This is a genomic window from Allobacillus halotolerans (assembly GCF_018967645.1).
In the GTDB taxonomy this organism is placed as follows: Bacteria; Bacillota; Bacilli; order Bacillales; family Alkalibacillaceae; genus Allobacillus; species Allobacillus halotolerans.
On the sequence record NZ_JAHLZF010000008.1, the window covers coordinates 1 to 57671 of the forward strand.

Consider the following 57671-nt stretch of genomic DNA (forward strand, 5'->3'; position numbering starts at 1 on the left):
AGTGAAGAATTAAATCAAATATTAGTTTAACTCACAAACCGCACTCAAACTAGAGTGCGGTTTATTTGACGCTTACGTTTGTCGAGCGGTTAGAACCGTTTGTTGAGCGGTTCCATGCGTTTGTCGAGCGGTTCCATGCGTTTGTCGAGCGGTTCGACGCGTTTGTTGAGCGGTTCCACGCGTTTGTCGAGCGGTTCCATGCGTTTGTCGAGCGGTTCGGCGCGTTTGTTGAGCGGTTCCATGCGTTTGTCGAGCGGCTCGACGACCAGCTAAGTGTCGATAAAAAACCAGTCAAACAGAAAAACCCGAGCGATTTAATCGTTCGGGTTTATGGCTTATTCAACTAAACCAAAAAATTTCTCAATCGTTTCACTTTGTTCATGGATGCTTGTTGCGATCTCTTGACCAACGTATCGTAAATGCCACGGTTCATAATTGTATCCAGTAATATCACTCTTTCCTTTCGGATAACGGATCACAAAGCCGTGTTCATGCGCATTTTCAGCAACCCATTGTCCTTCAGGAGTTTCTTCAAATGCTTCAACTAAGTCAAACGCAACGGAAGCTGTAGACACATCCATCGCAAGTCCTGTTTGATGTTCGCTGTGTCCTGGCTTCGCAGAATACTGATCGGCATACTCTTTTCCGTTAACTTCGACACTGCGGTTATACAGATACTCTTGCGTTTCATATCTGCGGTAACCCGAGACGGCCACTAATTCAATTCCGTCATCTTCAGCAGCTTCAAATAATTTTTCTAAAGCTAACGCTGCAGGCTCTCGTAAATGCTTCCGCTCTTGATTGACCGCTTGAAAGGCAACATCTGGTATCATCAAGTCTGGCGGTTCATATCCTTCTGGAAGTTTGCGCTCTTTATTCACGATGACTTGTACGGATTCTGGTTCACCGACGACAGTGACACCATCCGAATTCACTTCACCCGAAACCGCTTCTGCATAATTCAATCCACTAATTGTGATTTTTTCTTTCTCGAACTGTTCTGTTTGCAACTCACTCAATGAATTTGCAGTTTTATCTTCGTTCATCGAACAACCTGCAAATAATAGTGCAAATAGAGATATAACGACCATTATGTAACCAAATCTCATGTTGTACCCTCTTTACTAATCAAATTTAATTCTTTTTTATTGTAACAAAAAAAGCTACTCGAAAGTAGCTTTTTTCGTGAGTCTTATTCATGAATGACATAGACTGCATACTGTTTACTCAATCGGTAAAATTCTTCTTCATTCTGACTGTCAATCGCAGCGTCAATTCGTTTTTCCAAATACTCTTTATTCCATTGATAAATTGCTTCATCCAAAATTAACCTTGCTGCTAATTTAATCTCATAATTCATGTCTTTCCTTGCCATTATCGGTAAGTGTCCATTGGAAAAATGTAAACGTGATAGTTTATAGGAGCTAAATTGCTTTTTCATCATGGTAATGCCCCCTTATCTCCTTTTTAATAGTTTACCCCAAAAACCACATGAATTGCAATAATTTTCTGACTATAACAAGTTTGAAAAATCCCTGGCAATTCCATATTGCCAGGGAAAAGTCCTCTGTTGGGAGAGAGGTGTATAATGAACTTCGCCATTGCGAAAGGTTCATCTAAGCTGTATATCATATTCATTAGGATGATCTTCCCTGTTTATGGGGGTCATTCAAAACTTTATGAATGAATTTGTTTTGTAATAGTATACGCTCTTTTCGCTTGATGTTTCACAGCTTTTTCAACATCATCTTGGAGATTTCCTTCTCCATCCACTGTCGAGCTTGTGCCATAAGGGTTTCCACCAGCTGCGAAAACTTCTTCAGCGGAGTAACCTGGCGTTACAACAATCGCTCCCCAATGGAACATCGATGTATAAAGTGCCGTTAATGTTTGCTCCTGTCCACCATGTGGATTTTGAGCAGATGTCATTGCAGTTACGACTTTATTCACCAATTTTCCTTGAGCCCAAAGTCCTCCAGCTTCATCAAGTAATTGTTTAACTTGAGCAGGCACATTTCCGAAACGTGTTGGTACACTGAAAACAAATCCGTCTGCCCAATCAAGATCGTCTGTACTCGCCTCTGGGACATCCTTGGTTTCTTCGTAATGTTTCTTCCAATTTGGATTACTTTCAATTGCTTCCATCGGTGCTGTTTCGCGAACTTTAAGTAATTTCACTTCTGCACCAGCTTCTTTTAAAGCTTCTTCAGCCCACTGTGCCAGTTGATAGTTAGCACCCGTGGAACTATAATAAATTACTGCAATTTTTGCCATAAGGAAAAACTCCTTCCAGTACTTTTCTTCTCAAATAAAGCCTTCCCCGGAAACCGTTGGATTAAACGGATTCCAGGGAATCTTTATCTCAAGATATGAAAGGATAAAAAATAACTGATTAGATGGTCAATAAATAAACGGTAACAATCGCACCAACGACTGAAAAAATAACGTTCACATTTAACAGTGCAATCGCAGCTGCTACAAGACCTCCTGTAATTCCGATCCACGGAGCATCTTCAATGACAGTCATGATTCCTGGAAAAATCAATGCGCCTAGCGCAGCAAAAGGGATTGCATTCAGCCATTTATTTAGCCATGGCTTTAACGCAAGTCGGTCCATAATGAATGCTGGTATGAAGCGTGGTACCATAGTCACAATCGCCATACCGAGTATCGTCAGCATAGTCATTGTGCATCATCCTCCTCCATCATTGGTATCGCAATTAAGCTGCCAACAACTGTAGCGAGAACAATCGCCCAACCTGTTTCAAGACCGACGAACTCACTGAACATATAATTAAGCAACATACTGACCACTGCAACTACACCAATTCGCCATTCTTTTTTGACGGAAGGAGCCAACAAGCCAATAAACATGGCATATAACGCAATGCCCATACTGTCACTCAGTTGCTTAGGGATGATCTCACCCAAAAGTGCCCCTGCAAAACTACCCGCAACCCAAGAAAAATAGGCCGTCAGAATTAAGGCTAAATAAAAAAACTTACTATTTTCTTTATGCGCCTCTTTTTTATGTAATGCGGAAACAGCAAAGGTTTCATCCGTCAATCCGAGCGAAAGACCGAATTTCCACGGTACAGAATAATGCTTTAGTTGGTTCATGAATGACATACTCATAATAAAATGCCTGAAATTCAAAACGAAAGTAGCCACGACGATTTGTAAAAACAATGCGCCTTGAGCTATCATATTCGCTGCCATAAACTGAGCTGCTCCTGCGAAAACAAGTACACTCATCATTGTTGTTTCAAAAATCGTCAATCCTGACTGGCTTGCTAGCACACCATAAGCGATAGCGATCGGCATATAACCGAGAAAAATAGGCATTCCTGCAACAGATCCTTGCTTAAATGCTGTGCCAATGGATTGTTGTGTTTGAACGACTGCTTCTTCTTTCACTAGGTCTCCCCCTATTTTCTTACAATTAATCTGTGCCGAATATTTCCGGATGGAGTATTGGGGCAAGTTTTTTTAACCCTTCCAATAATCTTGGAGAAGGGCGACAATACAAGTGTTCTTCAAGAACATGAATACGGTCTTGTTGAATCGCTTCAAGTTGATTGGCACCTTTCCGCTTCTTAATAATTTTTGGATTCATTTTAGCTTCTTGAACACCAACCCACACCATACAAATATCATCTGGATCTTTCTCTAGCACTTCTTCCCATTCAACTTGGATGCTGGCATCAGCATAGCTAGAGAATACGTTTTCTGCACCTGCCAATTCACTAATATAACTTAACCAATTTTTACGACCCGGTGTAAAAATCGGTTTTGGCCACCATTCCCAGTAAATTCGTTTTTTCTTCGGCACTTCACGTGCTTTTTCTTTGTAAAAATTAATTGTTTCATGATAATGATTGTATACGCGTTGAGCCCGGTCTTCATACCCGGTCAACTTTCCCACTGTCAAAATATCTTCTCCAATTTCATTCAATGAATTTGGATCTAAAATAACATAAGGAAGATTTCGTTCTTTTAATCCTTCTATATTTTTCTCCATACCTGGAACACTTAAAGAAGCTAACACCAAATCCGGCTGTAATCGTTCCACTGCATCCATATCGACACTCAAATCACGCCCTACTTTCGGAAGCTCATTCACCGCTTCCGGCCAATCAGAATCATCGTCCACACCGACCACTAAATCCATTAAATCCAAATAGGCCATAATTTCGGTGTTGCTCGGACAAATAGATACGATGCGCATGTTTTCATCCCTCCAGTAAATAAAAAGAAAAGACTGCTCCACACAGTCTTCAAATGTATTCATCTATTATAAACGAAATTTTTCTACTTTTCTATTTAATTCTCCAGCCAATTGATTTAAGTCGTTAGCAATCGTCGAAATTCCGTCCATTGAATGACTCGCTTGCTCAACGGAAGCCGCCGTTTCTTCGATCCCTGAAGCTGATTCTTCTGAAATGGAAGCAATTTCTTCCACTGAACCACTCATGTTCACACTTTCGTTTAAGACATCCTGTAGATTAGAAGTAATTTCTTGAATTTGTTGGCTCATCTGTGTAATGGCTTCATCAATTCCTTTGAATGTTTCTTGTGTAGAATGAATTTGTTTTGTTCCCTCCGTTACCTCTTTATATCCTGATTGCAACGATTCTGAGACAACGTTCGATTCTTTTTGGATGTTAGAAACGATTGATGTAATGTCACTGACTGAGTTTCCTACTTGTTCCGCAAGCTTTCTCACTTCATCTGCTACAACAGCAAATCCTTTACCATGCTCTCCCGCACGAGCCGCTTCAATTGCTGCATTTAATGCGAGTAAGTTCGTTTGGTCGGCAATATCTTTGATCACCTCAACCAACTGAGAGATTTCACCGGATTGTTTAGCAAGCCCGTTCACCTTAGTGACAGAATCTTCAACAATCGCATGAATTCGATTCATTTGAGCTACCGAGTCTGCCATTTTTTCCCTACCTGATACAGATAAGCGCATCACTTTTTCCGAGGTAGACGACATCTGCTCGCTATTTTCAACCGAATGGTTCATTCGCCCAACTAACTTTTCTGTCAGCTCAGATATTTGTGAAGCACTTTCAGCTTGTGTTTCCGAACCGGAGGATAATTCTTCCATAGTTGAGGCGATTTGTTCGCTACCTTCTTTTAAAGACTCAGCTGCATGCTTCAATTCATCGGATTGACTGGTAATCGATTGGTTCGAGAAATTGACGTCATGAATGATTCCATGCAAACTCGCTTTCATCGAATTAATGGATTGAGCCAAATCGGCAATCTCATCTTTTCCTTTTACAGAAACATCTGTAACACTTAGGTTCCCTTTTGCCACTTCATTAGCAACAACCTGTACAGCATGTATATTTTTACGAATTCGTCGATTAACGACTATCAACAACAGAACAGCCATCATAACGGCTAAAACAATTCCGATCATTAGTGCGAGTTGCATTTGTTGAAACGAAGAACTCATTTCATTTTTTGACTGTTCAAATTCAGCTTGAACCGACTCTGTTAATTGGGTGAGTAGTCCGACTGCATCTCGGCTTATGATCGTGGCTTTCATCCGGCTCGAAATGGCATCCTCCTCGTTTCGTCCTTCTACATTAGGGATAATTTCTTCCTCAACTATTGCATTGATCTCTTGATTAATCGTCACTACTTGCGTTAACAAAGTCTCTTGCTCTTCATCTAAGTATTGGCGTACATTTTCTTCTATGTTTTGAAAGGTTTGGTTTAATTCTTCATATTGACTGACATAGTCATTTGTTTTAAAGGTAATATAATCTCCAAGCAATCCATTTTTCGCCCGAAAAGCAGATTCCATGTTACCGATATCGATTGCGACACTTGTTTTTGTCTCTTGCTCATTCAGTTTTGTTTCGGATTGAGAAGAGAGTATGTAAACAATTCCGGAAGCAACGACGAAAAAGAGCATAATCGTAATCACAATCCATGCATACTTTGCGCCGAGTGAAATCCCCCTTGTTTTAACTGGTTTCTTCTTTGATTTTTTGTAAGGTAGTCCCCTGTTCTTTTTTTGTTTTTCCACCAATCTCCCCTACTTTCTAAATCGTTATTTCTCTGGCTTGATATAAACTCTCCCGCCCCAAAGAGTTTGTAACTGTTGACGGATTTCTTGAAAGGAAGCTTTGTTATGTATGTCTTGTGCTTGATAGTAAACCGTCAGTTCTCTCGTTTTCTCCGTTTTTAAGCGGTCTACCTTTAATATCGGATAGAGGTTGAGATTTGATAGGTTAATTAAAAATTTTTTTACTATTTCATAATCTCGTAGCTTTTTTTCATTCGTAAACATTACCGCAATGTTTTCATCATGATGGATTGTTTGCGTGTACGCTCGATGAATCAAGTCTGCATCGTTAAATGTCTCGATGGCTTGATTGATTTCCGGTTCAGTCAATTGCTGCAAGAGGGTCCTTCCTAAATCCTGTAGTCGTATACCTGTCGGCCGCCTTTTCATTTGATTAAATAATAAAGCTCCTTCAATTGCTTCCTTTTTCGACAACACATTTGCCATAATTTCCATTTGTTTTAAGCTTGCCCAACCTTCGCGCAAGAGAGATGTTGAATGTTGTATGTATTGCTGACGAAATCGTTTTTTTATGATTTGTCCCAAATCTCTTTGCCACGGAAACAATTTGTTATTCGTTTCTAATATGTATGTGTATAAGTTGTCCGGCTTTTGTAAGGTTGTAAAACGAATTGCCTCAAACGCCTTGATCAATCGGTTGACATCGTCTGTTTCATATATTTCTCGATAAGATTGGATGGCTTGACCTACAGGGTGGGGATATTTTTTTGTATATTGATTTCTTCTATAAAAATCAGCATAGACCATTCCTCGAATAATCGCCAGTTTTTTTTCACTATTATTCAAATATTTCGACACCATTATAATCAACTGGCCTTGTTCACCTATGGTTACGGTGCTCGGTAGTTGATTTTCTCCATATAGCGAGGAATATGTCGCTGGAAGTTCATTCACATAGGTAAGATCGATCTGGTCAACTTGTAGACCTAGATCTATGCTTACCGATTGGATTTGCGAAAAATCGTTCACTGAAACTCGCCTCCCTTTTGTTACATTTATATGAGCGTGTGTACACGTAAAATCAATTCTAAGCATTTTTTAAAAATAAGACTCTGTTAAAATCCATGATTGAACTTGTGATTTCACGATTGGTTTCTCCATGATTTTTCGATGGCTTTGCGCAATTTTTCGATGGCTTCGTTTGATTTTTCGGCGGCTTCACTCGACTTTTCGACGGCTCCACGCGTTTTTTCGACGGCTTCGCTCGGTGTTTCGACGGCTTCACTCGACTTTTCGATGGGTTCGCGCTGTTTTTCGACGGCTCCACTCGACTTTTCGACGGCTTCGCTCGGTGTTTCGACGGCTTCGCACATTTTTTCGACGGCTCCGCTCGGTTTTTCGACGGCTTCGCTCGAACCTTTAACAGAGCCAAAAATAAAAAAGAAACCAGCATTGCGCGAGCTGATTTCTTTCTTCGATATGGTTAGTTACTATTTTCATGATCTGGAAAAACACGTCGAATCATATCATTCATTTCTTCGAATAATCCTTCGACCGGTTCACCATTGTCAATACTTTCGGCGTAATCATTCAAAGATCCTGCGAAATCAGGATTCGCTGTAATATACACATCGTCAACCCGATTACTGGATGTTTGAACAATATCCGTAATTTGATCGTTTAATTGTTGTCCGACATCATTTTCGTTTCCATCGGTGTTCTGATTACTCCCTAAATCAACCGCAACATAAGCGTTTTGACCATCCGTCATGACGTTTGCATCCTCAACACCATCGACATTATTAACAATCCGTTCAGCAATTCCCTCGGCCATCTCAAAGTTATCTTGCTGATTCCCAATACCAAAATCATCATCATTGGCATCGGTCCCTCGATGTATTCTGTCTTGGACACCATTTCCGTTTCTGCTATTGTTCATTTGAAACCCTTGACCTCGGCCATCCTGGTTGTTTGTATCATTATACCTTGTTTGTTCATAATTCGTTTGGCCGTCTTCATTCCCCATTCCAGTGTCATCTGTCTGACAAGCTGCAAGCAACATGACAATGGCGAAGAATGCCGCCATCAAATAGATACGCATAATAAAAACTCCTCCTTTCACGATATTACTCGTTAGTATGGAGTGAAAAGGAGGAAATATGCTTGATAGACGTTTTCCAATATCTTCTAATGTTCAGTTAGAGACCCTATACTGCGCTGCGTGTGTACTCCTTATCAATACCGATGAAAAGAGATCATTTTTTGAAGAGCAGAAGAAGTATCCGGCAATTCAATGTGATCGTGAACAACTTCATCAACAGTGGCTTCGTGCAATAAATCTCCATTTTCCATTAGCCACATTTTATCTGCCAATTCATGGATGACTTGCCAATCATGTGTGACAAAAACAATTGTAACTCCTCGGCTATTTAAGCGATTTAACCAGTTGAGCATATCGTGTTTGGCCGCTAAATCCACACCGACAAAAGGTTCGTCCAAAAACACGATTTTCGGTTGTTGGATCATACCGACAGTGAGATTTACTTTTCGTTTCATTCCACCGCTTAGTTCATCGATTCGTTTATTCCAAAAATCTTTTAATTGTAAGGTTTCAATCATTTCATTCATGAAAGGATTCGTTTTGCTGCCTATCATTTTTTGATAAAAACGAAGATGCTCCTTCACAGTCAAATTTTCAAATAACGCTAATTGCTGTGGAATATAACCGATTGCATTTTTTCCTGACAATGAATCATCATAGGTAATGGTTCCGCTACTTGGCTGGATGATCCCGGCCATTAGCCGCATGAGCGTTGACTTCCCCGCTCCGTTTGGCCCAAAAATTGTCAGTCGGTCTCCCGGTTGAACGGTGGCAGAGACACTTTGGATTAAATCACTTTTTCCCTTTTGGTAGGAAACGCTATTCAACTGAAGCATAATCTCACCTCTCTTTAAAATGGCTATACCAATAACCATGTTGGTATAAATAAATACATCCAGTCACTTTCAATGATTTTCCAATCGGCCAACAGAAAAATAACAAATGAAGCTACACTATAACTGATCATCCAAGCATACATCGTCCATTTCTTTTTCACGATTTCAAAGAAAATAAAATAAATAAGCACCGTACCGAACGGGATTAAATATGCCCACTTGACTACTGGTATTTCCATCAGTTGTGTAGCCATTAAAAAGATACTGTAAGTAATACCAAAAACTCCGATTAACCAAGTTAAGTAAAAGCGACCAGATCGCTGAACCATTTGAAGTCGTTCTAACACTCCGTCAGCACGCCACTCATATAAAAATTGTGTAAAATAGCCAATCAGCATCGAAATATACAGCCATAAGAGGATAAACAGCAAGTGGTCTCCTGATTCATCTACTGTTGCTGACCTATCTTCAACACCACTGATATGCTCGAATTTCATTTCGAAAATCGGACGCGGTTCAAAATACCGCAATCCATATTCGTAAACTTCTTCCCAATCCGCTTCAGGTTTATATTGAGTAACAACCGATGCTGCTTCCGCACGAACCACTCGACTCATCAATGCTGAAGCGAGCTTTTCTTTAAATAAGCCGTCTACATAGCTATTTTCAGTTCGATACCACGTAATGATCTCATCTGTTTGTCCAGATAAGATATTCGCTTCCATGTTGTCATTGAAAACAAAGATTGCTTCTGCCTCACCTGTTGACAATAAACGAAGATCCAACGTATCCATCCTGGAAACTTGAAAAGGTTCTTCATCGATTTCATTTAGCAATTCATCTGTAATCTCTTGGTCTGTCTGATCGACAACCGTAATCGGAACCGATACCTGACTCACCGTATCCTTGATTGTCGGATAAATAACCAACCCGAATAGGATTGGAATGATGACGACTAACACCCAGGTCGTTTTTCTTTTCAAAATCGACTTCCATATCATAAACATCAGCGTTGCACCTTCTCTCTAGGCAACCCATTCAATAAAAGAATGATTCCAATACCGACCAGTATAAAAACCCATTCGACCCATGGCCACTGGTTATGCGCCAAAATAGATACAAAGCCCGTATACAAGCTGCGTAGAGGCATCAGCCAAGTAGCTTGTAAAAATTCAGGGAGATAAGCTGGTGGAATAATGAAGCCATTTACAAAAAGGAATGCAATCGAAATAAGTATAAAAACAAACCACATACTTGCACGTTCCTTGATCAAACGACTAGTGACCATAAACAATCCAGCAAATATAACCGCCAAGCTAAACCATTGGAGGATATACAGCCAGCTAAATGACAAGTACGCTTCAAACTGACTAGATACAATCCATATCAACATACATAAATAGATCCAACTAAACGAAACATGAAACAAAAAAGTTGCCAATCGTTGTTTAGATTTGGTCACGGAAATCAATTGCAATCGCTCTTGAATGGCGTGGTTTTCCTTTGGTTGAAAAAGACTCGCCAACAATATGTACGTAAGAAAATAAACAATCAATATACCGGTTAGGACGGCTTGGTGATTCCAGCTGAGTAAGCCACTTGAAGCTCCTTCACGCATATCAAAAAGATCGTTTCTTCCTAATGCCAAAAAAGTAAAATGGATGGTATTTTGTTGGAGTACATCACTTCGCTCTTCTCCCTCTAAGTCGCTACTATAGAAATGGTGAACCGTGTTGACACCCGCTTGTGCTGAAGTGATATAAGATTGTCCACTTTCCAAAAACAATTGAGCCAACTGGGAACTAAATGGTACTTGATCGTTCAAATAAATCGTTATATTTTCATTTTCACCGGAGCGGAGCTGTTCCGTAAAACCTTCTGGAATCTGGATAATTGCAGCTGCCTCTTTTGGATTTTGGATGTGTTCTTGAAGATTCGTTCCACCGTCTATAAAATGAATTTGTTCTGCCAATGTTTGATCGCCGGCCAGTTGATTGATGAGTGCCTTCGTTTCAAACGTTTCATCTTCATCAATGATGACCATTTCAACTTCTTCAAGATCTTCTTGAACAGATGAATAAACCACGAACCCAACAACGATCAATAAAGCAACTGGTAATAATAACGTAACTAACAAAAGAGCCGGTGACTTCCAAAGTCGTTTCCATTCATTTATCCATAGATGATATAACAACATTCACCGCCCCTCTCTTTTTTGCAATATGGAACCATTATAGTATATTTTCACTTCCCCGTTAACTTTCGAAAAAATTCTGATCCGTTATTTTGAGTATCAGGAATATTTTATGAAGACAGAGCGCCTGAATGCATAGAGTAATAATTCTGATTAATGATGAAGGCGCTCTAATTAATGTTGAAGCATTCCACATTAATGAAGAAGACGAGGAAATTAACACCGCAGCATTGCAAAGTCGCCAACAGTTAGCGAAGGATTTCAACGTAACGGTAAACTAAAACCCGTACGAATGATTAAAACTCTTCAATCAATCATACGGGCGCTCTATAATGATCATCCTCGCTTGAGCTGTTAAATCATCATTATTTACCGGATGGATTCCCTCGATTTGATGGGTGATCATCATCCTTATTTGATGGGTGATGATCTGAATGCTTAGCAGGTTTGTTCCCTTTTGACTTTGATGAATCAGTCCCTGTATGTTGGTTATTATTCTTCCCCTTTTTTGACGGATGGTTTTCTCCCTTTTTTGACGGATGACCTTTTCCCTTGTTAGATGGGTGATCATCTCCCTTATCGGAAGGGTGGTCACCCGAAAGATGAGGCGGGCCGTGTCCTCTTGAGTTAGAAGGATGGTCGTCGTCTTTTTCCGATGGATGACGCCCACCTTTATTTGGAGAATTATTTTCTTTACGATCTGAAGCATTCTCCCTCTTTTTGTTGGATGGGTGATCTCCCCCTTTACTGGATGGATGATCTTTTCCTTTATTTGACGGGTGATCTTCCCCTCTATTGGATGGATGATCTTTTCCTTTATTTGACGGGTGGCCTTCCCCTTTATTAGATGGATGATCTTCTCCTTTTTCAGATGGATGGCGATCTCGATCAGCTTCATTTTTTTCTGCTGATTCATTATCTTCAAGCGATTCTGTTGATGAGTTATCTTGATTGTCCTGTTTCTTTTGCAGTCCAGGCGGAAGTGCTTTGTCTTCTTTTATTTTCTTCAATAATCCTGGTGGCAGCGAATCGGCATTTGAACGTTTAATAAATCGTTTCAACATCTCCACTTTTTGTTCATGATCTTCAGCTCTAAAACTTCTGCTTTTTCTTGTCGCTTTACTCTCTCGCTCAGCATTTTCTTCATCCGTTGAAACATCCAAGTCAACAGGAGCAGCGCTTTCTCCTTCTTCATAGTACGTCTTCAATGTTTCACTGGCATATGTTAAATTCATTGATTGATTTTTATGATGTGCCTGTTTACGAACATATTCCGGTATTGTAAACATGGCCACTTTAATATGATCGTTGTAGTCATTTAGTTTGTCGGAAATCTGTCCAAGCAGGTCGGTTTCGTCTTCATCATTCAAATAACTGATCCCTAGCATGACTTCATGCTCTTTTTTTAGGTAACCTAACTGATCACTCTTTTGTATGATTGTCTCAGCCAAATCCACTACCGACTCATCCTGCCATGTCAGATCATTGATTAATGCAGTTCCTTCTTTATTCAAGCCTTTTATATCAATGACTTCATCATGATGATTGACCGTCAATTCGATACTTGGGTTAATATCGATGCTGACATAAGCTTCGGCTTTGTTTGGTTGACCCATCCAAGAATATATCGGAAAAATAAGTAATAAAATAAGTGCAACTGCGGTGCTTATGCGTATGGATGGATGCTTGAATAAGTTATTAATCATCGATTGAGCGGATTGGCGCTCTTTGAATGGTGGTAAGATTGCTTCTTCCCCAATTTCAACATGATTGACAGGCTTTGTTTTCTGAAAATCACCCTCTTCAGTCAACACAATGGCATATGACTTCCTTTTTTCGATCAATACACCCTTAATCATTTCTGCTCACACCTCCTTTACATATTCTTTCAGATACATAAAATCTTCATTGAGTAATACGAATACAGCAAGAATGTATTTTCGGTTACGCTCAATCGTTTTTTTGCTGACGTCAACGAGAGGTAAAATCTTTTTGATCGGCAACCGCTTTTTTTCCATAACATATTGGCGAATTTCTGGTTGCCCATAGATCAACTTTGCAATTTTCTGCGCTTGTTTCTTCGTATCTTCATGCTTCGGTGAAAATTTCACCAATTCCGCAAAAGATAGCTTATATTCCTGTAATTTCTCATTATATTCTTCAATTTCAATCTGGCGGTTCCAAGCATGCTCGCTTTCGATAAATTGATTCGTTGAGAGTTCAGAAACGCTTTTTTCTTCCGTATACGCTTCATTCGATTGACCGGAATATTCAAGTGGAACGGTTTGACGATGATGCTTCTGTTGACGAATGTAATCAATTACTTTTCTTGAAATCACCAGACGAGCGAAGGTAAAAAAAGAACTACCCTTCCCCTCATGGAACGAATCAATGGCTTCGTTAAAAGCAATTAAACCAATACTGAATTCATCGTCTTGCTCTTGATCAATATACCTTTTGCATACTCTCGACACACTGGTCGCGATGAAAGGCTGATAGTCTTCAATCAGGCGATGACGAATCTGTTCGTCTCCAGCTTGGGCTTGGAGAACCAGTTGCTCAAGGGTTGTGTCATCTCTCTTTTGACCTCTGAACACCCCTCATCACTCCCAACTCCCTATAGTTTTCGAAACTATTATTCACGATTAGACTGTTCTTCATCAGAATGTTCATTGATTTTCGGTAAAATGGTATCGCCTGTTTGTTTGAGTAGGGCTTCAATAGGAATGGCTAATCCGATTCGACCGTGTTCTGAATCTTCTTTTGTCGCATAAATCACACCGACAACCTGGCCATTTTCGGTGATGACAGGACTTCCGCTATTCCCTTTATAAACAGGCGCATCAAGCATGTAAGCCTCTACGTCAATGGATACAGCATCTGTTTTTCCAATAACAGTTCCCTCATTGGCAATCCCGCTAAACCGTAGCGGATTACCGATAAAATAAATCGGTTGATTCGTTAAATCTTCTGGTTCTTGATTGACCTCAAGATAAGGAAACTGATCTCCTTCTAAATCCAACACAGCTAAATCAATTTCTTCGTATGTATGCAAAACTTCAGCAGCATACGGACCTTTTTCATTCATATAAACCCATAACTGTTCACGGTCTTCAATGACGTGATGATTCGTAATCACATAACCTTCCGGATGAACGGAAAAGCCAGTACCCTTACTATTACCTGTATCCACTAACGCAATAGACTGCTTATACGCTTGCATTTCTTCATCCAAGAGTAACGTTACGGACGTTTGCAGGAAGTCGATTGCAGGGATGGAAAAGATTCTTGGTAAAGCCGCTCCCAAATTGATGACCATAAAAACAGCAATAAGCCAAAAAACCCATTTCGGAAATGGGCGTCTTGGCTTGCTGTCATCGACTGTTTGTTTTCGTTTTCCTCTATGCTCATGAATGATTTCACGAATCTCATCTTCATGAAGTTCCTCATACAAATCTTGTTCATCTGCGGTTTCAGGAAGAGGTTTTTCATTCATTGAATTCTCTTCCTGGGAAGTGTGATCGTCTTCCGCTTGCGTTGGTCTATGATGATTTTGGTGATGATTTTGGTCTTTGTCACTCATCGTTTTTCCCTCATTTGCAAAACGTCTTAGGAAACACTTTCCGGCTGCCTGCCATGTTGCATTTCATACATCTTAAAGTATTCGCCTTTTTCTTTCAATAACGTTCGGTGTGTCCCTTCTTCTAATATTTTACCATGTTTTAAAACAAAAATTTGATCGGCTTGTTGAATGGTTGATAAACGATGCGCAATGACCAATGTTGTCCTTCCTGTTTTTAAGATATCCAGCGCTTTCTGGATCATTGTTTCCGTTTCTGTATCGATGTTTGCGGTTGCTTCATCTAAAATGAGGATGGCTGGATCAAACGCCAACGCTCTGGCAAACGATAACAGTTGTCGTTGACCTGTTGAAAATTCATTCCCCTTCTCCTTCACTGGTTCATCGTATTGAAGTGGGAGTTGTTCGATAAATGTATTTGCGCCGACAGCTTTTAACGCTTGAATCGCATCTTTTCGTGAAATAGATGGATCATTCATCGTAATATTAGAAAGTATCGTTCCTGTAAAAATGAATGGGTCCTGAAGAACAATCCCAATATGCTGCCGCGTTTCTTGTCTTGATCCGTGGGTGATATCCTTCCCATCAATCCGAATCACTCCATGTGTCGAGTCGTAAAAACGGAATAATAAATTCATGATTGTGCTTTTCCCTGAACCTGTATGTCCCACGAAGGCAACAGTATCTCCAGGATTTACATTAAACGATATATCTTTAAGCACATATTCGTCCTTTTCATAGGCAAACGAAACATGGTCGAATTGAATGGCCCCTTCATAGCGCGCTGAAGGTTTTTCTTCAACTTCTTCCCCTTCAACATTCAATAATTCAAACACCCGACTACCGGAAACACGTGCTTGCTCTAATTGTGGCAGCTGGCTAATGATTTGTTCCACTGGTTCGAATAATCTGGTTAAATAATCGACGAATGCATACAACACACCAGCCGTTACGATGCTTGTGGCATTTAAAGACGCACCCCCAAAGTACAAGATAAACACAACGAAGGATAAATTTCTGAGTAGGTCGACGAGGTTAAATGATGAGTAAGACGTAAATGTGTTCATCCGTGTTTGGAAATCTCTTTTCTTTTCATTTAAGACCTCGAATTCACCCTTCATTCGCTCTGTCTGGTTGAAGGCTTGAATGATTGGCATGCCTTGGATGGATTCATTAATATTCGCATTGATTTGACTGTTTGTTTCACGGATGACTCGATTGTATTTTCCTCCCACTTTCTTATACACCTTCATCCAAACATATAAAATCGGCAAGAGAACAAGACAAATGGCCGCCAATTTTGCGTTCAATAAGAAAAGTGCAATAAATATGCCAGATATATAAATAAACCCAGATGCAAATACTTCTAACACCCGTTCATATAACTCTTTGATCGCTTCCGTATCATTTGTCACTCTTGATAATATGGTTCCCGCCGGTTGATCGACAAAATAAGAGACCGGCAGCCGTTGAATATGTTCAAATGCATCACCGCGCATTTTTTGAACAATCCGATTCGATACATACTGCAGCAAGTACGTTTTGTAATACAAAAAGATCGATGCAATGAGGATGAGGCCCATATATAAGCCAAGCAGCCATAAAATCGGCTCAATTTCTCGTTTAAAAAATAGAAACACATCATTAGGCGTCAGCTTCTCACCTGTTGTGTGCATTAAGCGATCTTGATATTCGAACTGAAATTGTCCATTATTGCTATCAACTAGCTTTGCATCTAAAGGCACACGTTCATGTAAAAAGTAGAACGATAGGCCATCTTGAAACAATGTAAAAACTTGGGTTTCCCCCTCGCCATGAAGTCTTTCTAATTGAAGCCCATTGTAAGTGATCGCCGACTCATCTTCCGATTCCACATAATGATTGGCAACAGCTACAATATGGTCATCAATTAACTTCTTGGCGATAAATGGACCGGTCAACTCCAATGCAACCGCTATGATCAAACAAAAAAGGCCGATGAAAATTGTTTTCTTGAATTGCATCGCATACTCAACTAATCGTTTTTCTGTTGAGGGATTATTCATCCTGATTCCCTCCTTCCATTTGTTGTTTTTTGTATTGAGAATAATACCAGTTATTATTGTGCATTAATTCTTTATGACAGCCACGTTCAGTAACTTTTCCGTCTTTGAGCACGATAATTTCATCGGCATGTTTGACTGCGGATAATCGGTGTGCAGCAATTAATGTCGTTTTTCCTTTTCGTTCCTCTTTCAAATGTTGAATGATTTTGGCTTCAGTCTGACCGTCGACTGCCGATAACGAGTCATCTAGAATCAAAATCTCGGGATTTTTAATAAGTGCTCGCGCAAGTGATACCCGTTGTTTTTGGCCACCGGATAGTGTTACCCCACTCTCTCCGACGAGTGTGTCGAGTCCCTTCGGCAGTTCTTCAATATCCTTTTTTAACGAGGCCATCTCTAAAATTCGGTAGATCTCTGCATCGGTAGCATCCTCTTTTCCAAACAAAATATTTTCTCGAACTGTTTTAGAAAATAAAATATGGTCTTGGGGTACATAACCAATCCAATGACGTGTTTGTTCTAACGCATAATCTTGAATTGGATTGTCATTGATACAGACACTTCCTTTATCACATGGTGGATATTCTCGTAATAGTTGGCGGAACAAAGTCGTTTTACCTGCACCTGTTTTCCCAACAATACCAACCGTTCCTCCTTGGTTGATGTGCAGGAAAACATCCTTCAAGCTAAAATCGGCTGCATTCGGATAGCGAAATGAAACATGATCAAATGTAATCTTTTCTACATGCTTAGCTTGAGTTGGATTCAAAGGATCCGTCACATCCGCTTTCTGGGATAATAACTCTCCCGTACGATCTAAAGAAGCATTTCCTCGTTGCATGACATTGATCAGTTCGCCCACTGCGAACATTGGCCAAATCAACATGCCTAAAAAGATATTAAACGTGACTAGTTCGCCGATAGTTATGACACTTTGCATGACAAAAAAAGCTCCATAACCAATCCCAATCGTATAAGAAAGACCGACCAATACTTTGATCGTTGGTTCAAAAAGCGCATCTAACTTCGCAACTAAAATGTTTCGTTGAAATACATCCTCTGCTTGTTCTTTAAACCGTTCGGTATCCTGGTTTTCTTGCACGAATGCTCGGATGACCCTAACACCTTGAATCGATTCGAGTGTATTATTATTCAAATCACTAAACGCCGACTGTGCGTCCATAAAACGCTCATGAATTTTTTTGCCGTACTTTTGCATGATCAGTGCCATAATCGGTAAGGGAATGAGTGCAGCAAATGTTAGTTTCCAATTGATGACAACCGCCATGACACCAATAATCAGTGCCATAAAAATAGTTGCATCGACTAACGTTAATATGCCGAAGCCTGCGGTCATATTCAGTGCCCGAAGATCATTCGTACTACGAGCCATCAAATCTCCCGTTCGAAATCGTCCGTAAAAAGGCGATGTCATTCGCATAAAATGGTCCATTAGCTTTGAACGCATTTTCTTCTCTAATAATATCGCCCGTCCGAATAATGTGTAGTCCCAATAGATCGATAACAAATAACTGACCACCAATATGGAGATAAACAGAACAACATAATAGGTGAAATCCTCCTGTGTGAGTCGGTTATATTGAATTAAATCAATGACCCGACCGACGAGTATAGGCGGAATAACACCTAATATATTGACAACAATCAATGCCGAAATGGCTAACGTATATTTCAGCCATTGCTCCTTAAAATACCATGATAATTTTTTGAATACGGAAATCATTTGATTCCCTCCTTTTAAACCCCTTCTTAATTACTTAGGTAATTGCGACTTGCTGTGTTCGATTTTTAAAACATGCGCAAAAGTGTACTCAGCAACCTAATTTTTGACACAAAAATGCCGTGGGGAATATAGCCCACGGCATGCGCATTCGATTAAAAGATTAATCAACAATTCGATATTCTTTCATCTATTAGGCAACATAATAAAAATGAATTTACAAGATGATTAAGGATATGAATTGCTTAATCACGATCGACTCCAGCAAGGTCACGGACTTTTGTTGTACTATAAAATTTCACTTTGTTCATCTGTTTAATGGTTAACATTCCCCTGACCTCCTTTAATTTGTTTGTTGATAAGAGTATAACCATTAAAAGTTAAGAATTCAACTACTTTTTCAAAAAATATAAAAACTTCAACGATACCATTTAACGCCTTCCTTACATAAATCTCCGTTCAATTCACATACTACGTGGCAAAGGATAGCAAAGGGAGACTTTTATGAAGCGGAAATCAATGAAGAAAAAACAACAAAGCCTATTTCCTTGTACATTGGAAGAATTGCAGACGGAACTCAAAGAAAAAGCGATGAACAATAACCCGGATTTTGTGATGAAAATCGTTGAAACGGAAAGTGAGCAACGAATTGGATTTTATTTTTTGTATACGATTGTTAAACCACAAGTATTATACGATCAAATTATTTCACCCGTACAAAAAGCCAAGATGACATTAGACATTCAATCCATCGATCATATGATTGTGTTACCGGATTCAAAACAAAAAAGCAATTTAGATGAGATCGGACAACTTCTCATTCAAGGCTCTGTATGTATTTACATCGAAAACGATCAAATGAGCCTCTTGCACTCTGTACCGCTACAAGAACACCGTTCAATTGAACGTGCTGAAACAGAATCACTCATTTTCGGTCCACAAATTGCTTTTACGAATTCCATTGGAACCAATTTAAATATGATTCGGAACATGGTCGACACACCTCATCTAAAAATCGAAAAGTTCATTATCGGCAATCGAATTCCGACCGAAGTTCAAATGATGTATATGGATGACATTGCAAATGACGAAAATGTGATTGAATTAAGAAATCGTCTCACTTCCTTGCGTACAGAAGATGTGATGAACAGCGCGGTATTGAGTCAACAAATTGAAGATAATCCATATTCGATTTTCCCACAATTCATGGTCTCTGAATTGCCTGATCGATTTAGCTACAGTATAAAAGAAGGAAAAATAGGTATTCTCGTTGATAACAGTCCTTCAGGAATTATCGCGCCCATTACATTTTCTAGCTTCTTTGAATCAACAGACGACATTTATGGACGATGGATTATTGGTTTTTTTACACGCTTAATGCGCATGTTTGCCATGATTGTGTCCATTACATTAACACCGATCTATGTGGCCGCACTTACCTTCCATTATGAAGTGATTCCAGAGGCACTGCTACTGTCACTCGGTGAATCACGTAATCGAGTTCCATTTCCACCATTGTTGGAAACTCTAATATTGGAAACGATGATGGAATTCATTCGGGAAGCCGGTGCTCGGTTGCCGACAAAGGTAGGCCAAACGATGGGTATCGTCGGAGGGATTGTCATCGGACAGGCAGTCGTCCAAGCTGGATTTACGAGTAATATCTTGATTATTCTTGTTGCACTCAGTGCACTCGCGTCCTTTACGACACCTGATTATGTCATGGGGTCTTCTTTACGGATTTTGCGTTTTCCAATCATCATATTTGCCGGGTTTTTGGGATTCGTTGGGTTCTTTTTCATGTTAGCTTTTATCATTATTCATTTACTGAGACTTCGTTCTTTGCATCGCCCATATACAGCGCCAATCTATCCATTTCGTTTTACAGATTTTGACCAGTCACAAGTTCGCATTCCATTTGTTTTAAACAAGGAACGCCCCGTCTCCAATTTACCGAAAAAAACAGAGCGACAAGGGAGAAACTCTCACAACCACCCTTTGTTTAAGACAAGAGGAAAAGACATCGATGAATAGGTGATCAAATGAAGAACCCTCTTAATATTCCAGAGCATCTAAAATTTCGCGCAAGTTATTTATTCTTTATTTTATTCAATATTTTGATAGGTGTCGGTGTTGTTGCGTTGCCACGACGAGTTTTTCAACATGCAAAGCAAGATAGTTGGCTCGTGATCATCATTACTGCAGTAATCGCTCATTTACTATTGGCTATCATCATTTTTATTCTGAAAACTTATAAAGGTACAGACTTATACGGGATTTTACAGGAAACATTCGGCAATTGGTTGGCTAAGGTGTTTGGCTACTTGTTCATTGTTTATTTTTTCATTGTTTATTTAAGTGCACTTACTAAATATACCGAATTTATTGTGGTGTTCATTTTCCCGCAGCATTCAAGATTTATTATTGGCTTCTTGATGACAATTTTAATAGCTTACTGCATTTACGGAGGAATACGCGTCATTGTAGGAGTTTGTTTTCTCTTTTTCTTGCTGTCATTTTGGCTCAACGGGGTGCTGGCTGTTCCTGCTACCATGATCGATACGAATAATTATTTCCCCTTATTTGAGATTGATCGAAATGGATTATTTAACGGCTTACTCGTTTCGGCCTATTCTTTTCTTGGGATTGAAGTTTTATGGTATTTGTATCCCTACATCCGAAACAAAGAAAAAACGATGCTGTATAGTCAATTAGGCCTGTTTGCCACTGTGATTGCCCTATTAGGATATGTAATTATTTCGATTGGCTTCTTTGCACCAAAGCAACTAGAATCACTGATTTGGCCAGGATTTGTCATGTTTAAAGTTATTTCTTTTTCTGTTTTTGAACGGCTTGATATTTTTGCTGTTTCATTTTGGAAGTTTATCATCTTGCCGAACTTAATCTTATATGCATGGTTAATGACGCGTAGCTTAAAACGAATCAAACATATTAAGCAAAAACATTCAATCTGGGGCATTATTATTCTCTCTTCGATAGGATTGCACTTCATTGATACGCAGCGACAATTGGAGCATCTTTTGAAAATTGCCGACTATTCTGGTTTATTCTTTACATTTTTATTTCCTATTCTCTTACTTCCTTTTGCAATCATTAAACGAATCAGGGGTGCTAAAAATGAAAAACAAAATTAAGAAATTTTTAATCATAGTTAGTACCTTCATGCTATTGACTGGCTGTGCTCAAGAACGCATTTTAGAACAATTGGGAATTATCACTGCGATCGGTCTTGACAAAGGAGAAGAGGAACGAGAAGTGTTCGGTTCTTTTGTAACCTACAAGTTTAGCCAGCAACTAAGCAATGAAAGTACCCCCATTTACTCATATGGAAGGACAGCTAGAGATGCTTATAACCAAGCTTTTTCAAAAACAGCAAAACAGTTGGTTACAGGACAATTAAGAGCCGTTCTTTATGGACCGGAGCTAGCAAAAGAAGGAATTTGGCCTCATTTAAATGGGCTGCAACGAAACCAGTTTGTTACCGATTTATTATATGTTACGGTAACGGATATGCCCGCAAAAGAAGTGCTTAGTGCACAAATATATGAAGAAGCTCCTAATGTCGGTATATATATATATAAACTCCTGGATCAAGTGGTCGGTAAAGAACAAATTATTGATAGCAGTTTACATGAATTCACTAAAAATTATATGAAAATCGGTGCCGATCCAATTACACCGGTTCTATCCAAAAAAGACGACCGTGTTATTGTCACAGGACTTGGCCTATTCCAAGATGATCGACTCATGGAAATCATTGATTTAAGAGAGGCATTTTATGTCCGTTTGATTCTGGATGAATTTAAAGCTGGGGAACTACAGGTTGAGTTACCCACAGAAAACTACCGACAATTTATGGAGGATTTCGATCCATCACCTGAGGAAGAATCCTTTGAAATGACAGTACAACAAGTCAGAAGTAGTTCTACTATTACGGTGAAAGAACCAGAAAATAACCGTTTTGGATTGGATATCAATTTCGAAGGCGAAATTAGAGAGCTTAATAAAGAGATAGATCTGGAAAGTGAAGAAGTCATCCGCATGCTTGAAAAGGATCTCTCGAAAATAATTGAAGATAATATTACTAAAATTTTAGAAAAAACACAAGAACTGAATGTGGATTCTTTTGGTTTCGGAACCTTTTGGAATTCCACTTTTAAAGGAAATAAGAAATTGTCAGAGGAAGAATGGAGAAAAGAATATCCGAATTTCCAATTTGATGTCAATGTAAAAACAAAAATACTGCGACATGGAATTACGCAGTAAACGATCATACTGTCGGTTTGATACTGATTTAGAGTGTTGTATTTTATTCTTGGAATCAGCACACGTAGACACCAGCAATCAACTAAATGTAGCTACGACTGCTAAAATTGGCTGTTGACTGATGAAGATTGACTGCTGACTGCTGAAGTTGGCTGACCCAAGCAAGAGTTAGCCTATTAATTGCTAGACCTATTGCCATATAACTTTTTAAATTGAAGAAAGCAGCCACGCAGCCCGCGGTATAGAAGACACTGCGATGTATCGTAGATGTCGCCTTATACCCTATGGGTGCAAGCGAAGTGTTTTGATGGACCGCCAGTCAAACAAAAATCCCGAGCGATTTATGAACATCTAAATCGTTCGGGATTTCATTTCTTCTGTAATTTTTAATTCAAACTCTTCCCATGTGAAGTTTATTTTTTCATCGTTTCTTTGATCAATTGGATGACATCATCTTTTGTCTTCCTCGGTTCAAACTTTGCCATTTCATCTTTGTAAGAAAAACGATCGTGATATAATTCGTTCACGTGATTGACTAATCGCTCACCGTCAAGGTTTTCCTCTTGTAACACAGCAGCGAAGCCTTGCTTTTCAAATGACTCTGCGTTTAATAATTGATCTCCACGACTAGCTTGTAAAGATAAGGGGATTAATAACATCGGTTTTCGCAGAGCTAAAAACTCAAAAATGGAGTTGGCACCAGCTCTTGAAATAACGATATCACTCATAGCCAACAAATCCTTTAATCCATCTGTGACGTATTCATATTGAACATAGCCTTCCTGGTGAATGGATGAATCAATATTGCCTTTACCACATAAGTGGATAATCTGAAACTTTTCTGTTAATGTTTTCAATTCCCCTCTAATCGCTTCATTCATTTTAACGGAGCCGACACTTCCGCCCATCACCATCAGGACAGGTTTTGCTTGGGTGAATCCAGTTAATTCATATGCGCGCTCCCGACTTCCTTGAAAAAGTTCTTCACGGATAATCGCGCCGACATACTTTGCTTTCTCTTCCGGTAAATACTTCACTGTCTCTGGAAAATTCGTCAATACAAAACGCGCAAATTTTGAGGCGATTTTATTGGCAAGCCCAGGGGTAAGATCTGACTCATGTATGATGGCCGGTACTTTTTGAAATTTCGATGCGATCACAACGGGAACTGAAACAAAACCACCTTTTGAGAAAACAATGGAAGGTTTTACTTTTTTAATTAATCGATTGGATTGATAAACACCTTTCATGACTTTAAACGGATCTTTGATATTTTCTTTGGACAAGTATCTCCGAAGCTTTCCGGTGGAAATGGCATGGTAGGTTACTCCAGACAACCCTTCGATTAGCTCACGTTCAATCCCCTCATACGAACCAACATAATGAACGTCATATCCCTCTTTTAAAAATTCGGGAATTAGTGCCAGATTAACGACGACATGGCCAGCCGTCCCACCTCCGGTAAATAAGATCGTTTGTTTCCCCACTGATTCCCATCCTTTCTGCATTTATGTCTTCTAACAGCTTAAACTAATTTTTATACTTTAATCATTATACTATTCTACGATCACTTTTCCATAGGGATTCATTATTTCATACGGCCAACTTTTACTCTGCAAGTGGTTTTGAATAAACAACCGTACCCAATTCATCTCCATCCTGCCTTTACCTAAGGATGGAATTTTTCTTTTTTATTGAAGGAAATACTAAAATACTGCATCTACAATAGATTACATGTAGATGCAGTATTGTGAAAGCTTTAAACAAATAATCCAGCAATTGTTGCAGATAGGACAGATGCAAGGGTCGCACCAATCAATAACTTCATTCCGAAACGCGATACAATTTTTCCTTTTTCAGAACTGATTCCAGCAACAGTACCGGCGATAATACCGATGGAGCTAAAGTTCGCAAAGCTTGTCAAGAATACAGAAACAATGGCTTTTGTTTTTGCAGAAAACTGTGCGGAAATTTCTCCAAATTGGGCCATGGCAACAAATTCATTAGTAATGATTTTTGTCCCCATTAAACTACCTGCATTGATGACTTCATCCATCGGTACACCCATTAGGAAGACAAGTGGAGAAAGAATATAACCTAGAATTTGTTCTAAGGTAACTCCATTGAATATACCTCCGATGATCCAATTGACAAGTTCTAGAGATGCTAAGAATGCAATTAACATCGCAGCAACGATTAAAGCAATCTTACCACCATCTAATGCACCGTTTGCCATCGCTTCAAATACACTTTTCGCACCGGAAACATTCTTCACGTCAACTTCATCGTCTTCTTCATCCGTTTTCACAGGCGCAATAATTGAAGCAATGATCAACGCACTGAACATGTTCAATGGTAATGCGACCAACACATACTGTGGTGGAATCATTGTCATGTAAGCACCCACAATGGAAGCTGATACAGAACCCATAGCAGAAGCACTGACGATATATAGACGATTATCCGTCAATCGGTGAAATTGTGATTTGATACCAAGCAAAGCCTCTGATTGACCGAAAAACAAACTGTTTACCGCATTAAAGGACTCGATTTTTGGTAAGCCTGTAATCTTTGACAAGATAGCTCCGACATATTTAATGATAAACGGTAAAATTTTTATATACGTTAATACGGATAGGATCGTAGCGAAAAAGATAATAATCATTAAGACATCAAAAAGAAATACTTGATCACCCGATATCTCAATCCCTCCGATAACAAATTCTGCACCGGACCGACCGAATGAAATTAATTTATTAAATAGGTCAGAAATCCATAAGATGATTGTTTCACCGAACGACGTGTTAAACATAAACCATGTAATAATTACCTGTGAAACTAACATTATCCCTATACCTTTGAATGGGATGTATTTTTTATCATTTGATAATAACCATGCCAACCCTAACACGAGAGCTATTGCGACAATGGCTAATAAAATTCCCATATTTGTCTCCTCCTCTATGATGAAACGAAAAAAGATTATAAACTATTTTTTAATGTACCAAGAATTATACCTGTAAGCAATAGATATGGAAGACAAAAATCGGTTTTATTCAATCATTTACATCCTTTATTACCAAAAACTCAACTTAGAGGTTAGTTTATGCAATTTTTTGTCTAATACACTCAATATGGCTGACTTTTCTGCAACGGACTAGCCATTGTTAGACCATAAAATACTCCGATGAGATGTAAGGTGAAGCGGAGAATTGCCTAGAAATCTCTTCGCCAAGAAAACTTGGTGACAATCCTTGTTTTCGAATTTCGCGCAGCGTGTAATAATGCCCTTTCGATGCATACTCATTCAGATGGTGAAGTATTGCGCTACACTCAATGGTTGAAATTTTTCCGTCACTGATGTGTTCGATGGAAAAATGAAAAGAAGTGGTATCATGATTTAACAATTCTTTTAATTGCTTGAGAGGATGCATAATAGAAGTAGCCCCTTCAATAGCTGGTAAGCTCAACTGATTGGACCAAGAAAAAATCGATTCACGATGGTAAAGGAAAAACATTGGATCGTTAAAATTTTTAAGGAAAGTTAATCGTCTTAGAGAGTACAGATAATCACCCATTGAATGAGAACAATCGATCAAGATGATTTTCACCAATTGATTTTGCCTTAATTCAGTCGTTAATGGAAAGCGGTAAGTGACTGCTTCTTCGAAAGGAATCCGTTTGCTTTCTGACTTCAATAATGTTTTTTTACTATTGAATACCTTTCGTAAAAGGGTATTCGTCATTCTTTCAAGCTTCTCTAATTCTCGAATTAAATCATGCATTCTAAAAGAATAAACAGGCGTGCGTGGTGAAGAAAAACCACTTCCGCGTTTTGTCTTTTCTTTATTTGTTGAATCAATTTCATTTCCATGGAAAATGATTGGGACATTCGTCATCCATTTCTCATGTTCGTTAAACAATCAATCACCTCTCCTACAAAAAACTCGCTCATTAATATGTAATTAATGAGCGAGTTATGAGTTAACGATAAGATTTTGGATTCAAAGCATCTTTAATTCCTTCACCGATAAAGTTAATCGACAGGATCGTCAATACTAAAACGATGCCAGGTGGTGCCCAAATCCATGGCATATGTTGCAATACATCCGATTCCTGGGAAGCCTTTAACATATTTCCCCAACTTGGTGTTGATGAAGGTACACCGAAACCAAGGTAACTTAAACCGGATTCTACTACAATCATATTTGCAAAAAGAATGGTTGATTGAACAATAATTGTAGATAAAATGTTTGGTAGTAAGTGTTTAGTAATAACTTTAAACGGGTTCGTTCCAATCGAGACTGCCGCTAACACATACTCATTTTCTTTCTCCGTCAATACTTTACTACGAACAAGACGAGCAACACCGCCCCAACTTAGTACACTAATGACAAGGATTAAAACCCAAACACCATCTACTTCTCCGAATAAAATTGCACTTAGTACGATTACGAAAACTAAGAATGGAAAGTTCAAAACGAAATCCGTAAAACGCATTAAGATACTATCAATCTTTCCTCCGAAATACCCGGCGATTGAACCGACGATTGTTCCGAAAATAGTAACTGCCACAGTACAGGCCATTCCGACTAGCAATGAAACTCGTCCACCATATAATAGTCTCGTAAAGACATCACGGCCACTTTTATCTGTTCCAAACCAATGATCAGCAGATGGAGGTAGCTCCATTTGACCGATATTAACAAGACTTATATCTGCTGTCGTAATATAAGGTGCCAAAAATGAAATGATAATGATAAATAATAAATAAGCTAAACTGATCATAGCCAATTTATTCTTAACAAATTTTCTTCTGGCTATCGCCCATGGCGACATATTTTTTTGTGGCTTTGGTGTAGCGTTAGTAATAGTATTGGTTTCCACAGCCACTCCTCCTAATCTATGCGAATTCTCGGATCCACTATTCCATATAGCAAATCTGCGACTAAGTTTCCTATTAATACAAGTAACGAGAAGAACATTGTTAATGTCATCAATACGGAGTAATCACGGTTGTTCACTGAGTTTAAAAATAATGTTCCTATCCCAGGATACGTAAATATTGCTTCTGTGATGACCGCACCGTTAACAATAGTTACAATGTCGAATCCTAAAAACGTTATTAGAGGTATTAAGGAATTTCTTAAAATATGACTGTTATAGATTTTCGATTCTGAAGTACCTTTTGCTCTTGCTGTTCGGACAAAATCTTTTCGACTACTTTCAATGATATCGTTACGTAAAAACTGAGTGTAACTAGCGGTACTTAATGCACCAAGTACGATTGCAGGTGCTAACACATAATGGAATCGACTAATCCAGTATTCTAATGTACCTGGCTGAAGTCCAATTTCATGTGAACCACCAAACGGAATCCACCCTAACTTAAAAGAGAAGAAATAAATTATGACGACCCCAGCAATATAGTTTGGAACTGCTAAGCCAAAATAATTTAACCCGCCGATGAAATGATCTAATTTTGAGTAAGCTTTTCTCCCTGCAGTCATTCCCATTGCGAAAGCAAAGATATATGTAATGACAATCGAACTTATACCCAGAAACAACGTGTTCAGCATTCGAGATTTAACGAGTTCTGAGACTTGTACTTTGTACTGTGTAGATTTACCAAAGTCTCCTTGTACAAAATTGGTAACCCAAGTCCAATATTGAACATGAATTGGATCGTTATATCCTAATTTTTCTCTCATTTCCTCAATGTACTCTGGATCAGAATTCGTTGGATCAATTTCTCCACCAAGTGGATCCCCTGGCATAAACATTGCCAGGGAAAACACTACAATGGAGATAAGGAGTAGCATTGGAATCATGCCTAGTAATCTTCGGAGTGTATATTTTAACATGTAAATTCTCCTTATCGTTTCATACTAACGGATGGTTTACTTATCTGCTCCGTCTGTAACAAACCAGTTCATAGCGTTGTTGAATCCTGTTACATCATATTCAAGTCCGCCTACACGTTCGTTGACAGCGTAAACTTCTTCAAGCTCACCAATGATTAAAGCAGGAGCTTCTTCGTTTACAAGTTTCTGCCATTCAGTGTATACGTCTTTACGTTTGTCTTTATCATCACCCACAACTTCTACATCAAGTGCATCTTCTAGAAGTTGGTCAGCTTCTTCATTGTTGAAACGTGGGTAGTTCCATAGTTGATCAGATGCCCATAGTGCAGTTGGGTCTGGATCAGCACCGACACTCCATCCACCGAAGAATGCTTCGATTGCAGGATCATCGTTTTCAATCATTTCATAATAGTTTTGTACTTCTACCATTTCTAATTCAGATTTGACACCGACAGCTTCCCACTGCTGAACAAGTGCTTGTGCACGAGTTTCAAATGATGGGTTACCCGTATCATAGTGAGAGAATGATAAGACAAACTCATTTCCTTCAGGGTCTTCTACGAATCCATCACCGTTCGTATCTTCATAACCTGCTTCAGCTAGCAATTCTTTAGCTTTTTCAGTAGAGTATTCGTATTGTTTCAAGTCATCGTTATCTGCAGCAATCCAGTGAGACGTAGGGATTGGTGCGTTAAGTGTTTTACCATAACCACCGAAGAATGTTTCGATCCACTGTTCACGGTCGATTGCATGCCATAGTGCTTGACGTAACTTTTTGTTACTATATTTTTCCTTATCTTCAACGATTTCTCCAGCTTCTTTATCAAATACACCTAGCTTGAATCCTACATAGTAGTAAGAAACACCTGGGTAAGTAATAACAGAAACGTTGTCTAAAGCGTCTGCTTCTTTACCTTGAGTTGGGTGAACTGGAACCATGTCAACTTCGCCGTTCTCAAGTGCACCAATTACAGAAGTGTTGGCTACAACACGAACTGTCAGCCCATCTAAGTGTGGCTCGCCTTGCCAGTAATCTTCGTTCTTTTCTAACTCATAATATTCACCAGCAGATGTATTTTTTACTTTGAAAGGTCCTGTTCCAACGATTTCAGTCATAGAAGGAGCGGATTCTTCCATCTCAGCAACTTCGATTCCTTCGAATGCTGTCTGGTTCATTGGGTTTGTCCATAGGTTCAATAGGTTGTTTACACGCGCTTTATCAAAAGTAATTTCAATTTCATAATCACTCTTAACATTCAAACCTGAAATTTCTTCAGCATTACCTTCACGGAAATCAGCAGCACCTTCGATCGTTTGAACGTTTGCCCAACGAGGTCCTGTATAATCAGGGTGTGCTAGCGTTTCGATTGCGAATACCCAGTCATTAACAGTTAATTCGTCACCGTTATGCCATTTTACGCCTTCTTTAATCGTGAAATTATATGTTTTTTGATCTTCTGTTTCCCATTCCGCTAAGTGAGGAATTGGATTGAATTCTTCATCATATTCAATGAATCCTTCTTGAACAAACTGGTTGATCTCAGCTTCAGTAGATGATCTATAGAAGTTGATATCAAGTGGACCAGATGGTTCTGAGTCAATTGCATAAATCAATGTTCCTCCATCAACTGGTTCACCATCACCAGAAGCCTCTTCTGAACCTTCTTCCGAGGACTCTTCCTCTGTACCTTCTTCTGAGGATTCATCAGAAGATTCTTCTTCTGTACCCTCATCTTCATTGCCTTGCTCTTCACTATCATCCCCGCCACAAGCAGCTAGGAACATTGCAAGAACAAGCATCATGGCAACTAGCCAATAAGATTTCTTCATTTTCTTTCCCCCTGTTTTTTGAATATTAATTGACTTCTTAATCATAAAGGATGCAAGCTACGTGATGACCTGGCTTCACCTCCTTTAAAGTTGGCCTAATTTCTGAGCATTCCTCTTTAGCCATCGGACACCTCGTATGGAACGGACATCCGCTTGGTGGATTAGAAGGGCTTGGTACGTCACCTTCCAATACGATCCTTTCCTTTTTCATCTTTGGATTAGGATGAGGTATGGCAGAAATTAATGCCTGCGTATAAGGATGAAGTGGTTCATTGTAAATCGATTCGTTATCGGCCAATTCCACTAGGTTTCCAAGATACATAACTCCGATTCGATCACTCATATGCTTTACAACACTTAGGTCGTGCGCGATAAATAAATATGTAAGATCAAATTCATCCTGGAGATCCATTAATAGATTCAAAACTTGTGATTGTACCGAAACATCTAATGCTGAAACAGGCTCATCAGCGATGATAAATTTCGGGTTCAAAGCAAGCGCTCGGGCAATCCCAATCCTTTGCCGTTGTCCACCTGAAAATTCATGTGCATATTTGTCATAAGCATCTTGTGGAAGGCCGACTCGTGTCAACAAGTTCCTTACTTCTTCTTCAATTTCTTTTTTACTTTTACCTGTATTATAGTTACGGATCGGTTCGGCAACGATTTCACCGACATTCTGCATTGGATTCAACGATGCATAGGGATCTTGGAATACCATTTGAAAGTCTTGTCTTTTTTTGCGAAGTTTATTACCAGCTAGATTAGTAATGTTTTCGCCATCGAAAATAATTTCCCCTTCAGTTGGTTTCAACAAGCGTAGGAGTGTTCGACCAGCTGTCGATTTCCCACACCCCGATTCACCGACAAGTCCAAATGTTTCTCCCTTTTTAATATTGAAACTAATGTCATCGACGGCTTTCACATGTCCTACTGTTCTTCTGAAAAATCCACCTTTAATTGGATAATAGGTTTTAAGATTTTTGACCTCGAGAATATTTTCTTTTGCGTCACGTTGTTCTTTTCTAACTTCCGCATTTGTGAATGTCTCAGTTGTCGCCATTACGCATTCGCCCTTTCTTTTGGTCGGCTTTCATCGTATAAGATACATGCCACTTCGTGACCGTCTTTCACTTCGCCAAGTAATGGTGTAATCGTCGTGCATTCCGGCATTGCTCTTGCACAACGGTCGGCAAATTTACATCCTACCCGCGGCATGTTTTTTAACGATGGTACGATTCCTGGAATGGAACCGAGTCGTTCTTGTTTTTCAGCCATTTTCGGAATGGAATCAATCAATTTTTCTGTATATGGATGTTTTGGATTTTCAAACAGCTCTTCTACAGTGGTTTTCTCAACAATCTCTCCAGCATACATAACAATTACATCATCACACATTTCAGCAACTACACCTAGATCGTGGGTGATAAGTACAATTGCCATGTCATTAATTGATTGAACTTCTTTTAAAAGATCAAGAATCTGTGCTTGAACAGTTACATCAAGTGCTGTTGTAGGTTCATCAGCAATCAGTAATTGCGGTTGGCAAGCAATAGCCATTGCAATCATGACACGCTGTCTCATACCGCCTGATAATTGGTGTGGATATTCCTGAACGACATCGTCAGGTCTTGAAATGCCTACACTCCGAAGTAATGAAACAGATTTTTGTCGTGCTTCCTTCTTTGAAATTTTGAAATGATTAAACAAAACTTCTTCGAGTTGGAAACCGATTGTAAAGACTGGGTTTAATGCAGTCATTGGTTCCTGGAAAATCATTGATATATCTTTGCCGCGAATCTTATTCATTTCTTTATCGTTATAGTTGGTAATATCTTTTCCATCTAAAAGAATTTGTCCACCTTTTATTTTGCCGATTCCTTTCGGTAGTAAATGCATAATCGATAATGACATGACACTTTTACCACAACCGGATTCTCCTACAACACCAACGATTTTGCCACGATCGACAGTAAATGAAACATCATCTACGGCGTTGTAGTACTCCCCGTCAATCGGAAAAGCCGTTTCCAAATTCTTTACTTCTAGAAGTGGGGCTTTATTTTCTTTAGTATGTTCGCTCATCGAAAGCACCTCTGTTGTTTTAGAATAATTCAGAATCTTAACTATAAAAAAATACTTAAAATGGAATAACAGACATATATGTACAATAAATGAAATTGGTTAATAAATATATTATACATAATCAGCTATAATTTCAAGAGTTTTTTAAAATATTTAATTTCAATGTTTATTTAAACTATGTAAATCATCAGAATATTAAGTTGTTATTACAAGTTTGTTTCATTATATCATGAATAATGTAAATTACGAAGGTTATTTTTCATTTTTTCTAACTATTTTCAACATTTATATTTGTGAAAACGTTTTCTATTTGCATTCTTATTGCATTTAACATCTCTATAACCATCGTATTAATAGGATAGGAGTCCATGCACAATAACTAAAATATCATGATTCATAAGCTGTAAAAATTGTTCGCGAGGAAGTTTTAATATCGGAATATACTGTATTATTTGAGCAAAAAATAACACCTACTCCGTAATTTTAGGAGTAGGTGCCATGTTCAAAGTATTAGCTATTTAACTTTTTTATTATCCTTCTAATAGTAGATCATAAGGATCTTCAATCATTTCTTTGACACGAACCAAGAACTGAACAGCTTCTCTTCCGTCAATGATTCTGTGATCATAAGAAAGTGCCAAGTACATCATTGGGCGGACTTCAATTGAGTCATCTGGCATAACGACAGGACGTTTTTGAATCGTGTGCATCCCTAAAATACCTACTTGAGGTGAGTTCAAGATTGGTGTGGATAGCAAGGATCCAAAAATACCACCATTTGTGATTGTGAATGAACCTCCACTTAGATCGTCTAATGTCAGTTTTCCATCACGAGCTTTTTTCGCCAAGTCCCCAACTTCTTTTTCAATTCCTGCAAAGCTTAAACGATCGGCATCTCTAACAACAGGAACAACTAGTCCTTCTTCTGTAGATACAGCCATACCTATGTCATAAAACTTCTTCTTCACGACTTCTTTGCCTTGGATTTCAGAGTTGACTAATGGAAACTCTTTCAAAGCGCCAACAACAGCTTTTGTAAAGAAGGACATAAAGCCTAGTTTGACACCGTGTTTGTCCAAGAATTCATCTTTACGCTCACTGCGAAGCTTCATAATATTCGTCATGTCAACTTCGTTAAACGTTGTTAACATTGCCGCTTCTTGTTGAACTTCAACTAAACGCTTAGCAATCGTTTGACGACGGCGAGACAGCTTCTCACGCTCAACCGGTTTGTCGAATTCTGTTTTCTCGCTGCTTTCTTCTTTCTTCGAAGACTTCGCTTTGCTGCCTTCTGCTTTCTGGCTTGCTGCTGCTTCCACGTCTTCTTTGGAAATTCGTCCTACTGGATCTTTTGGTTTAATGTCATTTAAGTCAATTCCAAGTTCACGCGCACGTTTACGTGTTGCTGGAGAAGCAACTGGCTGGTCTGTTGAGTCTGCTTGTTCTTTTTCTTCTTTAGCAGGTTCTGCTTTCTTTTCTTCCGCTGGCTCTTCAGTAGATGCTTCTTCTTTCTTTTCTTCCTTCTCTACTGTTTCTTCACTGGATTCTGATGAACTACCACCTGCTTCACCGTTCTCATCAATTTTAGCAATAACGTCTCCTACTTCAACGTCGTCGCCTTCTTCTACAAGAACTTCTGCAAGAACACCTGTAAAGTCAGAGTTAACTTCAACGTTTACTTTGTCTGTTTCTAATTCAAGGATGGCGTCTCCCTTTTCTACTTTTTCACCTTTTTGGACTAACCATTCGGCTACTGTACCTTCAGTAATCGATTCAGCTAATTCCGGTACAACGATTTCCTTCACGTCATTTTCCTCCTTTTAGTCAAGCTTAAGTGCTTCTTCAATGATTTGACTTTGTTCTGCTTTGTGAATGTTTGGATCACCAACGGCAGGTGAAGAACGATCAGGTCTACCTACATATAAGAGATTCTGTTTCTTCTTCATAATATCACGAATTCTGTCGTTGACGAATTCCCAGCTTCCCATATTCTTCGGCTCTTCTTGAACCCATACAATATCTTCAACATTTTTGTATTTTTTCAGAAGTTCTTTCAGTCGGTCTTCTGGGAATGGATAAATTTGTTCTAATCTGACACAATGCAAGCTTTCTGTATTGTCCATGTCCTCTAAAGCTTCTTCAAGGTCGACCATAACTTTTCCGCTACCGATGACTAATCGTTTCACGGACTCAGGATTATCCCCTGTTTCTTTATGCTCTAAGACAGGCTGGAACTTTCCTTCGCTCAGCTCAGTGCCATCAACGGCAACACGCTGATTACGAATGAGACTCTTAGGCGTCATCAAAATCAACGGACGAGCGTTTTCTTTTCCAACAATCGCAGCTTGCCTTCTTAATAAATGGAAGTATTGACCGGCAGTCGTCACATTCGCCACCGTCCAGTTATTTTCTGCTGATAGTTGCAAGTAACGTTCCAAACGTGCACTGGAGTGCTCTGGTCCTTGACCTTCATATCCGTGTGGTAGAAGCATAACAAGGCTTGCAATTTGTCCCCATTTAGCTCGACCAGATGAAATGAATTGATCAAAGATTACTTGTGCCACATTCGAGAAATCTCCATACTGTGCTTCCCATAAGACAAGTGTATCGTCGGTTTGCACACTATAGCCATATTCAAACCCTAAAACCGCTACCTCTGACAATGGGCTGTTATATAAGCTAAAGGAAGCATCCACGCCTTCAATACCGTGCATTGGGCTGTACTTTTCATTTGTTTTAACGTCGCGCAAAACGAGATGGCGGTGCGCAAATGTTCCACGCTCGGAATCTTGACCGGTCATTCGGATTGGTGTACCGTCTTTCAAAATTGTTCCAAAAGCAAGCGCTTCACCAAGAGCCCAATCGACTTTTTGCCCTTCTTCTAATGCATTCTCACGACGTCTAAGAATTTTTTCAAGTTTTTTGAAGCCAGTAAAACCTTCCGGACGTTTTAACATATCTTCATTTACTTGGTTTAGGACATCCTTATTCACTTTTGTTTCAATCGAATCGAGCTCATCTGCAACTCCTTCAGGTAAGGCTGGCACATAAGTTTCATGGATTTCATGCTCTTTCATGCCATTATAAATATCCCGAAGTTTTTGAATGGCATCCTCTTTATATTTCATTTGCTCTTCTTCGGAAAGTACTTTTTCTTCTACTAGACGTTTCGCATAAACTTCATACGCTGTATCATGCGCATCGATTTCCTGGTATAACAATGGCTGAGTACCACGAGGTTCATCCATTTCGTTATGACCATAACGTCTGTAACCGACTAAATCGATAACGACGTCTTTTTGGAACTCTTTACGGTATTGATAAGCAAATTCAACCGCACGAATACAAGCGACCGGATCATCTGCGTTAACGTGTAAAACAGGCATTTCAAAGCCTTTCGCCAAGTCAGATGCATATTTTGTTGAACGACCTTCTACTTTATCGGTTGTAAAACCGACAAGGTTGTTGGCGATAATATGGACGGCTCCACCCGTTTTATAACCGTGTAGTTGCGCAAGGTTAAGGGTTTCTGCGACAACACCTTCACCGATAAATGCTGCATCTCCGTGGATTTGTACAGAGAATGATTTATTGAAGTCTGGTTTCGCTTCGCCTTTATTTGACCGCTCATCTTGTACGGCACGTGTATATCCTTCAACAATCGGATTGATGAATTCCAAGTGAGAAGGGTTGTGTCCTAATGTGATCTTCGTTTTTGATTCATCTTGTTTAAAGTTTCCACCAAAGTGGTATTTAACGTCTCCTGTCCAACCATAATTAATCCCTGTTGAACCTTCTGAAGGTACTAATTCTTTATTTGGAGAATGAGCAAATTCAGAAAAAATCCTGTCATACGGTTTTCCAAGAATATGAGCCAAGACGTTTAAACGACCACGGTGAGCCATGCCCATCATGATGTGTTCAACGGAGTCTTTGTTACTATTTTTAACAAGGTGGTCGAGCATCGGAACCATAACATCAAGGCCTTCAATCGAGAAACGTTTTTGAGCAACAAACGTTTTCTGTAAGAATGCCTCAAATCCCTCTACTTCACCTAGTCGTTTTAGTAAATCTTTTTTATCTTCATCTGAAAAGTCAATTTCAAAAGTTCCTGTTTCAACCTGCTGATAAAGCCATTCGCGCTCTTCATCATCTGGAATATGGTTGAATTCATAGGAGGTTTTTCCTAAATACTTTTCTTTCAAATGCTCGATATATTCGTAACCATTATTAATTCCTTTGTGTTCATGACCTGCTAGCAACTTAACATCGATCTTTTTCAAGTCTTCGTTTGTTAAATTATAACTCTCAAGGTCGATTAGCGAATCATGCGATTGATCATGACCGCCAACTGGATAAATATCTGCACCAAGATGACCATGTCGACGAATGGCCTCAACTAACTTCATTGCACTTGTCAACTTTTTCAAGTCAGTAAATGAAGTGGCGCCTCCTGACTGCGGTGCTACTTGGCCACCATCATCGGCATCCATCCATTCCGGTGCCCCGTATTGTTCAAAAATATGACGCAGTGATTCATCTACTGCATCCGGGTCGTCTAAAAACAGTTCATATTGCTCTTCAACATAGCCCATATTGGGACCGTGAAAAGCTTCCCAAATACGATTGCTAGACCCATCCATAGCCACGATTACTACCCCCATCAATTTTGGACTGTTCATCCAATTGTCCTTAATGATTTTCATGTCGTTTATCCGCTCGAATATCCATTACACGTTTACCCGTAGATTAGGATTTACAAACTAACTGGAAGTCCGAGTGGAAAACGGCTTTATCCTCCAACTAGTATATATGATAACTGCTTAAGAGTGAAGGATTTGAGTCGAAATTTCACTACTTTTGACTCAGCCTTTCAATGTTCAGAAAATTAAATTAACTGTGCGTATAATTTTTAATAATTTTTTCCAAATTAGTTTGAAATTGAAGTTCTTTTTTTGAAAGTTTCGGCAATAATTTCCGTTCATACCAATCACTTAAGTTACCATATTTATACACCCATAGTTTTATACTCTTCCGACAGACGTATTCTCTCACTTTTTCCGGTAAATCTTTGAGCTGAACCGTCATATTTTGTCGAACGAAGTTTTCATGAATAACGGTTAGAAATTCGTCATCGTTTCTATTATCTCGATTGAGGTAATCTTGTGTAATCCTTTCTACGAATTCTTCCTCCTGCTCAGCGAACTTCCTTAAAAGAAAGCGTTCAAGTTGCATGTAGAAATATCGCTTCCCTTGCTTGATTGCTGTTTGAAATTTTTCTTTTTCTGTCGCATGCAGTCTTAGATCAGTATTCACTTCGTGTGAGAGTAAGTCGAGTAACTGTTCAGCAGTCACGATCCCTTTCCGACTCGTCATTACAATTGAAAGGATATGAAAGATAATCCTAGAATCTAACCCTTCCATACCTTCTTCATTGAATTCTTGTTTCAACGATTCATAAGGAGGTAGCTTATGTTGATAAAGCGAAATTTTTTCAAGCTTCGTGATCTCTTGCCGGCTCGAATGCATTCTGGAATAAATAACGGTAGCAGCAAGTGATTCTAAAGCAAATGGTTGAATACGTGATAAGTCTTTTTCCGTTAATTTTGTTTCATATAATCTCACCTCTTCACTGAGATCTAGATTATAAGGAACACGTTGGAGAATCATTCGGCTCGTCAAAGGCTTATTTTCCGATGACGTCATAATTTGTTGAAAATCTTCAGGATTACTATGACCAATAATGATTAAGTCACTATGAATCATTGCTTGGCGGGAAATTTTATATTGCTGTTCTTCTGTGACAGATAGCAATGGATAGAGCAATTTTGGCGATAGCTTAAACAGTTCTTGCAATTCCAAAATGCCCTGATTTCCTACTTGAAGTTCTCCGTCATATCGGTAAGCGTATGGGTGGGATTGCGATCCATAAGTTGTAATTGTCGAAAAATCCACCTCTCCCATTAAATCAGAAATTTCTTGTACTTGTGGATCGCCTGGTAGGAAAGTGCCAATTCCTCTTCGTTCATTTTCTGAAATTGTCATTCGTTCGACAGGAATTTTTCGCCAGTCACCCTCCCATTCGACGGTAAGTTTATGTAAATTTAATGGTGAGAGCTCACCACGAACTTCGTAGCCAGTAACACGTTTAATTGTATTTCGAATAGGTATTGGCAGTGCATGAAGTGGATTTTCATTGAGTGGACAACCCAAAATTCGATAAACTGCTCCTTGGTCTGTGGTCGAAAAGTCACTCAATGCTTTTTTGAGAAATTGGACTAACGTTGATTTCCCACTTCCAGGCGGGCCGACCAGCACGAGCATCCTTTTACGGACATCATAACCTTTTGCTGCAGGACGGAAATAACGGTCGATTAACTGTTGCAACAATTCATTCATGCCAAAGAGCTGTCGATGTTTATTCTTTTTCATCGCATCCTGAATCGCCAAATAAAGCCGCTCATGACTCGTCCGCGGAATAATGTTTCCTTGCAATATTTCTTCAACATATGTTTCTAATGTAAGCGAATCTGTTGTCATCGTAAGCCTCCTTCAATAAAGACTCTTCTATACTTTATTCCATGCGAATCGTTTCTTTTCATGAATAGTGTAAAGAATTTCACGAACTTTATTTGACTTTTCTTTGGGTTATAGTTCACAACTGAATAAATTTCAGCTATAATCAAATCATAAAGTATGCTTAAAGAAGAGGTGGATGCTACATGAATCTCGCACTAATTATTGGCGTATGTATTACATTTCTTGTTTCAATCTTCGCATCAGGTTATGAAGCAAAACGCTAATTTCCATTATGAAAAAATACACCAGCCATCGAAATTGATTCGATGGCTGGTGTTTTTATTTGCCTTACGTTAAATTCGGAAAACCTTGTTGGCGGAGTGCTTCATATACGATAATTGCTGCCGTATTTGACAAATTAAGTGACCGCACCTTGTCATTCATGTGAATCCGCAAACAGCGATCTTCTTTTCCTTCGAGCAATGTTGTCGGAATTCCGTCCGTTTCCCTTCCGAATACGAAGAATATCTCTTCTTCCCGATCACTGAAATCATAATCAGTATAATGTTTGGTGCCAAAGTTTTCTATATAATAATAACTGCCTGTCGGGAAAGTTTCGTATAATTCTTCAATCGAATCATAGTAGTGAATATTTACGTCATGCCAATAATCCAATCCAGCCCGCTTCAGCATTTTATCTTCAGTTGAAAATCCAAGTGGACGAATCAAATGCAACTCCGTCCCTGTTGCAAGCACCGTCCGAGCAATATTTCCTGTATTCGCTGGAATCTCTGGTTGATATAAAACAATATGTAACCCCATAATATATACACCTCTTAAGCTTAGTTGAACGGAAATATTATATCATAATTTATGTTGTAATTATCAGTGGTAATTATTTTTGTTCAAAGCGCCCAACACAACTTTTATTGTACATCCACATTCTCAATTGCTAGAAGTTTCTCTTTACGGTCCAATCCTCCACGATATCCTGTTAATTTTTTATTCGCACCAATCACCCGATGACATGGAACGATAATGGATAATGGATTTTTATTAATCGCACCGCCAACCGCTCGGACCGCTTTTGGGTTGTCGATCTTTTGTGCAATTTCTTTATACGTCGCGGTTTCACCATAAGGAATGGAACAAAGTGCCTTCCACACCTTTTGTTGAAAAGGAGTTCCAAATAATACCATTGGCGTCGTAAAAGATTTATTTTGATGGAAAAAATATTGGTTGAGTTCCTCGATCGTCTGCTGGAACGCTTGATCATCTGTATGCAAAGGGACTTTTGGTAGATTTCTATTTTTCCATTGATCAATCCAGTCCATTTTTTCCTCTAAAGAGCCGTGTTCAATAAAATATAGCGTGTTTGCCTGTCCACCTAATACAAGTTTGCCAATTGGCGAATCAATTTCTCGAATGACCAAGGAATTAGCTGACATTTTCATCCCCCTTCCGTATAGTCGCCACTTCAAAATAAAAATTAAGAGGCTGGGATTTACGCATACATACAATCAGCATAGCCGAAATCTCGACTACCACTTCGGAAAAATAATTCGCTAATGAAAAATCCGAACCGATTCGCATATTTATGAATCGCCGTTCGGATTTTTTACTAAACTGTCTTTGATCTTGTCGCTTTCGATTTGAATGGCCTTTCGTTGTAATCTCCGCGTACGTCAAAGAATTTGCAGGAGACCAGCCATCGAATGAGGCGTGACGCCCGGTGAACATGTGGAGCCGCTCGATAAACACTGCGAGCCGCTCGACAAATGCCGCCAACCGCTCGATAAACGCTGCCAACCGCTCGACAAACGACGACAACCGCTCGACAAACGACGACAACCGCTCGATAAACGACGACAACCGCTCGATAAACGACGACAACCGCTCGACAAACGACGACAACCGCTCGATAAACGACGACAACCGCTCGATAAACACTGCCAACCGCTCGATAAACACTGCCAACCGCTCGACAAACGACGACAACCGCTCAATAAACGCCGCGAACCGCTCGACAAATGCCGACAACCGCTCAACAAACGCCGGCGAAACGCTCGACAAATGCCGCCAACCGCTCGATAAACGTATCGAGCCGCCCGACAAATGTGGCGACTCGTTCCTTCTTCTGGCGCAGTCTCTTTTATTATATCGCACGTTCTTGTTTTGTTAATGCTATGCCTTTGTTCATTTCTTCCAAAACATCTTCATCTGTCTCTTTTTTCATCGCTGCTTCAATCAGCTCTTTTGCTTCCATTGTTCCAATTTTACCAATTGCCCATGCAGCAGTTCCTCGAATGACTGGTCGTGGATCTTTGTGCATTAAGTCATTCAACGTATCAACTGCTGTTTCGTCGCGGTAATGCGCTAAGGCAATAATGGCGTTCCGCTGTAAAGGTTTTTTACCACGCCAAGAGCCGGCCATGTAGCCGAATTTTTCTCTGAATTCTCGATTCGATATTGTCAACAGTGGTATCAAACGCGGTTTCACCAGTTCAGGGTCTGGTTCCAGTTCTTCATGCAAATGAAAATCCATTCCTTTATTTTTCGGACAAACTAGCTGACATGTATCACAGCCATAGAGACGATTGCCTAGTTTTGAACGGAATTCATCAGGTAGAAAGCTTTTCGTCAATGTTTGAAACGCGATACAGCGAGAGGCGTTCAATTGACCTCCCTCAACTAAAGCTCCAGTCGGGCAAGCATCGACACAAATATTGCAATCACCGCACCCATCCTCGACGGGTTGATCTGGCTCAAATGGGATGTTGGTAATGAGTTCGCCTAAGTAAACATAGGAACCGTATTCTTCAGTTATTAAAGCACAGTTTTTCCCGACAAATCCAACGCCCGCACGTTCAGCAACTGCACGATCATGCAATTCACCGGTGTCAACCATCGCTTTTGTCGCGACACCTTCGACCTTCTGATGTAAAAATTCTTCCAATAAACGTAATTTTTCTCGCAAAACATCATGATAATCTTTACCCCAAGAAGCTCTGGCAAAAAAGCCGCGTCGATCTCCTTTACGGCTTTTCGGCGCATCTTTCATTCTTGAAGGATAAGCAATCGCAATCGATATAATCGACTGTGCTTTTGGTAACAGCTTGGTAGGAGTGGTCCGCTCTTCAATCGAACCCTTTTCAAATCCTGACTGATAACCGAGCGATTGTTGAACTAATAATCGTTGCTTCAACGTATCGAAAGTATCCGCAGAAGCAAATCCGATCTTTTGGATGTTTACTTCAGCCCCGTATTCTAGTAATTCTTGTTTCAATTGATTAAAGTCCATGACCACTCCTCCTTTCTATTATCATTTGAATTTATTCGCTTTTCACATGGTTAACTCACGAAGCCGGTTAAGCGCACTAGCTAGTTCCATCCGTCGTGGACGAGCTAGCTCACCCGGATGCTCATTTGTATTCTTTTGGGTGAAACTTAAACCTTTTTCATCTATTTGATGTTCAATCCAATCCAGCCACTCGGAGATGGATTTCTGTTCATTTGTTTTCTTTAACGCCATATATTTTAACACATTTGCAATCATTCTGGTTTGGGAAACATCGACAATTTGTTCAACTAAACTGAGGTCAATCGGATTTTTCCCGAATAAAATGGTATCCTTACCCTTTGCTTGGACTTTTGGTTTATGACCGAGCATTGATTGCAGTCCACCTAAGTTTGGTACGCGATTTTGTTGGAATTCCAATGGTTTGGCACTACCTAAAGGCTCTCCAGCTATATCCTTCGCTTTGTTCGTCACATTCTTCGGATAATATTGATCCATCATAATGACCTCATCCGCAACTTGGAAATAATCTCCGGATCCTCCCATGACTAGAATCGTTGAAATGCCTTTCTCATCAAATAAAGATTTCACTCGATGCACAAATGGTGTGATCGGCTCCTTTTCTTTTGCGACTAATTGCTGCATGCGTTGATCTCGAATCATAAAATTCGTTGCGGTTGTATCTTCGTCAATTAGAAGTGTATTCGCTCCCGTTTCCAATGCTTCTACAACGTTAGCTGCTTGTGACGTACTTCCACTCGCATTTTCTGTCGAAAAATTTGCAGTTGATGAACCGTTTGGCAGGTCATTGATAAATGGTGAAATATCCACGCCTGTAATGCTTCGCCCGTCTTCTGCGCGGATTTTTGTCGCTGTTGGATCGGTTAAAACAAACTCTCGTCCGTCACCAGCAATATGTTCATAGACACCTTCTTCAAGTGCTTGTAATAACGTACTTTTTCCATGGAAACCACCACCGACGATTAACGTAATCCCTTTTTTAATTGCCATGCCTTTGATGGGTTTACTCCGATGTGGAAGTTGAACGGAGACCTCATTTTCTGTCGGGCTTTGAAAAGGGATGGCATTATTCATCGGCTTCGTACTAACACCGCTCTTTCTCGGAAGAATGGAACCGTTCGCAACAAAAGCAATCCAACCTTCTTCATGCATTTTTTGCCGCAAAGCATCATGTTGATCAGCCAGATGGATCGCTTCAATCACTTTTTTCTTATCCAATGAAAGTACGGACTGTTTCGCGATCTTCGTCAATGCATCGAAAAATAATTTTTCTGCTTCCTTCCCGTTGATTCGTCGCCCATTAGCTGGTAATCCAATGGATAGACAAATGGTCCCCTGATTTGGTGTCAGTTGGACGGCCGCTCGTTCTAAAATCACTTGATCAGGAGCGTCGATTTCAACTTTTCCGCTTTTCCCGCTTCCACGTACCGCTATTTTCGACTGCTTAATAGCACGATTCACGGAACGATTCATAACATCTTCCACATAAATTTTTCTTCGTTTCGTCTCAAACCAGCTACTTTCAATGCCTAACTGTTCTTTTGAGAAAATCAACCGAATTTTCGATGGTGCCGCAAAAGGATCACCCTGTACGTAATCAATAGCGAGTTGAAACTCAGGAAAAGTATAAGTGTTGGCAATATCTTTATAAGCTTTATAGCTCTTTTGATTGATTCGCTGTAAATGTTGTCGTAATTGTTGCATCCATATTTCCTCCATTATCCTGTTTTCGATTCACTACGTTTTTCTACTTTTTCCATGATTGTCCGTCTCCATAATAACGGAATAATAACGATTAAGAAATACAAAATAGCGACCGAGGCCATTTTGACCGGACTGCCGCTGACAATACTTGAACCCAATAAGTTATAGACAATCGTTCCAGGAATAATCCCTATTGTCGTAGCTTTCAAGAAATCAGTTAATCGAACTTTTGAAATCCCTGCTGAGTAGCTGATCAAATCAAAGTTGACGATTGGCATTAACCGGAGAACCAGTATATACATAAACCCCTTCTCTTCAAACCGGTTGCTTAAATCTTCTAACTTTCCCTTCAGTTTGGCATTAATGGCCCGTTGCCCAAACCTCCTTGCGACGATAAAAGCTGTAAAAGCACCGGCAACCGAGCCGATTAATGCAAAAATAAAGCCAAAGAGCGCACCAAACGCAAGTCCGCCAGCTATCGAAAAAATAGATGCTGGAAAGAGGACGAACGGTCTAACTGCATATAAGACAATATAAAACAACGGAGCTAACCAACCGGCTTGATAGATAAATGTCCGAATGGTTTCCGGTGATATTGTTAATAAACGTTGATTGAATGAATATATAAATAATATAAATAGGAGTACGAGAATTATTTGTACAACATGTCTCTTTTTCATCTGGCACCCTTCCAATCCCTTTTGTTCGTTGAATTCCCTTTGTCAATAATCCTCAACCATTTAGTTGTAACATTTCCACCTAAGCTACGTCTAATATTGCAAATGAGACGATGGGGGTCATTCATTTGATAAGATATTCTTTAAAATTATTTCTGATTGGATTTGCTGTATTTATCACTGCTTGTTCAAGTGATTCACCTTCAGCTTTAAACGACGCAGATACCGATATGGCAGAAGATGCAAGTTACAAAATGGCAAACGATGAAGCTACCGAAGAAAAAGCTCTCGGTTTTGAGGGCGAAGCAGAAGAAAGTCACGAGCAAGAAATTGCGCAAGAAGACGAGCAAGTTGTAAAAAATCAGCTTCCTGATGTACAAATGATTATTTATACAGGTCACATACAAGTAGAAGTTGATGATCTGACAACGATGAATGAGACGATCCGAACGAAAGTTGCCAAGCTCGGCGGGTATGTCGTCAGTTCTGAAGAATACGTATCAGGAGAAGGCGAACGCCGACATGGGCGAATCCAACTACGTATACCGCAAGAGCATTATGAAGAAATGATGCAATTCACAGAAGAGAACTCGGCTAAAGTGATGGAAAAAGTTTCGAATGGTCAGGACGTAAGTGAGGAGTACGTTGACTTAGAATCAAGGCTTCGCTCAAAAGAGGCTGTGGAAGAAAGATTGCTCACATTTATGGACCAAGCAAAAAAGACAGAAGATTTATTGAAAATATCCAACGATTTATCTGCTGTTCAAGAAGACATTGAACGAATTAAAGGACGCATGGATTATCTGGACAATCAAGTTGCATTCTCAACGATCACGATTAATATTCAAGAAAACCAAGTGAAAGTTTCCGAATTACAAGGTAGGGACGACTTAAATACCGGAGAAAAAGCTCAAAGTTTATTTATGAATACAGTTAATTTCCTCATTACAATCGGTTCAGGATTCGTAGTCTTTTTAGTTGGACTTTCACCTATTTTAATTCCACTCCTGATTGCTGGAGGGTTCATTTGGTGGAAAGTACGCACGAAGAAGAGAAGTCACTCAAACGAGTAAATCAGAAGACTAGTCTTCTACCGTCGTGATCGATTGAGCGGCTGGAGGTAGTTAATCGACGGGTTGACGTTATTTTTCAGCGGCTTTGCATGATTTATCAACGGGTTCACGCAGTTTTTCGGCGGCTTTGCACGATTTATCGGCGGGTTCACGCAGTTTTTCGGCGGCTTTGCACGATTTATCGACGGGTTCCAGCAATTTTTCAACGGCTTCACATAAAAAGCAGCTTACACGATTGATAAACGGGTAAGCTGCTTTTCTGCTTATTCATCAGCTGGTAATTCAGCCAGTACGCCATAATGATTTTCACTAACTGAAACTTCCTTCAAATCAAAACCAATCTCTTCGACTTTTTTCATTAAATCACTCTCAGGAATACGAATGTGAAGCGGAGGGCCTGATTCGGTCTCTTTTGCTTTCCAGTCCAATAACAGTGCTTTACCGCCAGGTTTTAAGATCCGTTTTATTTCCGATAAGGTTTGATCTAAATCATCGACTTCATGTAACACAAAAGCCGCGAGTACTTTATTGACCGATTCATCCGGTTGTTCGATTTTTTCCAACCGGCTAAGTAAATAACGAACGTTTGATAAATCTTCCGCTTCAATATTTACACGCAGTTGATCCAGCATCGCCTGCTGCGCATCTACTGCTGTAACCATCTCGGTTGTTTGCTTGGCAATTGGAATGGTGAAAAATCCATTTCCACATCCTAAGTCAGCCACTTTATCTTTCTCTTGTAAATCAAGATCCAAAAGCACTTTTTCAGGTGGTAATGCTTTTCTTCGTTCCTCACTCATTAAAAAATGTGCGTGATCGGCATGAAACTGATGTTCACTCAAAACAACACCCCATTATATAAAATTCTATTGTTTCCTCTATTATATTGCCTTTACTTACTTCAATCTAAACATCATCGAGGATTTCATGTTTCTAACAGTTCAAGCAACCAAAGAAGCCAGGAACATTCCATTCCTGACTTCAATGATTAATCTATATGTTTTTCAATAAACGTATATAGTGTATCTAAGTATTCTTCTTCATACATAACGATTGCCTCTCCGTGGCTCGCTTCGTCAAAAATATGAATTTCCGCTTCACTATGAGTATTTTCATAAAGTTCTTGAGCCATCGATGTCGGTACGAAGGTATCTTTGCCACCATGTAAATATAAAATCGGTAGCTCTGCATGTTCTACTTGGTTTAAAGCTGATGCATCATATAAAGAGTAATTAGCCCGCATTTCCGTGATCTTACTTGTAATTGGCAATAACGGAAAGTCCGGAAGATTGAACATTTGCTCCATTTGATAATCGAATAAATCGTATGTACTAGAAAATGGACTATCAGCGACGACTGCTTTTACATTGGATGGCAGCTCTTCACCGCTCGTCATTAATACGGTTGACCCACCCATTGATAAGCCGTGCAATATAATTTCCGTGTCCGGTCCTTGCATGGCAATAATCTCATCGATCCAATCCAAGTAATCAAGCCGATCATGCCAACCGAACCCTATGTATTCGCCTTCACTTTCACCATGTCCTCGCAAATCTGCTGTAAAGATATTGTATCCTAAGTCTTCATAATAATATTGTCCGTAAAGCGCCATATCTCTCGCTTTACCTAAGTACCCGTGTGCAAAAACGACTGTCTTATTTGTCGGCTCTTCCGCTTCCAAATAATAGCCTCGAAGTGATAGCCCATCAAATGATTCGATTTCCATTGGCTTAAAATCCGATTGGCTAAACCAACTCCTCCAAGACCCCGTCAGAAATACATCCATTGTTTCTGCAGATACGACTAAATCCTCGTTGTCTTGCAAGTATGTTTTCACCTCTCGTTTAATCGCTAGGTTATAGAAAAAATTACTTGCCACGATACTAGCTGTGACGAGTAGGGTGAAAACGACCAACCCACTAATAAACCAACGTTTTCTTCTTTTTGTTTTGAACACTTCTCGTCCCCTCTCTATTGTTGTCAATCTTAGCTGTAGTTCTATTATACAGAAAATTCTACAATTTTAATAGAGTGAATTTTGGGATATACATGAAAATATTGAGAAAGTGAGTCGCATATGGTCGATGGTAGTTCGAGAATAATTGATTCATAAGCAGTTAGATAAACAGTTACATAATGAATTCAGACTCTCTGGAAACTCTCGGTCAGTCTGATTAGTCTTTTTGTTTTTTTACGTATTAATTAAAAAATTCATATTCTCATTTTCGTTTAGTTTCTCAAAGTCTTCGTTTTTGGATAATTGTGTGTATAGGTCTTCCGGGGACATCCATAGAAAGTCATTTTCGATCTCGTAATCTGCACCATAATAATAAGCCAACCAAACTAGTTTCGAACAATAAATATATTCCCACGGGTCGGTCAGATCCTGGGTAGATAAATAAGAGTACTTCGGAGATGGATTTCCCTCATCCAAGTTTTTCTTGTACTCTTTTTCATAATTGATTGCATAGTCTGCAGCTTTCTCACCCATTTCGCTACTCACAGGTCGAAAATGAGCATGCTCAGGGTGTTTCATCTTGAATTGTTCGATCGTGTCTTTCACAATGGCCGGTGTACCTCCAGGCGATTCGATCAACTCATTTTGATTGATAACAATCGCTGAATGACCAACAAACCCAGTCAACTTCTCGTTTACATTGTCGCTAGCGACAAGTATATCGCCTGGCAAATATTCAGTTGGTTCGTCTCGCTGAGCTGTTAACCAATAATGGAAAACAACGTCTTTTCGTTCTCGCCAACTACTTTCTGTCATAACGATCGTTAAAACACTGGCTGAAGTGTTAACCAAATAAATCTCCTGACCGTTGAAAATCGATGCCTTATATTGACCATCTAAGTAAAATCGAAAATTATTAAAAACTGTTGGTTGCTTCATTTGGATGCGTACCCACTGATCTGCCGTTTCAATATGAAGATCATTCACTTTACTCATCACCCCTCCATCAATATTATTCATCGATGGTTAGGTGCGTGAGTAGAGACAACGGAATTTAATGCGTCCGAAACTTGATGAATTAGATAGAAGGAAATAAAATTTGTTAATGATATTTTTTATGCAATGTTTGACAACGTATGGTTTTATTTTATTATGCCATCCGAGGTCCGTCATTGGGGTTATAGATTTTCTTTTTTAGCGGATAGCTTTTTGGCTTGTTTCAAATAATATCCCATGGTTACCAGCATAAGAAGGACGACACTGAAACTGAAAATCGAAACAAATATATTCAACTTCGTCTGAAAAGAAATATTCAAAAAGGCCAGAAACAAGTTCACTAAAGTCAAGATGCCAAGCATTTTACTGATTGAATAATAATGTTGAATTTTTGACGCGTAATCTGAAAAAATATTGAATGGTCCATCTTCTGTTTTTTTACGAAAAATTGCCCAATTCATTGCATAGGTAATCAATTCAACGTTACTATCCTTCATAATTTGAAAATATTCCTCGTTTTCTTCATCCGTATTATTTCCAACATATTGGATTCGGTAGATATATTTACCCGCTTCTCCTTCTTCAAAGGTGTATTTTGTCAATGAATACTTCACGAGATGGTAGCCCTTTTGAGCCATCTCATTTAACCACTTTTCTTCTTTTTCATAATTAATAAAGATCCTTCGTTTTATCATCGTCATTGATCGAAACCTCCAATTTTTCGGTGCCATTTTGAAGTAATTCCTGTAATCGTTTTAGCTCTTTTTTCAATAGGATGAGGCCTTTTTCAGTCAATAAATATTCTTTTCGTCGTGTTTTGAGATCTTCATTAACTAACTCGATCAATTCTTTTTGAACTAATGATTTGATTGCACCATATAGCGTTCCAGGTCCTAATTGAATTCTCTTGTTCGTAATCTCCTCAACCTCCTGAATAATTCCATAACCATGAAGCGGTTTCCTGACAGCTAATAAAATATAAAACACCGTCTCAGTCAATGGAGGTTCTAGTTGATTAGTCAATTTCTTTCACTCCTAACTATATCGTCTGACGATACACTGTATATTTATTATATCGCCTCACGATACAGTTAGTCAACATTTTTTTCCAAAAATAAAAACGGTACCTACTATAGCCTAGTACCGTTTGATACAATCTTAAATTTGGCAAGTTTTCGGATTTCCGCTCTGATTAAAAATCATAATATACCTGATTATCGTAAATGTTCAGCCGACAGATCAATCCAAAAGTTTACTATTCAACTGTTTTATAATTTTACGATTGAATCATATACTCATAAACTTCCAAATCAATTTTTCCTTGTTCTTATTCACGCTCTTCAAAATTCTCCGTATGAATATAGTTCGTCAATCCTTCATAAAATGATTGATCATCAACTGATGAATTTGTTAAATAACCTTGTTTCACCAATACTTCAGCTATCTTTTGCTTTCGTTCTGAATCAATTGGAACGATGTTTCCTTCTTTCGTTCGGTTGAAATATAACTGATATAATCGGTAAATTCGTGTCAATTCTTTAATTGGTGATGTGTGCTCGTCGACACGAAGATCCAACATCCGGTCATTATACCCACCGTATCCACCTTTTTCTTTTTCAATTAAAATAGCAGCCGATTGCATACCACGTTTATCGCCACCTGCTTGCTGTGCAGCCTCTAAAGCGGCCAACAATCGCTCAGCTAGTGGTTTCCTTTCCGTCGATTCAAACGTATCTGCCAACGCGGTAACCGTTTCTTCACTGACTAAGATATTTCCTTGAGCAGCATAATTTTTGCCTGATTTGCCGCCAGCCCAATCGTAGCAATCATCTCCAGTAAAAGTAGCTGAACGTCCACTAAAATCGACCACTCCAACTTGTCGAAGCGATGCATCTGGATCGTCTTTTACCAATTCATCCAACACTTCTTGTGGCGTTTTTCCTTCCTCCATCATTTGTAGTCCTCTAGGTCCATAGCTTGTGTTTGCCAACGATTGTGTGGCAACTGCACCTACATTTGCTTTCACCCATGGAACGACAGCTCCGACTCCTAAAAATTTTGATTGTGTGGCTACACCAATTTCGCCTGTTTTCGGATCCAACCCAACAATGGAATATGTAGCAACTAAATTATCTTTTGTTTTACCCATACATCCCAACTCCTTTTGTTCAACACCATTTTCTATTTTATCAAAATTTTTAAACGTTTAGTTATAAAATGAAAAATCATTCCTCTACTCATTGTGTTTGAGGAATGATTTCTGATTAATTATTTTTGATTAACTAGTTGTTTACGCAATAACTTTAACGCTCCAGACCAAGCATTCACTTGATCAAGCATCATGTTAATATTTGTTAAATGAAGCTCCTGTGGCTTGAATGTTGTGTAATTCTCAAAGTCAACAAATAGGGAAAGTGTTGGATGTGCACGAACATCAGCAACGGAAAGCTCTCCTAGAATGCCACGCAAATGCTCTGCCGCACGCGCACCACCTGTTGAACCGTAGCTGACAATTCCTGCCGCTTTGTTGTTCCATGGCTCGCGGGCTAAATCCAAAGCATTTTTCAATGAAGCTGAAATGCTGTGATTATATTCTTGAACGATGAATACAAAGCCATCCAATTCATCCAACTTTTCATTCCACTTGGCGATTCCTTCAGATTCACCTTCACCCATTAGTGGCAACTGATAATCTTTTATATCAACGATTTCATAGTTTGCATCTTTGCGTTCGTCTGCAATCCCTTTCACCCACTCGGCTACTTGCGGGCTGACACGACCTTCTCTTGTACTTCCTACGATAATTCCAATGTTTAAGTTTTCACTCATTATGAATTCCTCCTATGTTGGTTGTAGTGATTTATGATAAATTAAATTACTAGCAAAACACGATTTCCTGATGGGTCAACAGACACCCAGTATTCTCCTTCTTGTGAAACAGCTGTACCGATTTTTTCTAATCGATTAACTGCTTCTTTGCGCGAGTCTTCTGATGGATACTTCACGGTGAATGCTTTTAGACCGGCGCCATTTTCTGGCATGGATGGAGCCCCAACGCCATTCCATGTGTTAATTGCGATGTGATGATGGTAGTCTTCGGTTGAAAGAAACAGTGCTTGAGCACCAAACCGGTTCACCACATTGAAGCCTAGACCCTTCACATAAAATTCTTCTGCAGTTTGCATTTCAGAAACATGTAGGTGAAGATGTCCCATAACCGTATCGGACGGCATCCCCTGCCACAGTTCATTCTGAGAAGCATGTTTTAATAATTCATCGAAATCGAGTGGATCGACCGTCATATGAACCATTTCACCATTCCATGTCCATTCAGCTGGATCACGGTCGTAATACACTTCAATTCCATTGCCATCCGGGTCATTGAAGTAAAGTGCTTCGCTGACATCGTGATCAGAAGAACCAATAGGTATATTATTTCTGGAAATATGAACCACAAAATTCGCTAAATCCGCTTTCGTCGGCAGCAAAATGGCAAAGTGATACAAACCAGCTGTTCTTCCTTGCTTCGGTGTTACCCCTGAAGGTTGTTCAATGGTTAAGATTGCCGTCTCTCCATTAGCTGTTAAATTGGCAGTTGATGAAGTCTTGTCTAAAATATCAAACCCCAAAATCTTTTGATAGAATTCGATTGAACGATTTATATCGGTAACTTTAAGCTGAACATGCTCCACGAATGTGGCAGGCTGTTGATGAAATTTCATTATATTTCCTCCTAAACAAACCATCGAGACGAAGTTAGGCAAAACGCTCGATGGATGAAGTGGTTGTAAAGTCACTTTAAGTTACTTTCTGTAAGTTAGTATATTTAAGTAAATAAAATTTGTCAACACAAGTATACCAATAAAGTTATTCGATCCAGTTAGTTAGATGCATATGATAGCTGATTATCGGGCTACTTATTTCTGGGTTATACCATTATCGCGGATATCCTTAAAATCGATTCTTATTAGAGTTATAAAACCCATTTTAATCAGTATACTTCCAATAAATCATTATTCTCTTAATTATTGCTTTACTTCCGATAATGATACATATCGAAAGTATAAAGCCGACAATCCAAAAAAATACCGCTTCAGGTCATCTAAACACTGAAGCAGTATTTTCATTTACTATTACTATTGATTAACGATATCTCTTTTATTAAAAAAGATCCAAGCAAGCGCGACAAACACGACAAAGTAGACAATAAGCATGGTTATTGAAAAGCCCAATGTCATGCCTTCAATCAATACATTTCCAGTTTCATACATTTTCAAGTCCAAATTCGCAAACAATAAATATTTGGACCAATCGTATTGAGAAAAGATTCCTGTAATTATACTTCCACCCATCAACAAGAAGATTCCAACACCGATGGCAATGGAGCTATTTTTAAAGATTGTTGAAATCATAAAAGCAAGTGTCGTCATCATAATTAAGTTGACGATTCGATAACCATATTCAGACATGACTTCACCGACAATTGGTACATATTCGAATCCGTCCCCTGTCATGATGACAGTGCTTGGGTTAAAGCCTTCAAACCCGAAAAAGATCGCCCCGCCTAACATCGAAACCAGGAATAGGAAAATCATTGTAAGTAATGCAAAGACAAAAATGGCCATGAATTTGCTGAGTAAAATCACGTTTCTTGATATAGGTCGAATTAACAATAATTTAATTGTTCCCCATTGGTATTCGTTTGATATAATGCTCGAGCCAATGATGATGGTTAAGAGACTCACAATGGCTACGAGTCCTACATTTTCTAACGTATATTGCCAAGCGCCATAATTCAGTGGTCGAATATCATTTTCCAATAAATATTCGTTTTTCATGATCTGTTCGTCATTAAATGAATAACCAAACTCTTCGTTATCTTTCTGGAGTGTTTCATTTTCTTCCTGTAGTTCTTCTTGCCAATTGTCTGTGTAGTTAGTCGGTTGAACATCGTCAATGGATGACATGATAATGGCCCCACCAATTGCGATTAAACCAAGAATAATGTACATCACCCAAGTAGATTTACGAATATAAATTTTAAAAAGTTCATTATATAAAAGACTGAAGAAATTACTCAATGATATTCCCCCCTGTCAACTCAAGGAATTGATCTTCCAAGGATGGTTTGACGCCCGTAATACCGTAAACAGTAAGCCCGGCTTCGACAAGCTTGTTGACAACTTGCGGAATTGATTCACGCGGCATGAGTGAAACAAGCTGGCTACCTTCTTTTTCACCCTGCAACTCCAGACTGCTCAAAACATCGATTGCCGCCTCGATTTCTTTGACATCCAATATAACCTTGATCTCTGTTTCTTCCGTTTCTTCACTGACTTCCTTCACGGATTGCTCGGTGATTAACTCACCATGTTTGATAATCCCAATCCGATCACACATCAGCTCAATCTCTGACAACAAGTGACTGGAGATCATCACTGCCACATTGTCCTCTACGGCCAATCTTCGGATGTAATCGCGAATTTCACGGATACCAGCCGGGTCTAATCCATTTGTCGGTTCATCGAGAATCAACACAGCGGGTTTATGTAAAATTGCTTGTGCAATCCCTAACCGCTGGCGCATTCCTAATGAATACTTGCTGACCTTTTCATCTATTGCTTGATCAAGTCCAACAAGTGAAACGACTTCCTCTACACGTCCTTTCGGCACATCCTCATACATGCGAGCAAAGTGACGTAAATTTTGGCGCCCCGTCATAAACGGATACATCTCCGGATTTTCAACGATTGCTCCCAAGTTACGGGCAGCATCCTTGTATTCTTTTTCAATACTTTTTCCCAAGACCTTGATTTCTCCCTCGGTCATGTCCATCAACCCAACGATCATACGGATGGTTGTCGTTTTCCCTGCGCCATTCGGTCCGATAAAGCCATACACTTCTCCTTGGCGGACTGTTAAGTTAACATCTTTGATGATTTCTTTGTTTTTAATTTTCTTTCGGACATTCGTCAGTTCCAATGCAACGTTACTCATAACCTCTCCCCTTACACATTTCATTCTTCTTCATAGACGATTGAAACATTCGAAGGTTTCGAATCATCAAACATTATCATTTTACCATAATGTGGTTCATTTAAAGATGGTATTTCAAAAATCTTATTCGTTTACCTCAAACAGGTTACTTCTAGATAATTAATGAAATGTGTTAATCTTTAGGAGGATGAAAATGCTAAACTACATAGATACGAGGTGGAAACAATGTCCATGGAAAAGTACAGAATAAACCCAGCCAACGGGTTGGAGTTCGGCATTTATACATTAGGGGACCATATTCCAAATCCGCACACAGGCGAACGGGTTTCCAACCAACAACGAATCAATGAAATTATTGAATTTGCTCAGCTCGCTGAACAAGCGGGGATTGATTTTTTTAGTGTTGGAGAAAGTCACCAAGAATACTTCACGACGCAAGCGCATTCGGTCGTATTGGGGGCAATCGCTCAAGCAACGGAAAAAATAAAAATAGCCAGTTCTTCGACAATCATCAGCACACTTGATCCTGTACGTGTTTATGAGGATTTCTCGACCATCGATCTACTATCCGATGGCCGTACCGAGATTATTGCCGGACGAGCATCACGCGTAGGTAATTTTGAATTACTCGGCTATAGCCTCCGAGACTACGAAGCTCTCTATGAAGAAAAATTCGATTTACTCCGTTTGATTAATGAAAACGAAGTGGTCAATTGGGAAGGGGAATATCGTGCACCACTACGGGATGCGAAAGTCATTCCTCGACCAAAAGAGGGTTGGTTACCGATTTGGCGTGCGGTCGGCGGGCCTCCGGGAAGTGCCATGAAAGCCGGACGTGCCGGGGTGCCAATGTTTTTGGCGACGCTTGGTGGGCCAGCAACTTCTTTTAAACATTCCATCGATGTTTACCGCGAGGCTGCAGCCAACAATGGTCATAATCCAAATGACCTCCCAGTTGCGACTGCGGGATTGTTTAATGTGGCAGAAACTACACAAAAAGCGATGCAAGAAGTCTATCCGCATATCAATGAAGGCATGAAAGTGACCAATGGACAAGGATTTCCGAAGCAGCATTTCGCCCAAGGTGCCGACAAACGAGATGTACTAAATGTCGGGAGCCCGCAAGAAATCATTGAGAAAATCTTATACCAGCATGAGATGTTTGGCCATCAGCGTTATATCGCCCAAATGGACTTCGGTGGTGTCACACTCGATCAACTGAAAGAAAAAGTCGACATCATTGGGAATGAAATTATGCCAGCCATCAAAAAATATACATCGAAGCGAACGGAGGAATAAACCTATGGAGATCGTCGCACTATCCGGTTCCATTGTCGGTTCGAAAACACGAACGGCTATGGACTACACGGTGCAATCACTGAATGAAAAGTACCCGGAACATACGGTGACACTGATCGATTTAGCCGATTACGATATTCAATTCAGCGATGGACGAAATTACTTGGATTACGATGGGGATACAAAATACATTACGCAAACCATCATGAATGCCGATGCGATTATTTTTGGTACACCCATTTTTCAAGCATCCATCCCAGCAACATTGAAAAACGTCTTTGACCTATTGCCCGTTGACGCGTTGCGGGATAAGGTGGTTAGTATGTTGGCAACCGCCGGCACACCAAAGCACTATCTGATTCCTGAGCATCATTTAAAACCAATTTTAGGGTACATGAAGGCTCAAGTCGTTCAATCCTATGTATTTATTGAAGAGAAAGACTTTGCACAGAAACAAATCATCAATGATGATGTTTTTTTCCGAATCGACCGGCTCGTTGAAGACACGATGATTCTAGCCGAAACGTATCAAAAGATGAAAGAAGAAGAAGACAAGAAATACGATTTTTGATCGATGAAATAAAAACGGTGGCCGAGTACGAATATGGTCACCGTTTTATTTTCATTTGGTCAAGATGATGAATGCTTTAGGTGAACGAGCCCTTTCGCAATGAGTGCACCAAACAACCCAATGACACTGTAGATTACGACATTCACCAAAATGGCCAACACATACAAAATCATACTTAGAAATCCTGCAGTAAATATCATTGCTGGCCCCATCCAAACATTTTTAAACAAAAAATAACTGATGACACCGACGAAGAATGAAACCGTTGGGTAAATTAACATAAAAAATTGAAATTCGTTTATTTCCAATCGAAAGAATAAATCGATCAAGCCAACAAGCCCAAAGACAATGGCTATACTCCCAATCATCCATATGCGCTTCTCACTTGATTTTTGGTTGACCTCTCCCACGAAATGCCTCCTTCACTTAGTAATTAACGAAATCTTAAATTCACTATAAACGTTTATCCCTGGAAGGTAAAATTTTGTTTCCTACTTACATAACAACCAGGATCGGATCAACGGAGCTTGAATTTCACCATTTTGCTATTCCAATCATGAATGTTTTTAGTGTTCTCAAGGAAATTTTGGCCGGCGTCATAAACGTTGAACATCTCGCCATCTTCTTCGTTAGTAACTTGATTGTCACGATTGTTATTTTTATTGTTGCGAGAATTTTGTTCTTAAAAGATAAGTGGGTGATGAATTAGAGCTCCAAAAAAACGCACAGGATAAATTTTCCTGTGCGTTTACCTATGTAAAAGGTTACGCTGAGACGAACCGATAGCCCATCCCACGAACGGTATGAATACGCTTCGGATTGCTCGGATCTTCTTCTATTTTTTTACGAAGTTTCTTGATATGAGCATCGATGGTTCTGTCCATTACTGTTTGATCAGCAAAAGGATAGAGCTGGTTAATCAAATCCTCCCTCGTCACAACGACATTGGG

General features: G+C 39.4%; 55 protein-coding genes (1 of these 55 running past the window's edge). 8 read left to right on the forward strand and 47 right to left on the reverse strand.

Annotated features, from left to right (window positions below):
• The first annotated feature begins 65 nt into the window (after window positions 1-65).
• Window positions 66-347: a hypothetical protein gene (locus KQ486_RS14695; protein ID WP_246569225.1), complete on the forward strand. Its 282-nt coding sequence runs from the start codon at window positions 66-68 to the stop codon at window positions 345-347.
• On the opposite strand, the gene KQ486_RS06775 is transcribed toward KQ486_RS14695, so the two are convergent.
• From KQ486_RS06775 to KQ486_RS06835, 13 genes are all read right to left on the reverse strand, one after another.
• Complete coding sequence (locus tag KQ486_RS06775; RefSeq protein ID WP_216687131.1) at window positions 336-1109, reverse strand: M15 family metallopeptidase; 774 nt, start codon at window positions 1107-1109, stop codon at window positions 336-338. The genes KQ486_RS14695 and KQ486_RS06775 overlap by 12 nt on opposite strands.
• A gap of 83 nt (window positions 1110-1192) precedes the next feature.
• Window positions 1193-1444, reverse strand: a complete 252-nt coding sequence (locus tag KQ486_RS06780; protein ID WP_246569226.1) for an IDEAL domain-containing protein — start codon at window positions 1442-1444, stop codon at window positions 1193-1195.
• A 233-nt stretch (window positions 1445-1677) separates the two neighbouring features.
• The gene (gene wrbA, locus KQ486_RS06785; RefSeq protein ID WP_144162648.1) at window positions 1678-2274 is read right to left on the reverse strand and encodes an NAD(P)H:quinone oxidoreductase; all 597 of its coding nucleotides are present in this window, start codon (window positions 2272-2274) and stop codon (window positions 1678-1680) included.
• A gap of 118 nt (window positions 2275-2392) precedes the next feature.
• Complete coding sequence (locus tag KQ486_RS06790) at window positions 2393-2686, reverse strand: AzlD domain-containing protein (RefSeq protein ID WP_144162646.1); 294 nt, start codon at window positions 2684-2686, stop codon at window positions 2393-2395.
• Window positions 2683-3417 carry an AzlC family ABC transporter permease gene (locus tag KQ486_RS06795; RefSeq protein ID WP_311379127.1) on the reverse strand — a complete coding sequence of 245 codons (735 nt, stop codon included), beginning with the start codon at window positions 3415-3417 and terminating at the stop codon, window positions 2683-2685. The genes KQ486_RS06790 and KQ486_RS06795 overlap by 4 nt, the downstream gene beginning before the upstream one ends.
• 25 nt (window positions 3418-3442) lie before the next feature.
• Complete coding sequence (locus tag KQ486_RS06800) at window positions 3443-4228, reverse strand: ABC transporter substrate-binding protein (protein WP_216687132.1); 786 nt, start codon at window positions 4226-4228, stop codon at window positions 3443-3445.
• Window positions 4229-4294: 66 nt separating this feature from the next.
• The gene (locus KQ486_RS14610; RefSeq protein ID WP_216687133.1) at window positions 4295-6046 is read right to left on the reverse strand and encodes a methyl-accepting chemotaxis protein; all 1752 of its coding nucleotides are present in this window, start codon (window positions 6044-6046) and stop codon (window positions 4295-4297) included.
• A 24-nt stretch (window positions 6047-6070) separates the two neighbouring features.
• Window positions 6071-7075, reverse strand: coding sequence for a SpoVR family protein (locus KQ486_RS06810; protein ID WP_216687134.1), 1005 nt, complete (start codon window positions 7073-7075; stop codon window positions 6071-6073).
• A gap of 113 nt (window positions 7076-7188) precedes the next feature.
• Window positions 7189-7419, reverse strand: coding sequence for a hypothetical protein (locus tag KQ486_RS06815; protein ID WP_216687135.1), 231 nt, complete (start codon window positions 7417-7419; stop codon window positions 7189-7191).
• A gap of 110 nt (window positions 7420-7529) precedes the next feature.
• The gene (locus KQ486_RS06820; protein WP_216687136.1) at window positions 7530-8147 is read right to left on the reverse strand and encodes a YhcN/YlaJ family sporulation lipoprotein; all 618 of its coding nucleotides are present in this window, start codon (window positions 8145-8147) and stop codon (window positions 7530-7532) included.
• 134 nt (window positions 8148-8281) lie between these two features.
• Complete coding sequence (locus tag KQ486_RS06825) at window positions 8282-8983, reverse strand: ABC transporter ATP-binding protein (protein ID WP_186278605.1); 702 nt, start codon at window positions 8981-8983, stop codon at window positions 8282-8284.
• 23 nt (window positions 8984-9006) lie between these two features.
• A complete protein-coding gene (locus KQ486_RS06830; protein ID WP_216687137.1) occupies window positions 9007-9990 on the reverse strand; it encodes an ABC transporter permease in 984 nt (327 codons plus the stop codon).
• The gene (locus KQ486_RS06835; RefSeq protein ID WP_216687138.1) at window positions 9990-11180 is read right to left on the reverse strand and encodes an ABC transporter permease; all 1191 of its coding nucleotides are present in this window, start codon (window positions 11178-11180) and stop codon (window positions 9990-9992) included. The genes KQ486_RS06830 and KQ486_RS06835 overlap by 1 nt, the downstream gene beginning before the upstream one ends.
• A 128-nt stretch (window positions 11181-11308) precedes the next feature.
• Here KQ486_RS06835 and KQ486_RS06840 point away from each other — a divergent pair, with 128 nt between their 5' ends.
• Window positions 11309-11458, forward strand: coding sequence for a hypothetical protein (locus KQ486_RS06840; protein ID WP_186278604.1), 150 nt, complete (start codon window positions 11309-11311; stop codon window positions 11456-11458).
• Window positions 11459-11542: 84 nt separating this feature from the next.
• Here the strand turns inward: KQ486_RS06840 and KQ486_RS06845 are convergent, their stop codons facing one another.
• Genes KQ486_RS06845 through KQ486_RS06865 form a run of 5 tightly spaced genes read right to left on the reverse strand, consistent with a single transcriptional unit; the run spans window position 11543 to window position 18546 of the window.
• A complete protein-coding gene (locus tag KQ486_RS06845) occupies window positions 11543-13036 on the reverse strand; it encodes an anti-sigma factor domain-containing protein (protein WP_216687139.1) in 1494 nt (497 codons plus the stop codon).
• 6 nt (window positions 13037-13042) lie between these two features.
• Complete coding sequence (gene sigI, locus KQ486_RS06850; RefSeq protein WP_216687140.1) at window positions 13043-13774, reverse strand: RNA polymerase sigma-I factor; 732 nt, start codon at window positions 13772-13774, stop codon at window positions 13043-13045.
• Window positions 13775-13812: 38 nt separating this feature from the next.
• Window positions 13813-14760, reverse strand: a complete 948-nt coding sequence (locus KQ486_RS06855; protein WP_246569227.1) for a S1C family serine protease — start codon at window positions 14758-14760, stop codon at window positions 13813-13815.
• 26 nt (window positions 14761-14786) lie between these two features.
• Window positions 14787-16802, reverse strand: coding sequence for an ABC transporter ATP-binding protein (locus tag KQ486_RS06860; protein ID WP_216687141.1), 2016 nt, complete (start codon window positions 16800-16802; stop codon window positions 14787-14789).
• Complete coding sequence (locus tag KQ486_RS06865) at window positions 16795-18546, reverse strand: ABC transporter ATP-binding protein (protein WP_216687142.1); 1752 nt, start codon at window positions 18544-18546, stop codon at window positions 16795-16797. The genes KQ486_RS06860 and KQ486_RS06865 overlap by 8 nt, the downstream gene beginning before the upstream one ends.
• Window positions 18547-19047: 501 nt before the next feature.
• On the opposite strand from KQ486_RS06865, the gene KQ486_RS06870 reads away from it, so the two are divergent.
• Genes KQ486_RS06870 through KQ486_RS06880 form a run of 3 tightly spaced genes read left to right on the forward strand, consistent with a single transcriptional unit; the run spans window position 19048 to window position 22830 of the window.
• Window positions 19048-20577 carry a spore germination protein gene (locus KQ486_RS06870; protein ID WP_216687143.1) on the forward strand — a complete coding sequence of 510 codons (1530 nt, stop codon included), beginning with the start codon at window positions 19048-19050 and terminating at the stop codon, window positions 20575-20577.
• Between the two features lie 8 nt (window positions 20578-20585).
• On the forward strand, window positions 20586-21698 hold the full coding sequence (locus KQ486_RS06875; RefSeq protein WP_216687144.1) for a GerAB/ArcD/ProY family transporter: 1113 nt from the start codon (window positions 20586-20588) through the stop codon (window positions 21696-21698).
• Window positions 21682-22830: a Ger(x)C family spore germination protein gene (locus KQ486_RS06880; RefSeq protein ID WP_216687145.1), complete on the forward strand. Its 1149-nt coding sequence runs from the start codon at window positions 21682-21684 to the stop codon at window positions 22828-22830. The genes KQ486_RS06875 and KQ486_RS06880 overlap by 17 nt, the downstream gene beginning before the upstream one ends.
• Before the next feature lie 413 nt (window positions 22831-23243).
• Here the strand turns inward: KQ486_RS06880 and murG are convergent, their stop codons facing one another.
• The 17 genes from murG to KQ486_RS06965 form a co-directional block, all read right to left on the reverse strand.
• Window positions 23244-24317: an undecaprenyldiphospho-muramoylpentapeptide beta-N-acetylglucosaminyltransferase gene (gene murG / locus KQ486_RS06885; protein WP_274236927.1), complete on the reverse strand. Its 1074-nt coding sequence runs from the start codon at window positions 24315-24317 to the stop codon at window positions 23244-23246.
• Between the two features lie 272 nt (window positions 24318-24589).
• Window positions 24590-25777: a NupC/NupG family nucleoside CNT transporter gene (locus KQ486_RS06890; RefSeq protein ID WP_216687147.1), complete on the reverse strand. Its 1188-nt coding sequence runs from the start codon at window positions 25775-25777 to the stop codon at window positions 24590-24592.
• Between the two features lie 220 nt (window positions 25778-25997).
• Window positions 25998-26753 carry a hypothetical protein gene (locus KQ486_RS06895; RefSeq protein ID WP_216687148.1) on the reverse strand — a complete coding sequence of 252 codons (756 nt, stop codon included), beginning with the start codon at window positions 26751-26753 and terminating at the stop codon, window positions 25998-26000.
• A 61-nt stretch (window positions 26754-26814) separates the two neighbouring features.
• Window positions 26815-27669, reverse strand: a complete 855-nt coding sequence (opp4C, locus tag KQ486_RS06900) for an oligopeptide ABC transporter permease (RefSeq protein ID WP_212367938.1) — start codon at window positions 27667-27669, stop codon at window positions 26815-26817.
• A 59-nt stretch (window positions 27670-27728) separates the two neighbouring features.
• On the reverse strand, window positions 27729-28694 hold the full coding sequence (opp4B, locus tag KQ486_RS06905) for an oligopeptide ABC transporter permease (protein ID WP_212367745.1): 966 nt from the start codon (window positions 28692-28694) through the stop codon (window positions 27729-27731).
• 36 nt (window positions 28695-28730) lie between these two features.
• Window positions 28731-30524, reverse strand: coding sequence for an oligopeptide ABC transporter substrate-binding protein (gene opp4A / locus KQ486_RS06910; protein WP_212367747.1), 1794 nt, complete (start codon window positions 30522-30524; stop codon window positions 28731-28733).
• Between the two features lie 37 nt (window positions 30525-30561).
• The gene (locus KQ486_RS06915; RefSeq protein ID WP_212367749.1) at window positions 30562-31587 is read right to left on the reverse strand and encodes an ABC transporter ATP-binding protein; all 1026 of its coding nucleotides are present in this window, start codon (window positions 31585-31587) and stop codon (window positions 30562-30564) included.
• A complete protein-coding gene (locus tag KQ486_RS06920) occupies window positions 31587-32609 on the reverse strand; it encodes an ABC transporter ATP-binding protein (RefSeq protein WP_212367751.1) in 1023 nt (340 codons plus the stop codon). Before KQ486_RS06920 ends, KQ486_RS06915 begins: the two co-directional genes overlap by 1 nt.
• 530 nt (window positions 32610-33139) lie before the next feature.
• On the reverse strand, window positions 33140-34414 hold the full coding sequence (gene odhB, locus KQ486_RS06925) for a 2-oxoglutarate dehydrogenase complex dihydrolipoyllysine-residue succinyltransferase (protein ID WP_216687149.1): 1275 nt from the start codon (window positions 34412-34414) through the stop codon (window positions 33140-33142).
• A gap of 15 nt (window positions 34415-34429) precedes the next feature.
• Window positions 34430-37252, reverse strand: coding sequence for a 2-oxoglutarate dehydrogenase E1 component (locus tag KQ486_RS06930; RefSeq protein ID WP_216687185.1), 2823 nt, complete (start codon window positions 37250-37252; stop codon window positions 34430-34432).
• A gap of 250 nt (window positions 37253-37502) precedes the next feature.
• The gene (locus KQ486_RS06935; RefSeq protein WP_216687150.1) at window positions 37503-39149 is read right to left on the reverse strand and encodes a P-loop NTPase family protein; all 1647 of its coding nucleotides are present in this window, start codon (window positions 39147-39149) and stop codon (window positions 37503-37505) included.
• Between the two features lie 327 nt (window positions 39150-39476).
• Window positions 39477-39950 (reverse strand): tRNA (uridine(34)/cytosine(34)/5-carboxymethylaminomethyluridine(34)-2'-O)-methyltransferase TrmL, encoded by a 474-nt coding sequence (gene trmL / locus KQ486_RS06940; protein WP_144162595.1) that lies wholly within the window; start codon window positions 39948-39950, stop codon window positions 39477-39479.
• Window positions 39951-40054: 104 nt separating this feature from the next.
• The gene (locus tag KQ486_RS06945; RefSeq protein ID WP_216687151.1) at window positions 40055-40576 is read right to left on the reverse strand and encodes a methylated-DNA--[protein]-cysteine S-methyltransferase; all 522 of its coding nucleotides are present in this window, start codon (window positions 40574-40576) and stop codon (window positions 40055-40057) included.
• Window positions 40566-41201: a hypothetical protein gene (locus KQ486_RS06950; protein WP_216687152.1), complete on the reverse strand. Its 636-nt coding sequence runs from the start codon at window positions 41199-41201 to the stop codon at window positions 40566-40568. The genes KQ486_RS06945 and KQ486_RS06950 overlap by 11 nt, the downstream gene beginning before the upstream one ends.
• A gap of 82 nt (window positions 41202-41283) precedes the next feature.
• Window positions 41284-42429 carry a tRNA epoxyqueuosine(34) reductase QueG gene (queG, locus tag KQ486_RS06955; protein ID WP_144162589.1) on the reverse strand — a complete coding sequence of 382 codons (1146 nt, stop codon included), beginning with the start codon at window positions 42427-42429 and terminating at the stop codon, window positions 41284-41286.
• Between the two features lie 42 nt (window positions 42430-42471).
• Window positions 42472-44151, reverse strand: coding sequence for an ABC-ATPase domain-containing protein (locus KQ486_RS06960; protein ID WP_216687153.1), 1680 nt, complete (start codon window positions 44149-44151; stop codon window positions 42472-42474).
• Window positions 44152-44165: 14 nt separating this feature from the next.
• Entirely contained in the window at window positions 44166-44831 is a 666-nt protein-coding gene (locus tag KQ486_RS06965; RefSeq protein WP_144162585.1) for a TVP38/TMEM64 family protein, read from the reverse strand.
• Between the two features lie 125 nt (window positions 44832-44956).
• Here KQ486_RS06965 and KQ486_RS06970 point away from each other — a divergent pair, with 125 nt between their 5' ends.
• Window positions 44957-45901: a DUF4349 domain-containing protein gene (locus KQ486_RS06970; protein WP_186278602.1), complete on the forward strand. Its 945-nt coding sequence runs from the start codon at window positions 44957-44959 to the stop codon at window positions 45899-45901.
• A gap of 263 nt (window positions 45902-46164) precedes the next feature.
• Here KQ486_RS06970 and KQ486_RS06975 read toward each other — a convergent pair whose 3' ends face one another.
• From KQ486_RS06975 to KQ486_RS07020, 10 genes are all read right to left on the reverse strand, one after another.
• The gene (locus tag KQ486_RS06975; RefSeq protein WP_216687154.1) at window positions 46165-46743 is read right to left on the reverse strand and encodes a class I SAM-dependent methyltransferase; all 579 of its coding nucleotides are present in this window, start codon (window positions 46741-46743) and stop codon (window positions 46165-46167) included.
• A 146-nt stretch (window positions 46744-46889) separates the two neighbouring features.
• The gene (locus KQ486_RS06980) at window positions 46890-47858 is read right to left on the reverse strand and encodes an alpha/beta hydrolase (RefSeq protein WP_274236910.1); all 969 of its coding nucleotides are present in this window, start codon (window positions 47856-47858) and stop codon (window positions 46890-46892) included.
• Window positions 47859-48092: 234 nt separating this feature from the next.
• The gene (locus tag KQ486_RS06985; RefSeq protein WP_216687155.1) at window positions 48093-48854 is read right to left on the reverse strand and encodes a hypothetical protein; all 762 of its coding nucleotides are present in this window, start codon (window positions 48852-48854) and stop codon (window positions 48093-48095) included.
• A 182-nt stretch (window positions 48855-49036) separates the two neighbouring features.
• A complete protein-coding gene (locus KQ486_RS06990) occupies window positions 49037-49555 on the reverse strand; it encodes a DUF2812 domain-containing protein (protein ID WP_186278691.1) in 519 nt (172 codons plus the stop codon).
• Complete coding sequence (locus KQ486_RS06995; RefSeq protein ID WP_144163881.1) at window positions 49524-49877, reverse strand: PadR family transcriptional regulator; 354 nt, start codon at window positions 49875-49877, stop codon at window positions 49524-49526. The genes KQ486_RS06990 and KQ486_RS06995 overlap by 32 nt, the downstream gene beginning before the upstream one ends.
• Before the next feature lie 304 nt (window positions 49878-50181).
• Entirely contained in the window at window positions 50182-51003 is an 822-nt protein-coding gene (locus KQ486_RS07000) for a DUF1028 domain-containing protein (protein ID WP_144163880.1), read from the reverse strand.
• A gap of 119 nt (window positions 51004-51122) precedes the next feature.
• Entirely contained in the window at window positions 51123-51683 is a 561-nt protein-coding gene (locus KQ486_RS07005) for an NADPH-dependent FMN reductase (protein WP_144088271.1), read from the reverse strand.
• A 41-nt stretch (window positions 51684-51724) separates the two neighbouring features.
• The gene (locus KQ486_RS07010; RefSeq protein WP_216687156.1) at window positions 51725-52576 is read right to left on the reverse strand and encodes a VOC family protein; all 852 of its coding nucleotides are present in this window, start codon (window positions 52574-52576) and stop codon (window positions 51725-51727) included.
• Between the two features lie 414 nt (window positions 52577-52990).
• Window positions 52991-53935, reverse strand: coding sequence for a DUF2705 family protein (locus KQ486_RS07015; RefSeq protein ID WP_216687157.1), 945 nt, complete (start codon window positions 53933-53935; stop codon window positions 52991-52993).
• Window positions 53928-54851: an ABC transporter ATP-binding protein gene (locus KQ486_RS07020; RefSeq protein WP_216687158.1), complete on the reverse strand. Its 924-nt coding sequence runs from the start codon at window positions 54849-54851 to the stop codon at window positions 53928-53930. Before KQ486_RS07020 ends, KQ486_RS07015 begins: the two co-directional genes overlap by 8 nt.
• A 231-nt stretch (window positions 54852-55082) precedes the next feature.
• Between KQ486_RS07020 and KQ486_RS07025 the strand changes: the two genes are divergently transcribed.
• The gene (locus tag KQ486_RS07025) at window positions 55083-56150 is read left to right on the forward strand and encodes an LLM class flavin-dependent oxidoreductase (RefSeq protein ID WP_216687187.1); all 1068 of its coding nucleotides are present in this window, start codon (window positions 55083-55085) and stop codon (window positions 56148-56150) included.
• Window positions 56151-56154: 4 nt separating this feature from the next.
• Complete coding sequence (locus tag KQ486_RS07030; RefSeq protein ID WP_216687159.1) at window positions 56155-56721, forward strand: NADPH-dependent FMN reductase; 567 nt, start codon at window positions 56155-56157, stop codon at window positions 56719-56721.
• Window positions 56722-56780: 59 nt separating this feature from the next.
• On the opposite strand, the gene KQ486_RS07035 is transcribed toward KQ486_RS07030, so the two are convergent.
• The gene (locus KQ486_RS07035; protein WP_216687160.1) at window positions 56781-57131 is read right to left on the reverse strand and encodes a DUF2651 family protein; all 351 of its coding nucleotides are present in this window, start codon (window positions 57129-57131) and stop codon (window positions 56781-56783) included.
• A gap of 354 nt (window positions 57132-57485) precedes the next feature.
• On the reverse strand, window positions 57486-57671 hold the end of the coding sequence (locus KQ486_RS07040; RefSeq protein WP_216687161.1) for a response regulator transcription factor. It continues 498 nt past the right edge of the window; only the last 186 of its 684 coding nucleotides appear in the window; its start codon lies beyond the right edge, outside the window; its stop codon occupies window positions 57486-57488.

Coding starts and splice junctions, on each gene's coding strand:
- opp4B (WP_212367745.1), bottom strand. CDS start 28,694: ATGTTAAAATATACACTCCGAAGATTACTAGGCATGATTCCAATGCTA.
- KQ486_RS06870 (WP_216687143.1), top strand. CDS start 19,048: ATGAAGCGGAAATCAATGAAGAAAAAACAACAAAGCCTATTTCCTTGT.
- KQ486_RS06835 (WP_216687138.1), bottom strand. CDS start 11,180: ATGTTGTTATATCATCTATGGATAAATGAATGGAAACGACTTTGGAAG.
- opp4C (WP_212367938.1), bottom strand. CDS start 27,669: ATGTCGCCATGGGCGATAGCCAGAAGAAAATTTGTTAAGAATAAATTG.
- KQ486_RS06840 (WP_186278604.1), top strand. CDS start 11,309: ATGCATAGAGTAATAATTCTGATTAATGATGAAGGCGCTCTAATTAAT.
- KQ486_RS06965 (WP_144162585.1), bottom strand. CDS start 44,831: ATGAAAAAGAGACATGTTGTACAAATAATTCTCGTACTCCTATTTATA.
- KQ486_RS06930 (WP_216687185.1), bottom strand. CDS start 37,252: ATGGATGGGTCTAGCAATCGTATTTGGGAAGCTTTTCACGGTCCCAAT.
- KQ486_RS06800 (WP_216687132.1), bottom strand. CDS start 4,228: ATGCGCATCGTATCTATTTGTCCGAGCAACACCGAAATTATGGCCTAT.
- KQ486_RS06845 (WP_216687139.1), bottom strand. CDS start 13,036: ATGATTAAGGGTGTATTGATCGAAAAAAGGAAGTCATATGCCATTGTG.
- KQ486_RS07005 (WP_144088271.1), bottom strand. CDS start 51,683: ATGAGTGAAAACTTAAACATTGGAATTATCGTAGGAAGTACAAGAGAA.
- KQ486_RS07020 (WP_216687158.1), bottom strand. CDS start 54,851: ATGAGTAACGTTGCATTGGAACTGACGAATGTCCGAAAGAAAATTAAA.
- KQ486_RS06935 (WP_216687150.1), bottom strand. CDS start 39,149: ATGACAACAGATTCGCTTACATTAGAAACATATGTTGAAGAAATATTG.
- KQ486_RS06915 (WP_212367749.1), bottom strand. CDS start 31,587: ATGGCGACAACTGAGACATTCACAAATGCGGAAGTTAGAAAAGAACAA.
- trmL (WP_144162595.1), bottom strand. CDS start 39,950: ATGGGGTTACATATTGTTTTATATCAACCAGAGATTCCAGCGAATACA.
- KQ486_RS07000 (WP_144163880.1), bottom strand. CDS start 51,003: ATGGGTAAAACAAAAGATAATTTAGTTGCTACATATTCCATTGTTGGG.
- KQ486_RS06830 (WP_216687137.1), bottom strand. CDS start 9,990: ATGTTTATGATATGGAAGTCGATTTTGAAAAGAAAAACGACCTGGGTG.
- opp4A (WP_212367747.1), bottom strand. CDS start 30,524: ATGAAGAAATCTTATTGGCTAGTTGCCATGATGCTTGTTCTTGCAATG.
- KQ486_RS06990 (WP_186278691.1), bottom strand. CDS start 49,555: ATGACGATGATAAAACGAAGGATCTTTATTAATTATGAAAAAGAAGAA.
- KQ486_RS06860 (WP_216687141.1), bottom strand. CDS start 16,802: ATGAATAATCCCTCAACAGAAAAACGATTAGTTGAGTATGCGATGCAA.
- KQ486_RS06780 (WP_246569226.1), bottom strand. CDS start 1,444: ATGATGAAAAAGCAATTTAGCTCCTATAAACTATCACGTTTACATTTT.
- KQ486_RS06865 (WP_216687142.1), bottom strand. CDS start 18,546: ATGATTTCCGTATTCAAAAAATTATCATGGTATTTTAAGGAGCAATGG.
- KQ486_RS06775 (WP_216687131.1), bottom strand. CDS start 1,109: ATGAGATTTGGTTACATAATGGTCGTTATATCTCTATTTGCACTATTA.
- KQ486_RS06820 (WP_216687136.1), bottom strand. CDS start 8,147: ATGCGTATCTATTTGATGGCGGCATTCTTCGCCATTGTCATGTTGCTT.
- KQ486_RS07030 (WP_216687159.1), top strand. CDS start 56,155: ATGGAGATCGTCGCACTATCCGGTTCCATTGTCGGTTCGAAAACACGA.
- KQ486_RS06790 (WP_144162646.1), bottom strand. CDS start 2,686: ATGACTATGCTGACGATACTCGGTATGGCGATTGTGACTATGGTACCA.
- KQ486_RS06880 (WP_216687145.1), top strand. CDS start 21,682: ATGAAAAACAAAATTAAGAAATTTTTAATCATAGTTAGTACCTTCATG.
- KQ486_RS06945 (WP_216687151.1), bottom strand. CDS start 40,576: ATGTCAGCTAATTCCTTGGTCATTCGAGAAATTGATTCGCCAATTGGC.
- wrbA (WP_144162648.1), bottom strand. CDS start 2,274: ATGGCAAAAATTGCAGTAATTTATTATAGTTCCACGGGTGCTAACTAT.
- queG (WP_144162589.1), bottom strand. CDS start 42,429: ATGGACTTTAATCAATTGAAACAAGAATTACTAGAATACGGGGCTGAA.
- KQ486_RS06815 (WP_216687135.1), bottom strand. CDS start 7,419: ATGTGCGAAGCCGTCGAAACACCGAGCGAAGCCGTCGAAAAGTCGAGT.
- KQ486_RS06960 (WP_216687153.1), bottom strand. CDS start 44,151: ATGCAACAATTACGACAACATTTACAGCGAATCAATCAAAAGAGCTAT.
- KQ486_RS06890 (WP_216687147.1), bottom strand. CDS start 25,777: ATGGGAATTTTATTAGCCATTGTCGCAATAGCTCTCGTGTTAGGGTTG.
- KQ486_RS07010 (WP_216687156.1), bottom strand. CDS start 52,576: ATGAAATTTCATCAACAGCCTGCCACATTCGTGGAGCATGTTCAGCTT.
- KQ486_RS06985 (WP_216687155.1), bottom strand. CDS start 48,854: ATGAGTAAAGTGAATGATCTTCATATTGAAACGGCAGATCAGTGGGTA.
- KQ486_RS07025 (WP_216687187.1), top strand. CDS start 55,083: ATGGAAAAGTACAGAATAAACCCAGCCAACGGGTTGGAGTTCGGCATT.
- KQ486_RS06825 (WP_186278605.1), bottom strand. CDS start 8,983: ATGCTTCAGTTGAATAGCGTTTCCTACCAAAAGGGAAAAAGTGATTTA.
- KQ486_RS06875 (WP_216687144.1), top strand. CDS start 20,586: ATGAAGAACCCTCTTAATATTCCAGAGCATCTAAAATTTCGCGCAAGT.
- KQ486_RS06855 (WP_246569227.1), bottom strand. CDS start 14,760: ATGAGTGACAAAGACCAAAATCATCACCAAAATCATCATAGACCAACG.
- KQ486_RS06920 (WP_212367751.1), bottom strand. CDS start 32,609: ATGAGCGAACATACTAAAGAAAATAAAGCCCCACTTCTAGAAGTAAAG.